A 40,580-nucleotide genomic window follows, 5' to 3' on the forward strand; every position below is an offset into this window, starting at 1 on the left:
GCCAAGGTCGGTGAGAGCGCCATGCTGAACTTCATCGGTGAAGTGCCAGCCGTGGACAAGGTCATCGCCATTGATGACTGCCACCTGCATCACTACGGCAAGGCCTTCAAGGCCGGTCGCAAGGTTGGCCACGCCACCGTGCGCAGCTGCGACCGTGCGACGCTGGACCGTCAGGTCAAGCTGGTCGAGGCGTTGATTCAAAACTGAATGCCTCCTGATTCCCGGCCCTTTGTTTTCAAGGGGCCTGGAACCAATCCTCTCTCCGTGTTCTCAGATAGCAGTAAGCCAACGCTGCCATCAGGCCTTGGCGTGTTCAACACAGACAGGGGAAATACATGGGCATCATCGGAACCATCTTTATCGGCTTGATCGTTGGCCTGCTGGCGCGTTTTCTCAAGCCGGGCGATGACAGCATGGGCTGGATCATGACAATCCTGCTGGGTATCGGCGGTTCTCTCGCCGCGACTTATGGCGGTCAGGCGCTGGGTATCTATCAGGCGGGCGAGGGCGCTGGTTTCCTGGGAGCACTGGTCGGTGCAATCATCCTGCTGTTTATCTACGGCATGATTAAAAAGAAGAGCTGATTTTTCATCTGGCCCTCTGTGCGCAGAGGGCTAGAATGCGCGGCAGTATTTTCCACTTTGCCGAGCTTTATGATGCGTCGTTTTCTATTGATGACCCTGCTACTGGTATCCGGGCTTGTACATGCCGAGATTCCCGAGACCGACTGGCTCGAACTCATGCCCAAGTCGGACCAGAAAGCCCTCGAAGCCATGCCCGAGATCGACCATAACTCTCCTGAAGCCATGGGGACCTTCGACAGCAAGGGTGGTTTGAAACAGAGCAAAGGGCTGCCCGCGGTCATGTATTCGACCAGGACCGTGGCCGACATGAATGGCAAGACGATCCGTCTCGGCGGTTATCCGGTGCCGCTGGAAACCGATGCCAAAGGCCATAGCACTTTATTTTTCCTCGTCCCTTATCCAGGTGCCTGCATCCATGTGCCGCCACCGCCTCCAAACCAACTGGTGCTGGTTCGTTACCCCAAAGGCCTGAAACTGGATGATATCTACACACCTTTGTGGGTAGTGGGTACGCTGAAGATTGAGAAGGTCAGTAACGATCTGGCCGATGCGGCCTATGCGATGGATGCATCCAAGGTCCGAGTCGTGGTCGACTCGGACCTTTAAGGCCGAAAACTGGCTGCGCGGCGATCATGCTGCGTTGAAAACAGGCTCGTGCGCGAGTCCGGGCTGGGCGCCCCCATCGCAATGCTCATTTACAGCCAGTAAAGTCGAGCGCGACTCCGACCGTTCCTCGCCTGTTTTCGCCTTGCCTGATCACCGCTCGCCGAGTTTTATTTCCATAAAAGCTGATTAGAGCGCTTCACTCCAGATGCTGATCCCCAGGACATGCATGTCCTGCGGGGCCAGGGTCACGATATCGTCCAGCACGTTGGCGGTTTCGACACAGACCATGCGCTGCCAGCCATCGGGCTTCATATCGGCGAGTTTGCTGGTCTTTTCGATCCACGGGTTCCACAGGACAGCAGACTTCGAGCCGCTGGTCTGGATGAGAATCCGGCGTTTCCACTCTGGATCGACAATGCTGAGCAGCGGGGGCGTGTCCTGGTAGATGCGGTCGGTTTCGCCGCTGAATGTCAGGTCGCCGCTCTGCTGGCGTTCTTCCCAGTTTTCCAGGGTTTCGATATAGCGCAGGCCATCGAGCCCTTGAATGCTGATCTGGTGTACATCGCTGACAGCGAAGTAGGTGTGCAAGGCCTGACTGAAGCTGACGGCTTCGGTCCCGCTGTTATAGCTGACCAGGCTGACATTGAGTGCGTGGTCCAGGCGGATGCTGAGTTTCAGGGCTACGTTGTGCGGCCAGCCAGGTAAATGGCCTTCGGCCTGCGGCAGGACAAATTCCACCAGCAGCGCATCGCCATCTTCGCCAATCCCCAGCAGTTCCCAGTCCAGAGTCCGGACTTCTCCGTGGGCCTTTGCAGGCTCGCTGCTCTGGCGCATGGCCTGCACGCTTTGCGGGTTGCGCTCCAGGCTGCCGAACCATGGCCAGCAAATCGGAATGCCGGCACGAATCGGCTTGCCTTGCTTGAATTGCGCACCGTCATTCAGCCAGACCAGGGGCTCTTGCCCGGCGACCTGATAACTGAGGATATGCGCGCCTTGCTGGGCAACCAGCAGCTCTGCATCACCATGACGGATACGCCAGCAATTCAGCTCGTCGTACTTTACGGATTCAACCTGCGGTGTTGGCATGCGAAGTTCTCACTCAAGGACCGTGACAGAAATAGACTGCTTCAAGGTCGATGAGTTTAGCCTTAACCGGCCGGTCTTTGCCCGAACGACAATTTACCGTCGTGCCGGGACCGAGCGTGTACGGCCGCTGCTGTCGATGGCCACGAAGACGAAGACGGCTTCGGTGACCTTGCGCCATTCGCTGCTTAACGGGTCATCACTCCAGACTTCGACCATCATCTTGATCGAGGTGCGGCCGACTTCCAGTGTGCGGGTATAGAAGGAAAGCTGTTCCCCAACGGCGACCGGAACCAGGAATGCCATGCGGTCGATCGCAACGGTCGCCACGCGACCCCCGGCGATCTTGCTGGCCATGGCGGTGCCTGCCAGGTCCATCTGTGAAACAAGCCAGCCGCCGAAAATATCGCCGAAACCATTGGTTTCACGGGGCAGAGCCGTAATTTGCAAGGCAAGGTCGCCTTGTGGGGTTGGATCTTCTTGTTCGAGCTCAATCATGCCTGGGGTGCCTCTGACCCATGACTCTCAGTGTTTTTACCGCGGTTGACAGGCGCCATTCAAAACTACGCAGGTGAACATTGTATGTTCGGTTGGCGTATGGCCCTAAAAGGGAAACTCTGCGAAAGCCGCTGGCTAAAGAGGTTTTTGCACAGATTCCCAGTGCGCTTGACGGTTTGCGAGTATATCGGGCGTTGCCCCATACGACGACCATTCGGCTTTCTTTTTACCTGATGCAGCTTCTCGCTAGGTGTTTTTTGAAACAATTTGCTATCTTGCCTGACCCTTACAGGTGACAAGACTGCCTGTACACGCAATTTTGGTGCCTATCTGCACAATTGCCCCGGACAATCGCTTCTGCACGCCACCCCGCCGCAGCCAGCGTAGCTGTCGTTCGCTCATTCAAAGAAAAGCCCAAAGAGAAGCCTTGTCATGTCATCCGTACCGTTAGATTCCGCGAAGTCAGCGCGGCCCTTGACCCGCAGCGATTACAAAACCTTGTCGCTTTCAGCCCTGGGTGGGGCGCTGGAGTTTTACGACTTCATCATTTTCGTCTTCTTCGCGGCCGTTGTCGGGAAGCTGTTCTTCCCTGCGGACATGCCCGACTGGTTGCGCATGATGCAGACCTTCGGCATTTTTGCCGCCGGTTATCTGGCAAGACCGCTGGGCGGCATCATCATGGCGCACTTCGGTGACCTGCTGGGTCGCAAGAAGATGTTCACCCTGAGCATTTTCATGATGGCCGTGCCGACCCTGATCATGGGTCTGCTGCCAACCTATGCCCAGATCGGCATGTGGGCTCCGATCCTGCTGCTGTTGATGCGCGTCATTCAGGGCGCGGCCATCGGCGGTGAAGTGCCGGGTGCCTGGGTATTCGTGTCCGAGCACGTTCCGGCCCGCTATGTCGGTTATGCCTGTGGCACGCTGACTGCCGGCCTGACGGCGGGCATCCTGATCGGCTCGCTGGTCGCAACCGTGATCAACAGCATCTACACCCCTGTCGAGGTTTCGGACTACGCATGGCGGATTCCTTTCCTGCTGGGCGGTGTATTCGGCCTGATGTCGGTCTACCTGCGTCGTCTGCTGCACGAAACCCCGGTGTTCGCCGAGCTGCAACAACGCAAGGCACTGGCCGAAGAGTTGCCGCTCAAGGGCGTATTGCGTGACCACCGTGGTGCGGTCGTTCTGTCGATGCTGCTGACCTGGCTGCTGTCGGCCGGGATCATCGTCGTGATCCTGATGACACCGACTCTGCTGCAAACCAAGTACGACTTCACGGCAGCCACTGCCTTGAAGGCCAACAGCCTGGCTATCGTTCTTTTGAGCCTGGGTTGCATTGGCGCGGGTGCGCTTGCGGATCGTATCGGTGCGGGTCTGGTATTGCTGCTGGGCAGCACAGGTCTGTTGCTCAGTTCCTGGACCTTCTATCACATGCTGGCCGCACACCCGGACTGGCTGTTCCCGTTGTATGCCGTGACCGGTCTGTTCGTCGGTACCATCGGCGCAGTGCCGTACGTGATGGTCAAGGCGTTCCCGCCTGTGGTGCGTTTCTCGGGGCTGTCGTTCTCCTACAACGTGGCCTATGCGATTTTCGGCGGCCTGACCCCGATGGTCGTGACGCTCATGCTCAAGACCAGCCCGATGGCGCCGGCCTGGTATGTGGCGGCCTTGAGTGGTCTGGGTATGGCGCTGGGTCTCTATCTGATCGCCCGGAAGCGGTGATCGCCTCCCGCTGAAGCATTTTGTCTTGTATGAGGCATCGATAAAGGCTGCCATCCCGAAAGGGGGGCGGCCTTTTCATCTTATTGTCACAATCAATTCATAGAGTGTTCATACGACCAACCAATGATGGACGGTCAAAGACCCTCTACATACCCTGCAGGAGCGCAAGGCATGACACTCAAGAGCTTGATGACCGCACTGACATTCGTTGCCGCTGGAGTTGCGGCGGCCAATTCCTTTGCTGCTGTTGACCCTGCGATCAAGCCTTACGCCAAGACAACGGGTGTGTCCGGGAATCTGTCGAGTGTGGGGTCCGACACTCTGGCAAACCTGATGACCTTGTGGGCCGAGGCCTACAAGAAAGAATACCCAAGCGTGAATATCCAGATTCAGGCTGCCGGTTCATCGACTGCGCCGCCAGCCCTGACGGAAGGCACGGCCAACCTGGGGCCGATGAGCCGCAAGATGAAAGACGGTGAACTGTCGGCCTTTGAACTCAAGCACGGCTACAAGCCGACCGCCATTCCGGTGGCTGTGGATGCCCTGGCCGTATTTGTTCACAAGGACAACCCGGTCAAAGGCCTGACCATGCAGCAAGTGGACGCGATTTTTTCCGTAACCCGCCTGTGCGGTGCCAAGGCTGATGCCAAGACCTGGGGTGATGTCGGTGTGACCGGCGACCTGGCGAGCAAGCCGATCCAGTTGTTTGGCCGTAATTCCGTATCCGGCACTTATGGCTACTTCAAGGAAGAGGCGCTGTGCAAAGGCGACTTCAAGGCCAACGTCAACGAGCAGCCTGGCTCGGCTTCGGTCGTCAGCTCCATCAGCAGTTCGCTGAACGGCATTGGTTACTCGGGTATCGGCTACAAGACTTCCAGCGTCAAGACTGTGCCTCTGGCCAAGAAAGAAGGCGCAGAGTTTGTCGAGGACAATGAAGCCAACGCCTTGAACGGCACTTATCCGCTGTCGCGTTTCCTCTACGTTTATGTGAACAAGGCACCGAACAAGCCTCTGGCTCCGCTGGAGGCCGAATTTCTGAAGCTGGTACTGTCAAGACAGGGCCAGGAAGTGGTGATGAAGGACGGGTACATTCCATTGCCGTCCCGTGTCGTCGAAAAGGCACTGACTGATCTGGGCCTGCAAGGTGCCTCGGGTGTCGCTTCCAAGTAACAGCAACACGAAGAGAGGCTGAAGGATTGGCCTCGCAACCCATTGAACAGCCCGCTGCCGGTTTTCCTGGGTGGCGGGCTTTTTTGCGTCACCTTGCTGTAATGTTTTTGTCATACAGAGCCGTTACGGTGTGCGCGCATGAATGATCTGGCTAAATCGAGAATGAATCAGAGTTCACCTCCACAGCGTATTGATTTCAATACGCCCGAGATGCAGCGAAAGCGCCGTGTTCGTGCCTTCAAGGATCGCCTGACCCGCTGGTATGTCGCCATCGGTGGCCTTGCCGTGCTCGCCGCCATCACCCTGATCTTTTTCTATCTCGCCTATGTCGTCGCGCCGCTTTTCAAGGGTGCCAGCCTGAGCGTGAAGACGCCTCTGAACGCTACCTGGATGCAGGACGCCGGCAAGCCGCTGATGATTGCCATCGAAGAACAGAACCAGATCGGGATGCGGGTTTCCGACAAGGGTGAAGTGATCTTCTTCGATATCAAGGACGGCAGCGAGCTGCAACGCATCAGCCTGCCGCTGCCTGCCGGTGTGAGCGTTGCGTCCATCGGCAAGGACCAGCCCGGCGCGCCGCTGATTGCACTGGGTCTGTCCAACGGCCAGGTGCTGATCTTCAAGCACGCCTATCAGACCACCTATCCTGACAACAAAAAGACCATCACGCCGAGCATTGCCTGGCCTTACGGTGAAACCCCGTTGGTGCTGGACGATCAGGGCCGAGCGGTTGAGTACGTCACCGTCAGTGCCAGTGGTGACAACCTAAAGATTGCGGGCTCCACCGGAACCCAGTTGCATGTTCTGGCGCTTGAGCAGACAGAAAACATGATGACGGGCGAGATGACCCGCGAGCAGAGCCGCATCGATCTGCCGCAGATGTCCGCTGCCGTCAAAGCCATCTACATCGATCCTCGTCAGCAATGGCTGTATGTGATCAATGGTCGTGCCCAGGCCGACGTGTTCAGCCTGCGTGACCGCACCCTCAATGGCCGCTATAAGCTGCTGGAAGACGGTAACGCGGAAATCACAGCCAGCTCCCAGCTGGTGGGCGGCATTTCGTTGATCATCGGTAACTCCAAGGGCGGCATGAGCCAGTGGTTCATGGCCCGTGATACCGATGGCGAGCAGCGCTTCATGCGCGTTCGTGACTTCAAGATGAGCAACGCGCCGATCGTTCAGATCAGGGCCGAGCAACGTCGCAAGGGTTTCATCGCGCTTGATGCTTCGGGCAAGCTGGGTGTGTTCCACAGTACGGCACACCGGACCCTGCTGGTCGATCAGGTGGTCGAAGGTTCGGGAATCCTGGCGTTGTCGCCACGGGCCAACCAGATTCTGGTCGAGAGCTCAGGCATGTTGCTGCCCATGACCCTGGATAACCCGCACCCGGAAGTGTCCTGGAGTTCGCTGTGGGGCAAGGTCTGGTATGAAAACTACGATGCGCCTCAGTATGTCTGGCAGTCCACGGCTTCCAACAGTGATTTCGAGCCTAAGCTGAGCCTCGCGCCGCTGACCTATGGCACGCTGAAAGCCGCGTTTTACGCAATGATCCTGGCCGCACCGCTGGCCATTGCTGCTGCGATCTATACCGCTTACTTCATGGCTCCGGGCATGCGCCGCAAGGTCAAGCCGGTCATCGAACTGATGGAAGCGATGCCGACGGTGATCCTCGGTTTCTTCGCCGGGTTGTTCCTGGCGCCGTATCTGGAAGGCCACTTGCCTGGCATCTTCAGCCTGCTGCTGTTGACGCCCATCGGCATCCTGCTGGCGGGTTTCCTGTGGACCCGCTTGCCCGAGTCGATTCGTCTGCGGGTGCCCGATGGTTGGGAGAGCGCCATTCTGCTGCCGGTCGTGCTGCTGGTGGGCTGGTTTTCCCTGAGCATGAGCCCGCATCTGGAGAACTGGTTCTTCGGCGGCGACATGCGCATGTGGATCAGCAATGACCTGGGCATCACCTACGATCAGCGCAATGCACTGGTCGTCGGTATCGCCATGGGGTTTGCAGTCATTCCCAATATTTATTCGATTGCCGAAGACGCCGTCTTCAGTGTGCCGCGCAGCCTGACCCTGGGTTCGCTGGCCCTGGGCGCGACGCCCTGGCAGACCCTGACTCGCGTGGTGATCCTGACCGCCAGCCCCGGCATCTTCTCGGCGCTGATGATCGGCATGGGGCGCGCTGTGGGTGAAACCATGATCGTGCTGATGGCCACGGGGAACACGCCGATCATGGACATGAATCTGTTCGAGGGCATGCGAACCCTGGCGGCCAACGTGGCCGTGGAAATGCCGGAATCTGAAGTCGGGGGCAGCCACTATCGCGTGCTGTTCCTGGCAGCGTTGGTGCTGCTGGTGTTCACCTTTGTCATGAACACCCTGGCAGAGCTGATCCGTCAGCGTCTGCGCAAGAAATACTCGTCGCTTTAAGGAAGGCAGAACTTAGTGAAACGGGACTCTCTCAAGAGCTGGTTCAAAAGCGGCGCCCCAGGCGTCTGGCTGAGTGCGGGCGCTGTTTCCATCGCGGTCATCATGACGATCGGTCTGCTGGCCGTGATTGCCGTGCGTGGTCTTGGGCACTTCTGGCCTGCGGATCTGGTGTATGCGCAATACGATGTCCCCGATCAGCCACCGCATGTATTGATCGGTGAACTGGTCGAGCAGGAGCAGGTGCCTCGCGCGCGTCTCAAAGGTGCTGGCTTGCCGGTGCCGGAAAACGGCCCCGAGTTCATGACCCGCGAGTTGTTCAAGGTTGGTAACCGTGACGTGAACCCCAGCGATTTCACCTGGGTGGTCGGCGAATGGCTGACGAGGCAAAGCCTGCCTGCCGAACTGATGACACTGGAGCGTCGTGAGTGGGGCAACTTCTATGGCTATCTGGTCAACGTCAAGGAAAACGGCACTGTTGTGGCCGAAGGCGAAGCGGCCTGGCCGATGTTGCAAGAGCGCATCAAACGGGTCGCGAAGCTGGCCGACGAGCTTTACAGCCTGGAAAAGAAAGATATTGGCGCCATCAACCACGGTATCGAGCGTCTGCGCCTTCAGGCCCGCAAGCTGGAGCTGGAAGGCCGGCTCGACGCGACTGCCCAGGCGGACATGGCGGCCGAGCGGGCTGAACTGGATGCCCGCTACAAAGTGATCGAAGAGCGGCTTGGCGGCCTGCATCAGGCTTTCGACCGTGACAGCCTGACAGCCCGCGATGCCAACGGCAAAGAAGTCGAGATCAGCCTGGGCAAAGTGGTGCATGCCTATCAGCCCAATGCCATGGGGTTCTTCACCAAGATCGGTTTCTACTTCAAGAAACTCTGGGAGTTCCTGAGCGAAGACCCCCGTGAAGCCAACACCGAAGGCGGTATTTTCCCGGCCATTTTCGGCACGGTGATGATGACGCTGATCATGGCCGTGATCGTGACCCCGTTCGGCGTGCTGGCGGCGGTCTATCTGCGTGAATATGCGCGCCAGGGTACGGTCACACGCTTGATCCGCATTGCCGTGAACAATCTGGCCGGTGTGCCGGCCATTGTCTATGGCGTGTTTGGCCTGGGCTTTTTTGTCTATGTGCTGGGCGGTTCTCTGGACCACCTGTTCTTCCCTGAAGCGCTACCCGCGCCGACCTTCGGCACGCCTGGTCTGTTATGGGCATCGCTGACCCTGGCGCTGCTGGCGGTGCCGGTGGTGATCGTTGCCACCGAAGAAGGTCTGGCGCGCATCCCCTTGAGCCTGCGTGAAGGTTCGCTGGCGTTGGGTGCGACCAAGGCCGAAACCCTGTGGAAAATCGTTTTGCCCATGGCTAGCCCGGCGATGATGACCGGCCTGATCCTGGCCGTGGCCCGTGCCGCAGGCGAGGTCGCGCCATTGATGCTGGTGGGGGTGGTCAAGCTGGCGCCGTCGTTGCCGCTGGACGGGAATTACCCCTATCTGCATCTGGACCAGAAGATCATGCACTTGGGCTTCCATATTTATGACGTGGGCTTCCAGAGCCCCAATGTCGAGGCTGCACGCCCGCTGGTGTATGCCACGGCCTTGCTGCTGGTGCTGGTGATCGCCTTGCTCAATTTGTCGGCGGTCGCCATTCGTAACCATTTGCGCGAGAAGTACAAGGCGCTCGACAACTGATCCGAAAGTACCACCCCGCACAGGCTGGGCGGTTCGATGATGCGAAAAGTTCGCACAGGAGCAATCCATGCAACACGAAGGCTCAAACCACGGCGTCAATATGTCGGCCCTGGGGCGTAACAAGTCGGGCTTGCACCTGGCCGATGAAATCGTGGCGATTGAAGTGCCGGGTCTGAACCTGTTTTACAGTGAAAAGCAGGCTCTGTTCGACGTCAGCCTGAATATCCCCAAGCAGAAGGTGACGTCCTTCATCGGCCCGTCCGGTTGTGGCAAGTCGACGCTGTTGCGCACCTTCAATCGCATGAACGATCTGGTCGACGGTTGCCGGGTGGAAGGTGCCATCAACCTCTATGGTCACAACATCTACAGCAAGGGCGAGGAAGTCGCCGAGCTGCGCCGTCGCGTCGGCATGGTGTTCCAGAAGCCGAACCCGTTTCCCAAGACGATCTACGAGAACGTGGTCTACGGGCTGCGCCTTCAAGGGATCAACAAGAAGCGCGTACTCGATGAGGCTGTCGAGTGGGCACTCAAAGGTGCAGCCTTGTGGGATGAGGTCAAGGACCGGCTGCATGAATCGGCGCTTGGTCTGTCCGGCGGTCAGCAGCAGCGGCTGGTGATTGCCCGCACTATCGCCGTGGAGCCGGAAGTCCTGCTGCTCGACGAACCCTGTTCGGCGCTCGATCCGATTTCGACGCTGAAAGTTGAAGAACTGATCTACGAACTGAAATCGAAATACACCATTGTGATCGTTACCCACAACATGCAGCAGGCGGCACGGGTCTCGGATTACACCGCTTTTATGCACATGGGCAAACTCGTCGAGTTCGGTGATACGGATACATTGTTCACCAATCCGACCAAAAAACAGACAGAAGACTACATCACCGGTCGTTACGGCTAGGACGTGCTTCGTCAGCCCTGAACCACCGCTGCGTTTTCGCAATTAACCGGACGTTCCAAGGACACCCAGCATGATCCACAAAGACAGCCATACACATCACATCTCCCAACAGTTCAATGCCGAACTCGAAGAAGTTCGCAGCCATTTGCTAGAAATGGGTGGCCTGGTCGAGAAGCAGGTCAACGATGCCGTTACCGCCTTGATCGAAGCCGACTCGGGTCTGGCTCAGCGGGTTCGCGAAGTCGATGACCGGATCAATCAGATGGAGCGCAATATCGACGAGGAATGCCTGCGCATTCTCGCTCGTCGGCAGCCGGCGGCTTCTGACTTGCGTCTGATCATCAGTATCTCCAAGTCGGTCATCGATCTGGAGCGTATCGGTGATGAAGCGACCAAGATTGCGCGTCGTGCCATCCAGTTGTGCGAAGAAGGCGAGTCTCCGCGTGGTTATGTCGAAGTGCGTCATATCGGCGACCAGGTGCGTAACATGGTGCGTGATGCGCTGGACTCGTTCGCTCGTTTCGACGCCGAACTGGCCTTGTCCGTCGCCCAGTACGACAAAGTCATCGACCGGGAATACAAGACTGCGCTGCGTGAGCTGGCGACCTACATGATGGAAGATCCGCGCTCGATCTCCCGTGTACTGAACGTGATCTGGGTCCTGCGTTCGCTGGAGCGTATCGGCGACCACGCCCGCAATATTTCCGAGCTGGTGATTTATCTGGTGCGTGGCACGGATGTTCGCCACATGGGTCTCAAGCGCATGAAAGAAGAAGTACAGGGCATCGTGAGCGAAACCTCTAATGTTCCGGGTAAGGCTGACGATAATTAAGATTGCCTGCGAAAAAAACGCCCAGCATGCGCTGGGCGTTTTTCGTTCAGGGGATTAATATCTGCATCCGCCCGCGTATCTGAAATGCTGGCGCAGTCTCATTCAATATGGCAGTTGGCTACCAGTCAACGCTATGCTTGCCGAAACAAAGGGCGTGTTGGCACACCGCAATTCACCTTCAAGGTGAACACGCCCGCAGGAGCGTAGATGAGTAAAGTCAGTGTATTAGTGGTGGATGACGCGACTTTCATCCGCGACTTGGTAAAAAAAGGGCTGCGCAATTATTTCCCCGGTATTCATACCGAGGACGCGGTCAACGGGCGTAAGGCCCAGGCATTGCTGGTTCGTGAGACCTTCGATCTGATTCTCTGCGACTGGGAAATGCCGGAAATGTCGGGCCTGGAGCTGTTGGCCTGGTGCCGCGAGCAAGACAGTTACCTCAAGACCGTTCCATTCATCATGGTGACCAGCCGTGGTGACAAGGAAAACGTTGTCCAGGCCATTCAGGCTGGCGTAACCGATTTCGTCGGCAAGCCGTTCACCAACGAGCAGTTGCTGACCAAGGTCAAGAAAGCCCTGGCCAAGGTGGGCAAGCTTGATCAGGTGATGTCCGGTGCTCCGGCGCGCATGAACTCGCCTCTCAATGACTCCTTGAGCGCATTGACCGGCGGCAAGGCCGAAGTGGTCCGCGGTGGAGCGCCTGCCCAGGCATCGGCCGGTATCGCCAAGGCTCCGCCCGTAGCTGCCAAGGCCGCCGAGCCGGCAGGACGTGGGCAAGGCCAGTTGCGCCTGCCAAACGGTAATCAGCCATGCGTCATCAAGACCCTGAGCCTGAAGGAAGCCCTGTTGCTGATTCGTCGCACCGACGCACTGCCGCAGATTCTCGACAGCGCCGTTCTGGACCTTGAACAGGGCGAGAGCAATGAAGTGGCGCGTTTGAACGGCTACCTGCATGCCGTTGTGGCCTTCGAGCAGAAACCTGACAGCGAATGGCTGCAAGTGACCTTCCGCTTCGTGGACCAGGATGCACAGAAGCTCGACTATCTGTCGCGCCTGATCGCCCGCGGCACAGCCCAGAAGCACTTCGTTCCAGGTGCCTGATTGCTGATCCCTTCGCGAATGAATTCGCTCCTACGGTAGGAGCGGACTTGTCCGCGAAGACGTTGTTCCAGACGGCTCATCTTGATCCCTTCGCGAATGAATTCGCTCCTACAGTAGGAGCGGACTTGTCCGCGAAGACGGTGTTCCAGACAGCGCATCTTGATCCCTTCGCGAATGAATTCGCTCCTGCGGTAGGAGCGGATTTATCCGCGAGACGGTCTTCCAGACCCCCCATATCTATAATCTCCCGCGAATGAACTCCCCTCTGTTTCAGACTTTTCCTGCGCAATAAATACGAGCTTTCCGGTTCCGGAGGCTGGTTGTTGCCTATTCAGTTTGTCTCGCCGCATGACATATGCATACGAGACTACCCAAATGACGCTTACCGCAATTCAACCGCTGAATATTCAAACCATCAGCTCCTGCCGATTGTTCTTCAATATCCATCAAGCCCTGGGCGTCGATCCTGCCGAACACTATATGGTCGATGCCGAGGCTTTGCCCGATGAGCATTTTCGGGTTGCCAGGCTCGTCCTTCAGCACTTGCTTGGCGGGAATACGAGCTTCTCGAATAGCAGCCCTGCGCACCCGAAGTCGCCGCAGGGGCAGAAGCTGTTTCTGGTCTACCAAAGCGAAAAGGCCTGGAAGCTGTACGCCGATGCAATGGAGACGCCTCTGTCTGAGGTAACGCCCTGGCAGGTGCATCAGTTTTTTGCACGAATTGCCTGGCTCGATGAGTCCACGGTCACTACCGACACGGCCAGGGCGCAGCTAGAGGATTACTTGTATGGACTTCGCTCTTACAAGAGCGCGGATGTTGTACTTAGCCTCAAGGACTATCCCGAACTGGGCAGGTTATTAACATCCGTGCCAGAAGACCTGCGTCTGTGGATGGTGCAGTTCAAGCGTGGGGCTCGCTTGATGTCTGTCGGGGAGTGGATAGCGCGCAGTTCCGGGCGCTCACTTTATAACGGCATCTCTGCATCAAGAGGCGAGAAGGCCCGGCGCGCGTTGAGTGTGTGTTGTGACGTCATCGCGGCACTGATCCCGCCTGGCGAATACCGCGACAGAGCTTTATGGGCTGCGATTGAAGAGAAGCTGGCAACGATCGAAGTATGGTGGCTGCTTGAGTTCTATCTGAAAGCGGGTTCGCAGATTGCTTCGCCGTGTGAAGGTTTGCAGCTCGACTTCCTGACGCCTACACCCTCCGCCAGCCGTGCCGAGTTTTATCGCAAGGTGGTGGCTTATGCCGCTAACCCCGATGACGAAGCCTGGTTGTCCCTGGCCATCGCCAATGCGAAGGGGGCGCCCGGCATGCGTGCGCTCTCGCTGGGGACCGAGTTGCACTGCAAATATTCAGGCCTGGCGTTCGAGTCAGCCATCGCACTGGCCGCACTGCTGTTGCAGTCGCAGTTGCAATCGAGTCGTGTACTGGACGATTCACTGCCAACCTGCCGTGGACTGAATGAGCATGTCTCACCTCTGGACACCTGGAGCACAGTGCACAATGTCGACGATCTGTTTCAGCAACTGGGTATTGGCTTGTTGTGCAGGCTGGATGGCGATGCACGGGTCCTGCGCTGGAGGCCTTCGCAAACCTGGCATGCGCTGATCCAGACCGCCCGCTTCAAATCCATCTTTGCTCCGCTGCTCAACAGCATGCAGTGGTACGGAGCCCTGACACACGAACAGGCCTCGCCTCTGGTGACTCAGGCGCTGGCGGGCCGTGCCGTGGTCGATTACTTCCTTGGTGCAACCCGGACTTTTACCGAGCCACTGGCAAAGACACTTCGCGGTGCGTGGGTCTGTGAATACAGCCATGTGCAGCTTTGCGCAAAGGTCCGGGCCGATATCAAGGCGCGCCAGCCCGGCGTGTCACCCCCCGTCCTTGAGATGCTTTTTTACCTGCTGGTGCGCGAGGCGATGCCTGAGTTGTTGGTGGAAGGCGTCCCCGATCACCTTCAATACGGGCGATCTCTGCAAAGCGTGGCTTTGATCCATGGCGTTGCTCTGCTTGAAAGCATGCGGCCGGGCCATTCCCTTGCGCCCCAATATGATGCTCTGGTCGGGATCAGCGCAGAGCTGACCCAATCAAGCGATGCCAATGTCCATGCCCTGTGGGCAAGAACGCTGGCTATTCCGGCTCTGCGATATGCCATTGCCCATGGCGGTATTGAATGGTCGGGTGCTGACAATCTGGATCAGGCAAGCGCTGCGCAAATCAGCCAGGCCCTGAGCTACTTCAAGGCACAGCAGGAACTGCATGCCTCTGAGCTGAATGATTTGCTGAGCGCCAGGCCGCCGGATCGCAAGCGTCTTGCCGAGCAAATGCTGACCGAGGCAAATGTCGATCGCCGGATCTGGCCGCTCTCCATCAAGGTTCACGGCTGGCCAATCCTGCAGGAGCACGGTTTCACAATCGCGAATTCCTACTCTATCGATCGCTTGCTGGCTGCCGGGCGTCCGCAGGCTTCCGTGCTGGAGCTGGTGATGATGGGAGAGGCGTATATAAAGGGCAAACCGACGATTCCCGAGGCCTACGCCAGCGCGTTCGACTCATTCCAGCGAGAGCTGACCCGTGCTGAAGCCAGGGTCATGGCCCGGTTGCTGGCCGAGATGCAGGTTACAGATCGCACAGCACTGCTGAACTCGACCTGCGAAGTGAGCCGTGTGGCGTTTGGTGCAGAAGAGGGTGTTCACGGGCTTTTCGTTCGTTGCCAGCCGGGCGATCATCGAGCTGATTTCCACGATCATAAGGCCGAAGAGGTTTTCTATGAGTTGATCCCGGCTGGCGGTGTGGTCCGTAAAGTCGCTCAGCGTTTCCAGTACAAGATCGAGCCTGACAGAGGCTTCAGCGGAAATATCGTAGAAACCGTCGAGAAGAGAGAGCGCAATGCCGCCAAGGCTGCCAAGGCGCTGGTCACGCCATTATTGCCCTTGGATGGCGATGCTTATCTGAAGGGGACTGCCTCACGTTCCTCGGCTGTTTACCATCATCCCCGTCAGGGAGTGCTGGTTCCTTGCGCTGAACTCATTCATCTGCCCGGAGGTAGTGAGCAGGCCAGGCTCGAAGCCTTTGTACTGGTTGCTGCGAGCCATTTGTTTACCCGTTTTCTGGAGGGAAGCAGGGTTGAACATGAACATGTTACCCAGTGGGAGCAACTGTGGGCCAAAGAGCGCGAATATGCCGACATCACGGCCCGTCTGCTCATTCCTTTCTATGGCTGTGCCACTGATCTGGCCCATGGTGAGCATTCTGCCGGTGTCATCGTCGGGTGTGTGATGGAGGTGGCTTTTGCACTGATTCCGGCCGGTCAATTCGCCGGCTCTACGGCCAGGATTGTCATGAAGGCCGGTGAGATGAGCGTTCTGTCAGTGTTTAAGCTGACGGGTAAAGCGGTGGCCCGTCTGGTCGCAGGGCTGGCAGAGCAAAGTGCATTGTTTGTCGTGCGCGATGTGGGCAAGTTCGCACTGAAGGTTGGCAGGCTTGGATGGTCGAGACTGCTGGAGCAAGTGCCTTCACTGAAAAAGGTCTTTGCTTCGCAAGCCTTTCTGGAAAGCGGAATCACCCTCGACAAGGGCATGTACCGAATCGCGGACAGCGCGGAGCACCCTTGGCGCCCCAAGGTTAAAGCACAGGATAAGCGGGCTGTTGTCGATGGCCGGTCCGACGTGGTCGTGCGTAATGTCGGGACCCTGCAGGAGCCGGATTTCAGGTTGCTCGATCCTGAGTCCGATGCAGTGTTCGGGAAAAGGCTGACATCTGTTTCAAAAAACCGTCCGCTGGAGTTTTCAATATCGTCCGCCGACGAGGGCATTGGCCCAGGCCACTATCCGGTCGTGTTGCCGGTGACGTCGCAGGTGGGTGGCTTTTCTGAACTGCGTATTGCCCCAAACTATGCTGTACAGGTCATCGAAAGAGAGGAGGGTGTGTTCGATATTCTGGTCGATGGCGAGGTTTATCATCTGAATGCTGGCGCTACGGATGCTGCGATGCGCAAGCTTGCGGCCAGCAAGCTCTCCTCCCATGCAGACTGGCTGAGTGAAATCGAAAACCTGTGCAGGCCTCGTCGCAACCTGGAGTCGGTGCCCTGCGCGACAGGTGTAAAGCTGGTAACACCGACGCCAGAGCCCTTGAGGCCGGGGTCAACCTCTCCCAAGCGAACCGGCAAATACCCGAGCCATGCCATGGATGCCCGTGAGTTCACTCTGGCCACACTGACCACAGGCGCTGGAGAAACCTCGCAAAGCCTCGATGTCTTTGTCTATGAAGGGAAGTTTTGCAAATGGGCCGAGTCGTCTGAAGCAGGGCCATCGACTTCGGCGCAGGCACCGGCACCGGCAGGCAAAGTGGTCGTGCCTCTTTCCGAGGAGGAGCGGGAGCTTTTCTCATTACCTGAAGCACCGGTATACCTGCCGGAGCTGGATGGGATCTTGTCGGCTGAGGGTAAATTGGGTGTACCTCCAAATTACGCCCCCGAAGATACTGCCTTCGTTTATGAGTTTGCCCCGGTTATTGAATTCGGGGCCATAGCCCAAGGGGTCAGCGATACTCGGGCCTTGCGCGGTATGCGCCTCAACCTTGCGGATAAAGAGTGGATTTTCGTCGAGCCTGACACGGGTGCGTTCTATAAGACCCGAGCCCCCACCAGTAATCGCATTGAGTTGAAGTTCGCTCGCGTTACTGATGTCGACGAGATCAATGAGTTCATCCGGGTATCGGAGAAATACCGATTGGTGCGGGAGCGTCCGAATATAGAGACGGATCGGGAAAATATCGCACGTCTGCTCTTTGATCTGCTCGATGAGTCTGAACGGGATGCGTGGAAAGTTTCCTGGACCCCGCAGATCGCTTCTTATGATGACTATGCGCGGTGGTGTATTGCCAATGGGCAGGAAAATGCACTTCTGGGGTTTGCCAGTGAGATTCTTGCAGGCGAAGAAATCCAGAAGAAATTCGTGGAACTTGCCAAACAGTGCATTCCCGACTTCATGAAGATTGCCCAGAGAAGCGTGCCTGAAAAGCAGCATATCCTGGAAGTTCTCAACAGGCTTTTGCCGGTAGCGGGCTCGAAAGGCAAATGGGTAGAGCTGAATATGCAGAGCATCATTACCCCCAAGGCTACCAAAGCGATTCTGAGCCAGATCAAGGGTGCCAATCTTTCCTTTGCCCAGGTTTATACCGAGTCCGGGGAGCGGGTCGTGTATTACGCGCTTTCTGGTGGAGAGAAAGCCAGAGGCCTTAAATTACGGATCGATTCTGCTGAAACGACCGAGCAGATCTTTGACGGGGTCATATTCCGCGATGCCCGTGCCCGAATGGCAAGCCGCCAGCCTGATCCCCGCTTTACCAGCCTGCCGGTGGTCAGGGATGCCGCTCGCACTGTGATTCGGGATTTCAGCCGTGACCTTGATGCGGAGCGATTGATCGCAACCGTGCTGAAAGAGGATATGGCGACGACGCGCCTGACTCATATCAGGTTCTTTACCGTGCTCGATACCTGCCGATCCTGTGGTGGATTCGTACTGCCTCGCTTGAAGCTGGATTTTCCTGACGCCCTGTTTTCCGTGACCTACCTGAAAAATTACACCTTTTCGTAACGGCTTCTGACCTGTGCGGTGTGCCTGGCACACCGCGCAGCAGCACCATGGCGTGTGTTTCTTGACGCTTGAGCCATGCCCGATTGATACGCCAGTGTCCTTTTCTGTTCTTAACGCTGCTAGGCTTGGACCCTGTTTCCCATGACCCAGAACACTTCTGATGCTTGAACGCCTGCTGATCCTGATCGCCCTGACGCTGGCTAGCCAAACGGCCGGTGCGGTCACGATCTATAAAACCGTCGATGCCGATGGCGTCGTTTCGTTTTCCGACCGTCCTGCCGCCGGGGCTTCTGTGGTGGTGTTTCGGGACCGAATGGTCGAACACTTCGAGAAACAGGTGCATTTGAGCGTCAAGAAGGAAAGCGGCATTCACAGCCTCTATGTGCGCAACGATCTGTATGCGCCGGTCGAGGTCGAACTCAAGCTCTCCGGCCTGAGCAACGTGCTCGGCATCAACGGGTCGTCATCAACCATTCGCCGCACGGTGCCTGCACGCAGCAACGAGCGCATGATCGTGCTGAGCCCAAGGCAAGCGGGCAAGGCCATGAACTACGCCTCGATACTGACTTCCACTCTGGGTGATCCGAAGCGGGCTATGCAGGCCTACAAGTATCCTTTGCCGTGGGTGGGCGGGCCGTTTCGCCTGACGCAGGGGCCTGGCGGCAAATATAGCCATTACGGCGCCAAAGGCCGTTACGCGATGGATATCGCCATGCCCGAAGGCACGCCTATCATTGCGGCGCGCTCGGGCACGGTGGTCAAGGTCGAGAACAATCAGACCGGCAGAGGCTCGAACCCGTCAGGCAATTTCGTGCGGATCCTGCACGACGACGGCACCATGGGCGTCTATCTGCACCTGATGCGCGGTTCGGTGAGTGTCAGGGAAGGTCAGCAAGTACACGTTGGCAGCCCGCTGGCGCGGTCTGGCAATACCGGCAACAGCACCGGCCCGCACCTGCATTTCGTTATTCAGCGCAATACCGGACAGGCGCTGGAATCCATTCCCTATGAATTCGCCACGCCGATCCAGAGCCTGCCCAATTTCGCCGTGGGCGGGAATTAGGGCTTCGCGAATAAATTCGCTCCCACGGTAGGAGCGAACGAATGATCAATCGATCTTCAGCACCTTGGCCAATACGATCTTCGGGCCTTTCATCTTCTTGATGATGATGCGCAGGCCTTCGACTTCCATCTGCTCTTCTTCTTCCGGCACCCGCTTCAGGGTTTCGTAGATCAGGCCAGCCAGTGTTTCGGCTTCGATGTGGTCCAGATCGATACCCAGCAGGCGTTCGACCTTGAAGAGTGGCGTGTCGCCACGCACCAGCAGTTTGCCCGGCTGATACGCCAGGATGCCGCGTTCGACCTTGCGGTGTTCATCCTGAATATCGCCGACCAGCACTTCCAGCACGTCTTCCATGGTCAGGTAGCCGATGACTTTGCCGTCGGCCTCTTCGACCAGCGCGAAGTGCGCGCCACCCTTGCGGAACTGCTCCAGCAGTTGCGACAGCGGCATATGCCGTGAAACGCGCTCCAGCGGGCGAATCAGTTCTGCGAGGTTGAAGGATTCCGGAATATGGTCCAGCGCCGCCAGTTCCAGCAGCAGGTCCTTGATGTGCAGCAGGCCGACGAACTCGGAACGCTCTGCATCGTAGACGGGATAACGGCTGAACTTGTGGCGGCGGAACAGAGCCAGGATTTCCTTGAGCGGTGCATTGCAGTCCAGGGAAACCAGATCCTCACGGGAGTTGGCCCAGTCGACGACTTCCAGTTCGCCCATTTCCACCGCCGAAGCCAGCACGCGCATGCCTTGATCGCTCGGGTCCTGGCCTCGGCTGGAGTGCAGGATCAGTTTCAGTTCGTCGCGGCTGTAGCTGTGTTCATGATGCGGGCCGGGCTCGCCCTGACCGGCAATGCGCAGGATGGCGTTGGCGCTGGCGTTGAGCAGGTAGATTGCCGGGTACATCATCCAGTAGAACAGATACAGCGGCACGGCGGTCCACAGCGACAGCAGCTCCGGCTTGCGAATGGCCCAGGATTTGGGGGCCAGTTCGCCGATCACGATATGCAGGTAGGAAATGATGAAGAACGCCGTGAAGAACGACACGCCCTTGATCACCTCGGCGGACTCCACGCCCATGGCTCCTAGCAACGGCTCCAGCAAGTGGGCGAATGCAGGCTCGCCAACCCAGCCCAGGCCGAGGGAGGCGAGGGTAATACCCAGTTGGCAGGCGGACAGGTAAGCATCCAGTTGCCCGTGGACCGTGCGCAGGATGTGGCCGCTCCAGCCGTTTTTCTTGGCGATGGCCTCGACGCGGGTCGAGCGCAGTTTGACCATGGCGAACTCTGCTGCAACGAAGAAGCCGTTGAGCAGGACCAGGAACAAAGCAAAAAGAATCATGCCGAAATCGGCGAAGAGTGAAGCCGTGCTGATACTAGGGGAAGGGTCCATGGTGGGGTTTTGCGGAATCCGTTTTATTCAAAGTAGGGTGGTGCGGCACAGAAAATGGCGCCATGAACGAGGCAATGTAGCGGCTAGAAGCCAGCTTGCCTAGTAGTCTGGATCCCCATCTCCGGGTTTTGCCATCTGGATGGCTGCAAAATGACAGGTGAACACACTGCCCTTGCCTGGCACGCTGTTGATTTCAAGAGTGCCGCGATGGCGCAGCAGTACATGTTTCACGATAGCCAGTCCCAGGCCGGTGCCGCCTGTATTGGATGCACGGCTGGTGTCGACGCGGTAGAACCGCTCGGTCAGGCGCGGCAGATGCTTGGTTTCGATACCGATTCCCGAGTCCTGCACGCTCAGGTGAGCGCCGCGTTCATCGCTCCACCAGCGAATACGGATGTTGCCTTCTGCCGGTGTGTATTTCACAGCATTGAAAATCAGGTTGGAAAACGCACTGCGCAGCTCGGTTTCACTGCCTTTGAGCTGCATGTCGCTTTCGACATCAAGCGTGATCTGATGGTTCTTGCTGGCTGACAAGGCTTTGGCATCGGCCTTGATGGTCTTGAGCAGTGTCACAACTGCCACCGGATGGTTGTCCGAGGGGTAGTCGGTTGCTTCAAGTTTGGCCAGCAGCAGCAAGTCGTTGAGCAGCGTCTGCATGCGTCCCCCTTGCTGATGCATCTGCTGCAATGCCCGGACCCAGCGTGGATTCACCTCATCAACGTTGTCGAGCAGCGTTTCCAGATAGCCGAAGATGACCGTCAGTGGCGTGCGCAGCTCATGGGAAACGTTGGCGACGAAGTCTTTACGCATCTGTTCCAGTTGGTGGATGCGGGTCACATCGCGCACCAGCATCAGGTGCTCGTTGTTGCCATAACGGGTAATCAACAGCTGGATGCGCAAGTGGTCCTTGGTCGGAGAGGGAATTTCCAGCGGTTCGCTGTAGTTGCCCAGCGCGAAGTATTCCTTGAAGCGCGGATGGCGAACCAGGTTGGTGACCGGTTGGCCGCTGTCCTGAGGCGTCTTGAGGCCCAGAAGCGTTTCGGCTGCGCGGTTCCACCATTCCAGGTTGCCCTCGCTGTCGAGCATGATCACCGCGTCCCGAAGCGCCGCAGTGGACTCCTGGACACGGTCGATGACCGCTTGCAGGCGCCCACGCACACGTTGGTCCCGGCGCTGCAAGTGATAGATGCTGTCGAAGACTTCGCCCCACAGGCCATAGCCATCAGGTGGTGGCTCGTCAGTCGCATGATTGCTCAGCCATTCATGCAGGCGCAGCAATTGCTTGAGGGTCCAGGCCAGGTAAAGCCCCAGCCCGATAGCCAGGCTCCAGCCATGTTCGCCGCTTATCAGGCCGACCACCAGGCAGGCGGTAACCAGCAGCAACATATGGCGTATCAGCGTACCGTGCCAGTTACGATTCAATTGAAAGTACATCCTTGACGGGTACACATTGGCGGATGCCCTGTGTCTCTACGAAAACGGCTCTCAGCTTTTGGTGGAAAAGCGATAGCCGGTGCCGCGCACGGTTTGTACCAGATTCTCGTAAGCATCGCCCAAGGCTTTGCGCAGGCGTCGGATATGGACGTCCACGGTACGCTCTTCGACATAGACGTTGCCTCCCCAGACTTGATCCAGCAATTGGCCACGGGTGTAGGCGCGTTCCTGGTGGGTCATGAAGAATTGCAGCAGACGGTATTCGGTAGGTCCCATTTCCGCCGGTTTGCCATCGATGGTTACACGGTGGCTGACCGGGTCTAGCAGCAGACCACCTACTTCTATCGGTGCTTCGCCGTCGCTCGGGCCTGCGCGGCGCAGTACAGCCTTCAGGCGCGCCACCAGCTCGCGGGGCGAGAAGGGTTTGGTGATGTAATCGTCGGCACCGACTTCAAGACCCTGGATCTTGTTGTCCTCTTCGCCCTTGGCCGTCAGCATGATGATCGGGATGTCGCCGGTCAGTTCGTCACGCTTGAGGCGACGTGCCAGCTCGATACCGGATGTGCCGGGCAGCATCCAGTCGAGCAGGATAAGGTCTGGTTTGCGGTCGACGATAATCGCATGGGCCTGTTGGGAGTTCTCGGCCTCCATACAGTCATAGCCGGCCATTTCCAATGCGACGGCGATCATTTCACGAATCGGGGCTTCGTCGTCAACGATCAGGATGCTCCTGCCAGCCATGCTTGAACCTCTTGTCATTTAACTGTCTTGGGGCGCATTAGATAACGGAATTATTGCAGTCGTGTGACATGTTGGAATGAGGCTAGCACGGGGCCGCAAATCAGCGCAGTGCGTAGTCCGCCACAATCCCCAGAAAGATCGCCAGCCCGACCCAGTGGTTATGCAGGAATGCCTTGAAACAGGCATCCCGGTCGCGCAGGCGAGTGCTCCAGTATTCCCGGACAAAGCATCCGGTCGCCACCAACAGGCCTATATAGAAACAAGCCCCCAGCTCGAAGCGTATGCCCGCCAGTACCAGGCAACCCAGCGCCAGCCCCTGAAGTGTCAGGATGATGATGCGGTCGGCATCCCCGAACAGCACGGCGGTGGATTTCACGCCGATCTTCAGGTCATCGTCGCGGTCCACCATGGCGTAGTAAGTGTCGTAGGCCACGGTCCACAGCAGGTTGGCGATGTAGAGCAACCACGCTGCGGCAGGCAATGTGCCGGTTTCTGCCGTGAATGCCATGGGCATTCCCCAGGAGAATGCGGCGCCCAATACCACTTGCGGGTAATAGGTATAACGCTTCATGAACGGATAGCAGGCTGCCAGCGCCAGACCGCCGAACGACAACCAGACAGTCGTCGAGTTGGTCAGCAGGACCAGCAGGAAACTCAGGGTCACCAGGATGGCGAACAAGGCCAGTGCTTCACGGGAGCTGACCTTGCCGCTGACCAGCGGGCGTTGCTCGGTGCGTTTTACATGGCCGTCCACCTTGCGGTCGGCGAAGTCGTTGATGACGCAGCCAGCGGCACGCATCAGAAACACACCCGTCACGAAAATCAGCACATTGGCCAGTGAGGGCGAACCTTCCCCGGCAATCCACAAGGCCCAGAGTGTTGGCCAAAGCAGCAGGTAGACGCCGATGGGCCTGTCGATGCGGGTCAGTTGGATGAAGTCCCAGGCACGAGGGTTCAGGCGATTGAGGGATTTGAGCAGCGACAGGTACATCAGGAGTGTTCCTCGCTCTTGAGCGCGTTCCAGAGGTTGGGCAGGAAAATCTCGGCGACCAGCACGCTCAGCGGGCCACGGCTGAAGCGCGAACGACGCGCCCACAAGTCGCTGGCGACATCCGCCTCGGGCAGCCAGGCTTCGGGGTAGCGACAGACTTGCAGCGGGCCGCGCTCGAAGGCTTTATCGCTGAACAGCAATTCGCCTAACGAACGTGTTCCCAGTTCATCCATATTCAGGCCGCCTTCAAGCAAGGCACTGCGGGCGGCGACACTGCGGGCGAATACCCACTTCTCGCCGCGACCACGCAAATACACTTCACGCACCCAGCCCAGGCTGGCTTCGGGTAGCTCAAGAGCGGCGCATTCGTCTGGGCGCAGCGGCTGCCAGCCTTCAAACAGGAGCGTGACGCTGAAACCGTCTGCGGACAGGCGGTTCAGGCGGCGTGTCAGAGAGTCCTGATTGAACAGCCAGTCGAGAACCTGCGGCCCGGGCACCTCGGTCAGTTGCTCGCGTTTCAGCCAGAGGGTGGTAGGTAATGCTGGGTTTTGCTGGGTCACGGTAAGCCATTATTGGCAGTCATCGAGGAAGGCGAGCTTAGCATGATTGCCGGGCCTGACCGACGACCGGCCGAGCACCTGGCACCACAAACAGGCTTGCATATGCGTGCTATGGCCAGTACAAACCTCGCGAGGATCTGACTCCTGACACCCGGACCGGTGGCAATCGACCGCTGCGCCAGTATTTAGCCTGATAATCGAGGGACCCGAACCATGAAAAAGTGGCAATGCATTGTCTGTGGCCTTATCTACAACGAAGCCGATGGCTGGCCTGATGACGGTATTGCGCCCGGCACTCGCTGGGAAGATGTGCCCGAAGACTGGCTTTGCCCGGATTGCGGTGTCGGCAAGATCGACTTTGAAATGATTGAAATCGCCTGATCCCGGTTGATGCAGGACCGGATTCATCCGTGAAGGCCCCTCCAGCGTCATGACGCTGGATTTTTTGATGAGAGAAGTAATGAGCGCACCTGTCGTTATCATCGGTACCGGCCTTGCTGGCTACAACCTCGCCCGTGAGTTTCGCAAACTGGACGGCGAAACCCCGCTGTTGCTCATTACGGCCGATGATGGCCGCTCCTATTCAAAACCCATGCTGTCCACCGGCTTTGGCAAGAGCAAGGAAGCCGACGAACTGAGCATGGCGCAACCGGGTGCCATGGCGGATCAGCTCAAGGCAGAGGTACGCACCCACACCCGCATCAGCGGCATCGATCCTGGGCATAAGCGGCTATGGATCGGCGAGGAGGCGGTGTATTACCGCGATCTGGTGCTGGCCTGGGGCGCAGAAACCATTCGGGTTCCTGTCGAGGGCGATGCTCAGGACGCCATTTTTCCGATCAACGATCTTGAGGATTACGCCCGTTTCCGTGCAGCGGCAGCAGGCAGGAAGCGGGTCTTGATCCTTGGTGCCGGCCTGATCGGCTGTGAGTTTGCCAACGACCTGATCCTGGGTGGCTATGAGGTCGATCTGGTTGCGCCCTGCGAGCAGGTCATGCCAACCCTGTTGCCTCCCGCTGCTGCGGCTGCCGTGCAGGCGGGGCTTGAAGGCATCGGCGCCCGTTTCCATCTGGGGCCGATCCTTACCCGCCTTCAGCGCAATGAGCAGGGGCTTGAGGCGCATTTGTCCGACGGGCAGGTGATCGCCTGCGATCTGGTCGTCTCGGCCATCGGCCTGCGTCCACGAGTCGATCTGGCCGCTGCTGCGGGTTTGCAGACAGGGCGCGGTGTCGTGGTTGACCGCCACCTGCAAACCACCCACGCCAATATCCATGCGTTGGGCGATTGCGCTGAAGTCGATGGCTTGAACCTGCTTTACGTCATGCCGCTGATGAGCTGCGCCCGTGCCTTGGCGCAAACCCTGGCGGGTACGCCGACCAGCGTCAAATATGGCCCGATGCCCATTACCGTTAAAACCCCGGTTTGTCCTCTGGTGGTTTCTCCTCCACCTCGCGGTACGGAGGGCATCTGGAGTGTCGAAGGGCAAGGCGCCGACATAAAAGCCTTGTGTCATGACGCAGAAGGGCAACTGCTGGGCTATGCGCTGACCGGGGCGGCAGTGATGGAAAAACTGGCTCTGAACAAGACGTTACCCGCGTTATTGGCCTGAATATGGGTCGTTTTGTCGGATAGGTCGCTTTTTTCGTCCTATAAACGTTGCGCATGTACTGGCGCGTGCTTCATCGGCATGCCATTCTCGTTCACGTCTGCCGCTACGTAGAGCCGTCGCGGCACCTTGTCGCTGCTTTGCATAAGCAGTACGGGACATAAAAACAAAAAACCGTAAAGAGGCTTCATACATGCGTAAACCAGATATCGCAGCTGCTATTGCTGAAAAAGCGGACCTCACCAAAGAGCAATCCAACCGCGTCCTCAACGCCATCCTTGAAGAAATCACCGGCGCACTGCACCGCAAGGACAGCGTGACTCTGGTTGGCTTCGGTACATTCCTGCAACGCCATCGCGGTGCCCGCACCGGCAAGAACCCGCAAACGGGAGAACCGGTGAAAATCAAAGCAAGCAATACCGTTGCCTTCAAGCCTGGCAAGGCTCTCAAAGACAGCGTCAATCCATAACACTCACTGCGCGCCTTGGCGGGAGGCGAGCAGTCACCGAAACGGGCACACCCATTGGATGGGGTGCCCGTTTTTTTACGCCTGGACCAACAAGATATGGCCGTACGAGTGGGCTTTTGATTGCGCTCACTGCTTTTGATTGATTGTTAGAAATTTCCTACCGCAAGGTGTTATTTGTCTTTGTTTGCGTAGGAATCTCCTGACTTTTTCCAATGGCTCATTTCCTTAAAGTGCCGCCCCTGCTGCACCTCATTAAAAATGACCCTTGGAATCAAGAATGAAAAAATTATGGATGACTGCTGCCGTTGCAACCCTGATCGCCACAACCAGTGGCTGCGTGAGTTACAACGTGAGCCAGCCGACTGCACCGCTTGAAGGTGTGGTCAAAACGGAACTCAAGGCTGACGTCAAAGTGGGCGACACTATCAGTGGCGAGTCGTCGACCAACATTCTGTTCAACTTCCTGAGCTTTGGTGGCGATAATCGCTACGCGGATGGCGTTGTTTATGGTGGCGCAAGTGGTGGTAGCAGTCTGAGCTTGCCTCTGCCTGACCCGGTTTCGGCAACCAAGGCTGCGGCTGCCTACAAGGCGGTCAAATCGTCCGGTGCCGATCTGATCGTAGCGCCACGCTATGAAGTCAATGTTCAGGACTACTTCATCTTCAAGAAGGTGAATGTGAAGGTCACGGGCAACAAAGGCAGCATCAACAGCATCCGCTGATCTGATTCTGTGCGGTAACGCTGCTCTCCATGCGGGGCAGCGTTTCTGGCTTAATGATTCGATCTTCGCCGAAAAAACACGATTGTCCTACAGGATTGCACGCTATAACCCGCTACACTGCCTCACCACTCGCTCTGACCGGACTGACTTTTTGCTGAGGCAATGTGTATGAAGTTTCGTTTCCTGCTCTGGATGCTGGGCCTTCTGATGGCTCGGGCCAGCCGTACCAATCCTGCGTTTCAGCAGCAGCTTGCCGACAAGGAGCTGACCTTCCAGTTACAGACCGCCGATGGCAAGGTTGCTCGCCATTTCATCGTCAGTGGTCAGCGTATTCGCAGTGCCGGTGGTGTGGTTGCCGAACCTGCATTCGCCATTTCCTTTCGAGATGCCGCCTTCGGGTTTGCCACGATGCAGGCCAGTAACAAGCAACTGGCGTTCATGAAAGGGATTCAGGACAAAGATATCCAGATCAAGGGCAACGCGGCTCTGGTGATGTGGTTTCAGGGCCTGACCAAGTACCTGAAACCTAAAAAGAAGGCCGCCTGATTCAAGGCAACTGCAATCCGCCCGCCGCTTTATGTAGCTGGCGCAAATGCTCGCCCATCTGTTTGAGGTTGGCTTCGTTGGCCGCGATCTCGCTGGCGCGTTCGGGCTCAAGCAGGGCGCGTACTTCCTTGTCGAGATCACCGGTCAGGCGCTTCAACTGCTTCTGACGCTGGCTGCTCTCTGCTTCAAGCCGCTGCCACTCGCCAGCCTGCGGCAAGCCGTAGCCGCTGCTGCCCAGCAATTCGGCAGGACGGCTGAGGAAGCCGCTACTGGCGAGAATTTCCTGTAGCGTCTTTGAGGCCTGGGAGACGCTGCCGTCTTTCTGTTCGCGTGCGCCGAGGTAGCGTTGTTTCACTTCGTCCTGGGCCAGCAGCAGTTGTCGACGCAAGCTTGCCTGCTCCAGCAGGAGAATGGCGGCGCTGGTGCGCAGGTCTGCTTTATCGAACCACTGGCTGCGCTCCTTGGCCGACAGTGTCAGCCAGTCTTCGACAGTGGCTTGCTTGATGGGCAGGTGTTTCTTCAATACCTCGAACATCGCCTGATAGCGGTCGCGATAGGAGTCGAAGCGATAACCCAGGCGCAGTGCTTCCTTTGGGTCGTCCAGCACGCTGGTATCGGCCAGCCCCCGGCCTTTGAGTACTTCCAGCAAGCCGTTGGGCAGGATGCTGTCCAGGCCGACGAGCTTGGGATTGTGGGTACCGCTGCGCAGCAGTTTGAGGTTTTCCACTGCGCAGTTGTTGGACAGGAAGTAATAGTTGCCGTCGTAGCTCCAGTGCATCTCGGCGGCATGCTGCACCAGCCCTTCGATTTCGGGGCGAGTCAGCTTGATCGGCACGGAAGCGAGGCTGCGCAGTTCGGTCTTGGTGTATTCGTCGATGACCTGGGCCAGCGGCAGCACGAAAAGCCGTGATGGATAGGCTCCCATCAGGCCGTCCCAGCTGGAAAGCTGAACATCGCCCACGAATGCCCGGTAAGACAGGACCAGATGCTGATCCAGATCCAGCCGGCAATCCGGGCCTCGCGGACGGCCTGGTTTGCAGATCACCAGACGCAGCATGCTGTGGCCCCAGCGGCTTACCCAGTTCTGATTGGCTTCGGCCAGCAGGTAATCGACTTCATAGACCCGTTCCGGATCGAGCTTGCCCAAAGGCTCGCGTCCGAAATCGCTGCCGGCATTCAGGTACGGGAAAAAGGCCGGGCATTCGTCTTTCTGCGGCGGAGCCCAGCCGAAGTGTTCCTTGTAGTAGTTATATAGCGCTGGGCGGCGACAGGCATAGGCCGGGTCGAGCAGGAAGTACTCCATGTTCACGGCCACGAATTCCAGCGGGCTTGTGGTTTCGTAGATGTCCGGGCTGCGTACGACCTGCCCGTTGTGTTCCTCGCGCTCGCCGCGTCGCCCGACATATTGCTGCCAGCCTGCCAGGTCCAGCAGACGCGGGTCATCGCTCAGGGTAAAGCGTCGCTCGGTTTCGCCGCGGCAGCTGTCGGGCAGGCCAATGTTGCCTGCTGAACTGTTCTGGCGTGAGCAGCGGAATATCAGGGCGCGTTGTGTCGAGGACCATAGACGGGCGCGGTCGTAGACGTGGGTCAGTTCGTGCAGGACCGTGGCGAGCATTTCGCGCCGGACTGTGCCGTGGGGGCGTCCTGTCTGAGTGGTGGCTGCCGAACCGTCAGTCAACGGCTCCAGCAGTTTTGTATTGAGATAAAGCCTGTAGGGTCCGGCAGCCTGGCCGTAGGCGTTTTCAGGCATATCGCCGGACCAGCGCACTTCAACACGCCGGTCCAGATCCTTGATGAAGCTTGGCGGCAAGGCACGCATAGCTTCATCGAGCAGGGTCTGGCTCGCACGCTGTTGTGCAGGGTTCAGGCCGTCGGTCTGCAGCTCAAGCGTCAGGCTGGCAAGAGCATGCGGGGCGACCAGCGACAATGCGCCGGCAAGCAGCCAGGCGCCAAGACGTCTCACAGAGCAAGAATGGCTTCGGCCAGTGTCCGGTCACTGGCATCACGCGCTTCAGGCACGCGGGTGCGCAGGGTATCGAAAGCGGCATCGAGTTGAGCGCCGTGAATATCGCCGTCGCTGGCTACGTAGCTGGCGGCATCGTCTTTGGCCTGGATCACGACCTTGGAGTCGCGGATGGAAGTGGTGGTATCCGAGGTAAAGTCGATGGAACGACCGAAAGCGCGAACGATGATATTGCTCGTGGCCACGACAGTCTGGGCCTGGGCAATGTCTGCCATGACTAGCAGGCCAAGGGTGGCGGCAATCAGCGGGGTACGCATGTAACGTCTCCAGTTACGCAAAGAGGTCAAAAGTGACTATTGGACGAGGATTGTTTCTGCCAGTTCAAGGTCGCTGGCATGAAGTTTTGACTGGGTATTTCGCAGGGTACGCAACGCCGACTCCAGCCGCGCACCGCGAATCTGGCCGTCAGTGGCCACAAACGCCGCCGCATCATCCTGAGCGGCCATTATCAGTTTTCTGTCAAAGGGAGCAGTGGTGACCTGGCTGGTGACGTATCCGGTAATGACCAGGCTCTGTGTCGTCGTATCGAAGGCCTGAGCCTGGGAGACCCAGATCAGGCTGGCGATTGGAGCAGCAAACAGAAGAGGTAGTAAACGCATAACTTTCAATGACTGGCAAAACGAGGCCCAAGGCTAGCGCAATGCCCTGCTTAGAGCTACCCCTGAGGCCTCGGTTCAGATGGCCAGAATGGCTTGGGCCAGTTGTGTATCTGTCGCACCCAGGTTCGGGTATTGCTGACGGATGTGCTGGAACGCGCCTTCAAGTTGAGCACCTCGGATGTCGCCTTCGCTGGCCACGAAGCTGGCGGCTTCGTCACGGGCTGCTCGCACGATCTTGTCGTCTCTCAAAGAGGAAGAAGCATCGGAGGTTGCCTCGCTGGATGCAGCGACTGCGCCGACGACTGCATCAGTCGTGACGATGAAGCTGGTGGCGTTTGCACTGGCAGCCGCTGTCAGCAGTGCGGCAGCGGCAATGATACGGAGCAGAGTCATGGTGGAGTTCCAGAGTGTGACGGAGTGGGCATTAGCCTATCCCAGCGGTAATGAGCTTGTCATTGTGCTGTACGGGCCGTTGGGCGAATCGCGATCTGCGTGGGAACTGTACAGGTATTTGTTTTGATTTTTAAAACTGTACCTGTTCAGGATATTTCAGCCCGTAAACGACAAGGCCCGTCTCAGTTGCCTGAGACGGGCCTTGTGTTAAGCAATTCGGGGTGCTGGTGAGAGACCGGTGAGGTCTGGACCAGCGGGCGCTTGAGTTAGCGCCAGAACGGCTTGCTCAGCTCTTCGTAACGCTGTGCTTCGCTGATACCTGCGTCGGCCAGCAAACGTGCGTCCAGACGAGCCAGTTGGTGGCGGCTGGAGAGGCGACGCTGCCAGAGCATCAGGTTGGCGAATACGCGCAGAGGCCATGCAGCTTGTGCAGTGTTTACGGTGCTTTCGTTGAACAGGTCGGAACTGACTGTACGTTCCATGGTGTGACTTCCTTCCGCTTGTGGCGGGTTTAGAGAATGACTTGACTGGTGCCTATCTTCCTCTCAGTCGGCCAGTATCTACAGACACAGTTCATTTGTATTGTGATGGTTCAGTTAACTGTTTATAGGCACTGTTTTGTTCGTAAATGGGGCAACTGTACCGGTTAGCACTTATTTGGTGCGTTTTGTGTTCCGTCTTGGTGATATTGGGTGTTTTGAGCCGGTTTTTGACCGGTACAGAAGTACAGTTTCTTTCAGGCTTGTCGAATGACGCCGGAAAGTGAGCAAAGAAATCTCTTGCTCACTTCCAACTGTGTTCCTCAGGCCGGCAGCATGCGGCCGGTTTCTTCAAGGTTGATGTGCCAACTCAGTGCTTCGCGCAGGATATGCGGGGTATGTCCTCCGACGGCGCAGGCTGCTGCAAAGTATTCATTCAGAGCCTCGCGATAGTCTGGATGCACACAGTTGTCGATGATGACCCGTGCGCGCTCGCGAGGCGCCAGGCCGCGCAGATCGGCCAGGCCTTGCTCGGTGACGAGGATGTCCACGTCATGCTCGGTATGGTCGACATGGCTCACCATGGGCACCACGCTGGAAATCGAACCGCCCTTGGCGATGGATTTGGTGACGAAGATGGCCAGGTGGGCATTGCGCGAGAAGTCGCCGGAGCCGCCGATGCCGTTCATCATTCGGGTGCCGCACACGTGGGTCGAATTCACGTTGCCGTACAGGTCGAATTCCAGTGCGGTGTTGATGCCAATGATGCCCAGGCGGCGGATGACTTCAGGGTGGTTGGAAATCTCTTGCGGACGTAGCACCAGCCGTGACTTGTAGCGGTTGAAGTCCGAGAGCACCTGTTCGTGCTTTGCGGCCGACAGGGTCATGGAGCTACCGGACGCAAAGCTTAATTTGCCTGCATCGAACAGGTCGAAGGTCGAGTCCTGCAGAACCTCGGAATACATGGTCATGTCATGGAACGGCGAGTCCAGCAGGCCATGCATCACGGCATTGGCGATGGTGCCGATCCCGGCCTGCAAGGGCATTAGCTGGTTGGTCAGCCGTTCTTCGCATACTTCTTTCTTGAAGAATTCCACCAGATGGTTGGCGATGGCCTGGGTTTCGGTATCCGGTGGCAGGACTGTAGAAGGCGAGTCGGCCTGATCGCTGATGACAATGCCGACGATCTTCGCCGGGTCGATCTTGACGGCGCCGCTGCCGATGCGCGAATCGGCCTCCAGAACCGGGATGGGCAGGCGGGTCGGCCGGTAGCTGGGAATATAGATATCGTGCAGGCCCTCCAGCTCCAGCGGCTGGGACAGGTTGATCTCCACGATGACCTGTTTGGCAAGGATTGCGAAGCTGGCCGAGTTGCCGACGGAGGTGCTGAGCACCAGGTGGCCTTCTTCGGTAATTGCCACGCATTCGATGACCGCCAGATCGACCGCCTTGATCTGGCGGTTGCGCAACTGTTCAACTGTATCTGACAAATGCTGGTCGATGAACATGACCGTGCCGTCGTTGATTGCCTTGCGCAGCGTATTGTCGACCTGGAAAGGCATGCGACGCGACAGCACGCCGGCTTCGGTCAGTTGCTTGTCCAGGTCGTTGCCCAGGCTGGCGCCGGTCATGAGGCTGATCTTCAGGGGCGACACTCTGGCGCGCTCGGCCAAGGCATGGGGAACGGCCTTGGCTTCACCGGCGCGGGTAAAGCCGCTCATGCCGACGGTCATGCCATCTTCAATCAAGGCAGCGGCATCTGCTGCACTCATTACCTTGCTCATCAAAGAAGGCAAGCGGATACGGTCGCGGTACATGGATTCTGTCTCGAAGGTGGAAGCGAGGGTCAAGTCTAGAGATTCAGGTTTTTTTCGTCCCGCGACCAAGGTCGCATTGGAGGCCTCTAATCAGGGCCTTTCAAGGCAAAACACTGTTACGCGGAATGTAAAAAAGCCCCAGGCGCAGAACGCACTGGGGCTTTTCTGAAGCGAATTGAGGCTAAGCGTTTTCCACAGCCTTAACCATGTCCTCGATCACCTTTTTGGCATCTCCGAACACCATCATGGTTTTATCCATATAGAAGAGTTCGTTGTCCAGACCGGCATAGCCGCTGGCCATTGAGCGCTTGTTGACGATGATCGTCTTGGCCTTGAAGGCTTCGAGAATCGGCATCCCGGCAATCGGCGATTTGGGGTCGTTGCGGGCTGCCGGGTTGACCACGTCGTTGGCGCCCAGTACCAGCACCACATCGGCCTGCCCGAACTCGGAGTTGATGTCTTCCATCTCGAACACTTGGTCATAAGGCACTTCTGCCTCGGCCAGCAGCACGTTCATGTGTCCCGGCATCCGTCCGGCAACCGGGTGGATGGCGTATTTTACGGTGACGCCGTGATGGATCAGCTTTTCAGTCAGCTCCTTCAGCGCATGCTGTGCCCGTGCTACCGCCAGGCCATAGCCTGGAACAATGATCACGGTGTCGGCGTTGGTCAGCAGGAAGGTGGCATCGTCTGCCGAGCCGGATTTGACCGGGCGTGCTTCCTTGGCACCTGTCGGGCCGCCTGCTTCTGTTGCGCCGCCGAAACCGCCGCCGATCACGTTGAAGAACGAGCGGTTCATGGCCTTGCACATGATGTAGGACAGAATCGCGCCCGAAGAACCCACCAGCGAGCCGGCAATGATCAGCATCGAGTTGTTCAGCGAGAAGCCGATACCTGCTGCCGCCCAGCCCGAATAACTGTTGAGCATCGATACGACCACCGGCATGTCTGCGCCGCCAATCGGGATGATCAACAGCACGCCGATCACGAAGGCCAGGGCCAGCATGATTGCGAAGGCTGTCAGGTTGCCGGTGAACATGAACGTCAGGCCAAAGAACAGCGTGGCCAGCCCGAGAATCAGGTTCAGCTTGTGCTGTCCGGCAAACTGTACGGGTGCGCCCTGGAACAGACGGAATTTGTACTTGCCTGACAGCTTGCCGAAGGCGATCACCGAGCCGGAGAAAGTGACTGCACCAATGGCTGCGCCCAGGAACAGTTCCAGACGGTTGCCTGCCGGTATCGCGTCGCCCAGATTGCGTACGATGCCCAGAGACTGTGGCTCCACGACGGCGGCAATCGCAATGAACACCGCTGCAAGACCGATCATGCTATGCATGAAGGCGACCAGCTCCGGCATTTTGGTCATCTCGACACGCTTGGCCATGATCGACCCCGCCGTGCCACCGACCAGCAGGCCGACAACGATATAGCCAATCCCCGCGCTGGTGCCTTCGACGGTCGAAAGCGCAGCCAGCTTGAAGACCAGGCCCACGGTGGTAATCACCGCCAGGCCCATGCCCAGCATGCCGAACAGGTTGCCGCGACGGGAAGTGGTGGGGTGTGACAGCCCTTTAAGGGCCTGGATGAAGCAGATCGAAGCGATCAGATAAAGCAGGGTGACCAGATTCATGCTCATTACTTCTGCACCTCATCTTTTGCCTTGGGTGCTTTCTTCTTGAACATTTCCAGCATGCGCCGGGTGACGAGAAAACCACCGAACACATTCACGGCAGCCAGAGCCACGGCAAGCGTGCCCATGATCTTGCCCAGAGGCGTGACCGTCAGGGCTGCGGCGAGCATGGCGCCGACGATCACAATGGCGGAGATGGCGTTGGTCACGGCCATCAGCGGCGTATGCAGGGCAGGTGTCACGTTCCAGACCACGTGGTAACCGACATAGATCGCCAGTACAAAAATGATCAGGTTATAGATACCAGGGGAGATCAACTCTTCCATTGTCTTGTCCTCAGCCGTTCTTGCGAATGACTTGGCCGTCGCGGCACATCAGGCACGCGGCGACGATGTCGTCTTCGAGATTGATCTGCAACTGGCCGTCCTTGTCGAACAGCAGCTTCATGAAGTCCAGCAGGTTACGGGCGTAAAGCGCCGAAGCGTCCGCTGCGACCAGCGCGGGCAGGTTGGTGTGCCCGACGATGGTCACGCCATGCTCGACCACCACTTGATCGGCCACTGTCAGTGGGCAGTTGCCGCCTTGTGCCGCTGCCAGATCGATGACCACCGAGCCGGGTTTCATCTGCGCCACGGTTTCGGCGCTGAGCAGTACCGGTGCCTTGCGGCCGGGAATCAATGCGGTCGTGATCACAATGTCCGACAGCTTGGCGCGCTCATGAACGGCGACAGCCTGACGCTGCATCCAGCTCGCAGGCATTGGCCGTGCGTAACCGCCAACCCCTTCGGCGCACTCGCGCTCTTCATCGGTTTCGTACGGGACATCGATGAACTTGGCGCCCAGAGACTCGATCTGCTCTTTGACGGCAGGTCGCACGTCAGAGGCTTCTACTACCGCGCCCAGTCGCTTGGCTGTAGCAATGGCCTGCAGCCCTGCAACGCCTGCACCGAGTACCAGAACCCGAGCCGCTTTTACTGTGCCGGCAGCGGTCATCAGCATTGGCATGAAGCGAGGGTAGTGATGAGCTGCCAGCAGCACGGACTTGTAACCGGCAATGTTGGCTTGAGAAGACAGCACGTCGAGGCTTTGGGCGCGGGAGGTACGCGGTGCCGCTTCGAGTGCGAAAGCGGTGATGCCGCGTTCGGCCAGTCTGGCGATGGTCTCGTTGTTGAACGGGTTAAGCATCCCGATGACGATCGTGCCGCTCTTTATCAGAGCCAGCTCGCTGTCGTTGGGGGCTGTGACTTTGAGGATCAGCTCACCTGCGAAGGCTTCGCCTGCTCCACCAATGGTGGCGCCTGCGGCTTCATAGGCACTGTCCGGCACGCTGGCATGAATGCCTGCTCCGCTTTGCACAGTGATTCTATGGCCTTGGCTGATCAGCTTTTTGATGGTTTCCGGGGTGGCAGCAACCCGTGTTTCACCCGTTTGGGTTTCAAGAGGAACACCAATGTGCACGTCAAATCTCCTGCGTGATCTCTTTATCTTCATAAATAGGCCAGCGCACTACGGCTGGTGCGTCTGGGGTGGCCGATCAGCATGTCCCCGGGCCTTGAAAGCCAGGGGGCGGAGCATTCTGCAATTGAAGTCTGGACGCTTCAACACATTCTGTAACGAGACTATAAATTAACTACAAGTCATCCTGTGACCTATTGTCGCAATTAATGGCTGAAAGCCTTTATCTATAAGGCTTTTATGAGATTCCATCTGAAAAATGTGGAAAAGAGGATTTTTTCAGGCATTGCGCCCTCATTCTTCAAAAACAGCTAAAGGGCACGTAAATAAAGAGCTTTGTGTGATTTTCCCACCATGAAGTAAGGTTGTCTTTATGCGACAAAACCTTATGTTTGTAGGTGTTTTTAGATAACCACTACTTTTCTGCTTTCGGGGCTCAATCCCTTGCTGGCGGCAGCCTGTAGCCTTCCGCTTGAGCGATCAGCCAGTCTCTGAATGCTCGAAGAGAGGCTGATTCGACTTTTCGCTCCGGAATCATCAAGTGATAAGCCTTGATACTCGACAGTGCGTGAGGATTGGCAATGACCAGCCGTTTTTCCTGTAACTCGCGCTGGATCAGGAAGGGCGGAATCAGGGCTATCCCCATCTCATGCATGGCTGCCTGGGCGAGCATTGAGAATAGCTCGTACCGGGGGCCTGTCATGTCACGTGCGATATTCATGTTCTGCGCGTTGAACCACTGCCGCCAGGCGTAAGGGCGTGTGGTCTGTTGCAGCAGTGGCATCTCGGCTATGTATCGGGCATCCAGACTATCGCGGCCTTGCATGAGTGCCGGGCTGCATACCGGCATGGGGTTCTCGCCCATCAGGCGATAAGCCTCGGTGCCTGGCCAGTCGGCATCGCCGAAGTAGATCGCGGCGTCGAAATCGGTGTCGGCAAACAGGAAGGGGCGAGTGCGGTTGGTAAGGTTGACCGTGACTTGCGGGTGGTGTTGCTGGAAATCCTTGAGCCGTGGCAGCAGCCATTGCGTGCCGAAGGTGGGCACGACCGCCAGCTCAATCACATTGGCCCCTTGCTGGCCCATGATCGAAAGTGTGTCGCGTTCAACGGCATCCAGTTGTGCGGCAACGCGACGGCTGTAGGAAAGGCCGGCTTCTGTCAGCTTCACGCCGCGCTTGGAGCGTCGGAACAGTTCTACCCCCAAGAACTCTTCCAGGCTGCCGATCTGACGGCAGATGGCGCTTTGGGTCAGGGAAAGTTCGTTTGCCGCCTTGGTAAAGCTCTCGTGACGAGCCGCAGACTCGAAACTGACGAGTGCGGCTGTGCTGGGGATTTTTCGCCGCATGTACGTTGGCCTCACTCATTGTTGGGAGCTATTGCTGTTTTGTGGGTTACGGAGTGAGAAATTAGCACAAGACCTTGAGTAATCGTCGTTTGTCGCTCTCTGAAAGCGGGGCTAGGATCACTCCACAACATTTGCGAACAACGCGAGGAGTGAGTCATGGGTGGTAAAGCAAGCTTCAACTGGATCGATCCACTGCTACTGGATCAACAGCTCACAGAAGAAGAGCGCATGGTTATGCGCAGTGCTGAACAGTTCGCCCAAAGCAAGCTGGCTCCTCGGGTTCTTGAAGCCTTCCGTCATGAGCAGACCGATATCGCGATTTTTCGTGAAATGGGCGAAGTAGGGCTTTTGGGGGCGACCATCCCGGAAGAGTTCGGCGGCAGTGGCTTGAATTATGTGAGCTACGGATTGATTGCGCGGGAAGTGGAGCGTGTCGATTCAGGCTATCGCTCGATGATGAGCGTCCAGTCTTCTCTGGTGATGGTGCCGATCAACGAGTTCGGCACCCAGGCCCAGAAACAGAAATACCTGCCAAAACTGGCGTCCGGCGAATGGATAGGCTGTTTCGGCCTCACCGAGCCTGACCACGGCTCTGATCCGGGCGCGATGATGACCCGAGCCCGCAAGGTCGACGGCGGGTATCGGCTGACCGGCAATAAAATGTGGATCACCAATAGCCCGATCGCGGATGTGTTCGTGGTCTGGGGCAAGGATGATGAGGGCGACATTCGCGGTTTCGTATTAGAGAAGGGCTGGGCCGGGCTGAGTGCTCCGGCGATTCACGGCAAGGTGGGGTTGCGTGCATCCATCACCGGCGAAATCGTGATGGATAACGTTTTTGTGCCTGAGGAAAACATCTTCCCGGATGTGCGTGGTCTCAAAGGCCCTTTTACCTGCCTGAATTCGGCCCGTTACGGAATCTCCTGGGGGGCCTTGGGAGCGGCAGAGTTCTGCTGGCACACCGCTCGGCAATACACGCTGGATCGCAAGCAGTTCGGGCGTCCTCTGGCTGCCAATCAGTTGATCCAGAAGAAGCTCGCTGACATGCAGACCGAAATCACCCTGGCCTTGCAGGGATGCCTGCGACTGGGGCGCATGAAGGATGAAGGTATCGCGGCGGTGGAAATCACCTCGATCATGAAGCGCAACTCATGCGGCAAGTCGCTGGATATCGCCCGGATGGCTCGCGACATGCTGGGCGGCAATGGCATCTCGGACGAGTTTGGTATTGCTCGCCATCTGGTCAACCTGGAAGTCGTGAATACCTATGAAGGTACGCATGATGTGCATGCGTTGATTCTGGGGCGTGCGCAAACCGGTATTCAGGCTTTCTATTAAGGAGTCTGCAATGGGCGCGCTTTCGCATATTCGAGTACTGGACCTGTCACGGGTCCTGGCCGGGCCATGGGCGGGGCAGATCCTGGCGGATCTTGGGGCTGACGTCATAAAGGTCGAGCGTCCTGGCAATGGAGACGATACGCGATCATGGGGGCCGCCGTTCCTGAAGGACCCGGCAGGAGAGAACACCTCGGAAGCGGCTTATTACCTCTCTGCCAACCGCAACAAGCAATCCGTGACCATCGACTTCACCCGGCCGCAAGGGCAGAAGCTGGTGCGGGAGCTGGCGGCGCGCTCTGATATCCTGATCGAGAACTTCAAGGTCGGTGGCCTGGCGGCCTATGGGCTGGATTACGAAGCGCTCAAGGCGATCAACCCGCGTCTGATCTATTGCTCCATTACCGGGTTCGGGCAAAGCGGGCCTTATGCCAGGCGGGCGGGTTATGACTTCATGATCCAGGGGCTTGGCGGGCTGATGAGTCTTACCGGCCGCCCTGAAGGCGAAAGCGGTGCCGGGCCTGTGAAAGTGGGTGTCGCGTTGACGGATATTCTGACGGGCCTTTATTCGACCAGCGCTATTCTGGCTGCCTTGGCTTATCGAGATCAGAGTGGCGTGGGGCAATACATCGATATGGCTTTGCTGGATGTGCAGGTGGCTTGCCTGGCAAACCAGGCGATGAACTATCTCACGACGGGCACTGCTCCGCGCCGTTTGGGGAATGCGCATCCCAATATCGTGCCTTATCAGGATTTTCCTACTGCTGATGGCGACTTCATCCTTACGGTCGGTAATGACAGTCAATTCAGAAAGTTTGCTGAAGTGGCCGGGCAGGCGCAGTGGGCGGATGATCCCCGTTTCCTTACCAACAAGCTGCGAGTGACGAATCGGGCCGAGCTTATTCCCCTGATCCGCCAGGCGACGGTATTCAAGACTACAGCGCAGTGGGTCGAGGAGCTTGAGGCGGCAGGTGTGCCGTGTGGGCCGATCAATGATCTGGCCCAGGTGTTTGAAGATCCGCAGGTTCGGGCGCGTGGCCTGGCTATAGACATGCCGCATGCTCTGGGTGGTAACGTCGCGCAGGTGGCCAGCCCGATTCGATTGTCTGAAACCCCGGTTGAATACCGGCGTGCTCCTCCTTTATTGGGGGAGCATACCGACGAGGTCTTGCATAACATCCTGGGGCTCAAGGTCGAAGATGTCATGGCGCTGCGTGAGGCCGGGGTGCTTTAGCAGCTTATATAGAGAGAATGGCAGGCTCTTCTATATATGAAGCGCCCGTGACAGCTAATTTCAGCGAAATTGAAATTAACGGTTGACGGGCGATTTAATGTCTCTATAATTCGCCCCACTTCCGGCGCAGACGGAACTGAAAAAGCCTTGTATATCAGTAGGTTACAAGTGTTTATCAGGTTCTGGAGTGGCTTCGGAAGTGCTTCGGTCGCAGCCTGATCGATAGCGGTTCGAGAAAGAGTTTGACACTGCCTTCGGGTGCTGTAGAATTCGCCTCCCGCTAACGAGCAACGCGAAGTTGATCGAAGCGCAAGTGGTTGAAGTTTCAAAGGAAACTTTGAAAACTTGTTGAAATAACCGCTTGACAGATACAGAGGGCGCTGTAGAATGCGCGCCTCGGTTGAGACGAAAGGCTCAACCCACCGCTCTTTAACAACTGAATCAAGCAATTCGTGTGGGTGCTTGTGGTGTAAGACTGAAGTCAACAGATTATCAGCAACGCAAGTTACTCCGCGAGAAATCAAAGGTGTAACCAACGATTGCTG

General features: G+C 57.7%; 36 protein-coding genes (1 of these 36 only partly in view). 19 read left to right on the plus strand and 17 right to left on the minus strand.

All coding sequences use genetic code 11. The features are described 5' to 3' along the window. From Q6A51_RS04770 to Q6A51_RS04780, 3 genes are all read left to right on the plus strand, one after another. Nucleotides 1-207 carry the 3' end of a 5-(carboxyamino)imidazole ribonucleotide synthase gene (locus tag Q6A51_RS04770; RefSeq protein WP_304574231.1) on the plus strand. It extends 876 nt beyond the left edge of the window, so the window shows 207 of its 1,083 coding nt (coding positions 877-1,083); its start codon lies beyond the left edge, outside the window; the stop codon is at nt 205-207. 128 nt (nt 208-335) lie between these two features. Beyond that, a complete protein-coding gene (locus Q6A51_RS04775; protein ID WP_117167855.1) occupies nt 336-584 on the plus strand; it encodes a GlsB/YeaQ/YmgE family stress response membrane protein in 249 nt (82 codons plus the stop codon). A 72-nt stretch (nt 585-656) separates the two neighbouring features. Continuing rightward, nucleotides 657-1,190 carry a DUF3299 domain-containing protein gene (locus Q6A51_RS04780; RefSeq protein ID WP_201019723.1) on the plus strand — a complete coding sequence of 178 codons (534 nt, stop codon included), beginning with the start codon at nt 657-659 and terminating at the stop codon, nt 1,188-1,190. 186 nt (nt 1,191-1,376) lie between these two features. On the opposite strand, the gene Q6A51_RS04785 is transcribed toward Q6A51_RS04780, so the two are convergent. Beyond that, complete coding sequence (locus Q6A51_RS04785; RefSeq protein ID WP_201019722.1) at nt 1,377-2,276, minus strand: D-hexose-6-phosphate mutarotase; 900 nt, start codon at nt 2,274-2,276, stop codon at nt 1,377-1,379. Between the two features lie 93 nt (nt 2,277-2,369). After that, nucleotides 2,370-2,771, minus strand: coding sequence for an acyl-CoA thioesterase (locus tag Q6A51_RS04790; RefSeq protein WP_025262552.1), 402 nt, complete (start codon nt 2,769-2,771; stop codon nt 2,370-2,372). A 432-nt stretch (nt 2,772-3,203) separates the two neighbouring features. On the opposite strand from Q6A51_RS04790, the gene Q6A51_RS04795 reads away from it, so the two are divergent. The 9 genes from Q6A51_RS04795 to Q6A51_RS04835 all read left to right on the plus strand — a co-directional run bounded on the left by Q6A51_RS04795 (nt 3,204) and on the right by Q6A51_RS04835 (nt 19,271). Then, nucleotides 3,204-4,493: an MFS transporter gene (locus Q6A51_RS04795; RefSeq protein ID WP_201001258.1), complete on the plus strand. Its 1,290-nt coding sequence runs from the start codon at nt 3,204-3,206 to the stop codon at nt 4,491-4,493. Between the two features lie 171 nt (nt 4,494-4,664). Further along, the gene (locus Q6A51_RS04800) at nt 4,665-5,663 is read left to right on the plus strand and encodes a phosphate ABC transporter substrate-binding protein PstS family protein (protein ID WP_201001256.1); all 999 of its coding nucleotides are present in this window, start codon (nt 4,665-4,667) and stop codon (nt 5,661-5,663) included. A 390-nt stretch (nt 5,664-6,053) separates the two neighbouring features. Further along, nucleotides 6,054-8,087 carry an ABC transporter permease subunit gene (locus tag Q6A51_RS04805; RefSeq protein ID WP_304574241.1) on the plus strand — a complete coding sequence of 678 codons (2,034 nt, stop codon included), beginning with the start codon at nt 6,054-6,056 and terminating at the stop codon, nt 8,085-8,087. A gap of 15 nt (nt 8,088-8,102) precedes the next feature. After that, nucleotides 8,103-9,773: a phosphate ABC transporter permease PstA gene (gene pstA / locus Q6A51_RS04810; RefSeq protein WP_201019721.1), complete on the plus strand. Its 1,671-nt coding sequence runs from the start codon at nt 8,103-8,105 to the stop codon at nt 9,771-9,773. 67 nt (nt 9,774-9,840) lie between these two features. Continuing rightward, on the plus strand, nt 9,841-10,674 hold the full coding sequence (gene pstB, locus Q6A51_RS04815) for a phosphate ABC transporter ATP-binding protein PstB (RefSeq protein WP_201001252.1): 834 nt from the start codon (nt 9,841-9,843) through the stop codon (nt 10,672-10,674). 70 nt (nt 10,675-10,744) lie between these two features. Then, nucleotides 10,745-11,506 (plus strand): phosphate signaling complex protein PhoU, encoded by a 762-nt coding sequence (gene phoU, locus Q6A51_RS04820; protein ID WP_201001250.1) that lies wholly within the window; start codon nt 10,745-10,747, stop codon nt 11,504-11,506. 207 nt (nt 11,507-11,713) lie between these two features. Then, nucleotides 11,714-12,607, plus strand: coding sequence for a response regulator (locus tag Q6A51_RS04825; protein ID WP_201001249.1), 894 nt, complete (start codon nt 11,714-11,716; stop codon nt 12,605-12,607). Between the two features lie 375 nt (nt 12,608-12,982). After that, nucleotides 12,983-18,208 (plus strand): deaminase domain-containing protein, encoded by a 5,226-nt coding sequence (locus tag Q6A51_RS04830; protein ID WP_304574232.1) that lies wholly within the window; start codon nt 12,983-12,985, stop codon nt 18,206-18,208. 160 nt (nt 18,209-18,368) lie between these two features. Further along, the gene (locus Q6A51_RS04835) at nt 18,369-19,271 is read left to right on the plus strand and encodes a peptidoglycan DD-metalloendopeptidase family protein (protein WP_304574233.1); all 903 of its coding nucleotides are present in this window, start codon (nt 18,369-18,371) and stop codon (nt 19,269-19,271) included. A 45-nt stretch (nt 19,272-19,316) separates the two neighbouring features. Here Q6A51_RS04835 and Q6A51_RS04840 read toward each other — a convergent pair whose 3' ends face one another. From Q6A51_RS04840 to Q6A51_RS04860, 5 genes are all read right to left on the minus strand, one after another. After that, the gene (locus Q6A51_RS04840; protein WP_201001244.1) at nt 19,317-20,657 is read right to left on the minus strand and encodes a hemolysin family protein; all 1,341 of its coding nucleotides are present in this window, start codon (nt 20,655-20,657) and stop codon (nt 19,317-19,319) included. 99 nt (nt 20,658-20,756) lie between these two features. Further along, complete coding sequence (gene phoR, locus Q6A51_RS04845) at nt 20,757-22,079, minus strand: phosphate regulon sensor histidine kinase PhoR (protein ID WP_405046118.1); 1,323 nt, start codon at nt 22,077-22,079, stop codon at nt 20,757-20,759. A 63-nt stretch (nt 22,080-22,142) separates the two neighbouring features. Further along, on the minus strand, nt 22,143-22,832 hold the full coding sequence (gene phoB / locus Q6A51_RS04850) for a phosphate regulon transcriptional regulator PhoB (protein WP_025262540.1): 690 nt from the start codon (nt 22,830-22,832) through the stop codon (nt 22,143-22,145). A gap of 100 nt (nt 22,833-22,932) precedes the next feature. Further along, a complete protein-coding gene (ubiA, locus tag Q6A51_RS04855; protein WP_201019718.1) occupies nt 22,933-23,823 on the minus strand; it encodes a 4-hydroxybenzoate octaprenyltransferase in 891 nt (296 codons plus the stop codon). Next, nucleotides 23,823-24,383, minus strand: a complete 561-nt coding sequence (locus Q6A51_RS04860; RefSeq protein WP_201019717.1) for a chorismate--pyruvate lyase family protein — start codon at nt 24,381-24,383, stop codon at nt 23,823-23,825. The genes ubiA and Q6A51_RS04860 overlap by 1 nt, the downstream gene beginning before the upstream one ends. 213 nt (nt 24,384-24,596) lie before the next feature. Between Q6A51_RS04860 and Q6A51_RS04865 the strand changes: the two genes are divergently transcribed. The 5 genes from Q6A51_RS04865 to Q6A51_RS04885 all read left to right on the plus strand — a co-directional run bounded on the left by Q6A51_RS04865 (nt 24,597) and on the right by Q6A51_RS04885 (nt 27,725). Continuing rightward, on the plus strand, nt 24,597-24,764 hold the full coding sequence (locus tag Q6A51_RS04865) for a rubredoxin (protein WP_198727897.1): 168 nt from the start codon (nt 24,597-24,599) through the stop codon (nt 24,762-24,764). A gap of 79 nt (nt 24,765-24,843) precedes the next feature. After that, nucleotides 24,844-25,992 carry an NAD(P)/FAD-dependent oxidoreductase gene (locus Q6A51_RS04870; protein WP_304574234.1) on the plus strand — a complete coding sequence of 383 codons (1,149 nt, stop codon included), beginning with the start codon at nt 24,844-24,846 and terminating at the stop codon, nt 25,990-25,992. Nucleotides 25,993-26,182: 190 nt separating this feature from the next. Further along, complete coding sequence (locus Q6A51_RS04875; RefSeq protein WP_025262535.1) at nt 26,183-26,458, plus strand: HU family DNA-binding protein; 276 nt, start codon at nt 26,183-26,185, stop codon at nt 26,456-26,458. A 277-nt stretch (nt 26,459-26,735) separates the two neighbouring features. Then, nucleotides 26,736-27,179, plus strand: coding sequence for a hypothetical protein (locus Q6A51_RS04880; protein ID WP_201019715.1), 444 nt, complete (start codon nt 26,736-26,738; stop codon nt 27,177-27,179). Nucleotides 27,180-27,347: 168 nt separating this feature from the next. Next, the gene (locus Q6A51_RS04885) at nt 27,348-27,725 is read left to right on the plus strand and encodes an SCP2 sterol-binding domain-containing protein (RefSeq protein ID WP_304574235.1); all 378 of its coding nucleotides are present in this window, start codon (nt 27,348-27,350) and stop codon (nt 27,723-27,725) included. 1 nt (nt 27,726) lies between these two features. Here the strand turns inward: Q6A51_RS04885 and Q6A51_RS04890 are convergent, their stop codons facing one another. The 10 genes from Q6A51_RS04890 to Q6A51_RS04935 all read right to left on the minus strand — a co-directional run bounded on the left by Q6A51_RS04890 (nt 27,727) and on the right by Q6A51_RS04935 (nt 37,466). After that, nucleotides 27,727-29,688, minus strand: coding sequence for a DUF7844 domain-containing protein (locus Q6A51_RS04890; protein ID WP_304574236.1), 1,962 nt, complete (start codon nt 29,686-29,688; stop codon nt 27,727-27,729). Next, nucleotides 29,685-30,005: a DUF2388 domain-containing protein gene (locus tag Q6A51_RS04895; protein WP_025262532.1), complete on the minus strand. Its 321-nt coding sequence runs from the start codon at nt 30,003-30,005 to the stop codon at nt 29,685-29,687. The genes Q6A51_RS04890 and Q6A51_RS04895 overlap by 4 nt, the downstream gene beginning before the upstream one ends. A gap of 36 nt (nt 30,006-30,041) precedes the next feature. Next, nucleotides 30,042-30,347: a DUF2388 domain-containing protein gene (locus Q6A51_RS04900; RefSeq protein ID WP_201001229.1), complete on the minus strand. Its 306-nt coding sequence runs from the start codon at nt 30,345-30,347 to the stop codon at nt 30,042-30,044. Between the two features lie 75 nt (nt 30,348-30,422). After that, nucleotides 30,423-30,740, minus strand: a complete 318-nt coding sequence (locus tag Q6A51_RS04905; protein ID WP_201019712.1) for a DUF2388 domain-containing protein — start codon at nt 30,738-30,740, stop codon at nt 30,423-30,425. Nucleotides 30,741-31,006: 266 nt separating this feature from the next. Next, nucleotides 31,007-31,222 carry a DUF1127 domain-containing protein gene (locus Q6A51_RS04910; RefSeq protein ID WP_122315090.1) on the minus strand — a complete coding sequence of 72 codons (216 nt, stop codon included), beginning with the start codon at nt 31,220-31,222 and terminating at the stop codon, nt 31,007-31,009. A 320-nt stretch (nt 31,223-31,542) separates the two neighbouring features. Beyond that, a complete protein-coding gene (locus Q6A51_RS04915; RefSeq protein ID WP_304574242.1) occupies nt 31,543-33,036 on the minus strand; it encodes an acetyl-CoA hydrolase/transferase family protein in 1,494 nt (497 codons plus the stop codon). A 181-nt stretch (nt 33,037-33,217) separates the two neighbouring features. Further along, nucleotides 33,218-34,672: an NAD(P)(+) transhydrogenase (Re/Si-specific) subunit beta gene (locus tag Q6A51_RS04920; RefSeq protein WP_201019711.1), complete on the minus strand. Its 1,455-nt coding sequence runs from the start codon at nt 34,670-34,672 to the stop codon at nt 33,218-33,220. Then, nucleotides 34,672-34,992: an NAD(P) transhydrogenase subunit alpha part 2 gene (locus Q6A51_RS04925; protein ID WP_122315087.1), complete on the minus strand. Its 321-nt coding sequence runs from the start codon at nt 34,990-34,992 to the stop codon at nt 34,672-34,674. Before Q6A51_RS04925 ends, Q6A51_RS04920 begins: the two co-directional genes overlap by 1 nt. Before the next feature lie 10 nt (nt 34,993-35,002). Further along, nucleotides 35,003-36,124: a Re/Si-specific NAD(P)(+) transhydrogenase subunit alpha gene (locus tag Q6A51_RS04930; protein ID WP_201019710.1), complete on the minus strand. Its 1,122-nt coding sequence runs from the start codon at nt 36,122-36,124 to the stop codon at nt 35,003-35,005. 433 nt (nt 36,125-36,557) lie between these two features. Then, entirely contained in the window at nt 36,558-37,466 is a 909-nt protein-coding gene (locus Q6A51_RS04935) for a LysR family transcriptional regulator (RefSeq protein WP_304574237.1), read from the minus strand. A gap of 156 nt (nt 37,467-37,622) precedes the next feature. Here Q6A51_RS04935 and Q6A51_RS04940 point away from each other — a divergent pair, with 156 nt between their 5' ends. Then, entirely contained in the window at nt 37,623-38,804 is a 1,182-nt protein-coding gene (locus tag Q6A51_RS04940) for an acyl-CoA dehydrogenase (protein ID WP_201019708.1), read from the plus strand. Nucleotides 38,805-38,814: 10 nt separating this feature from the next. Next, complete coding sequence (locus Q6A51_RS04945; RefSeq protein ID WP_304574238.1) at nt 38,815-40,035, plus strand: CaiB/BaiF CoA transferase family protein; 1,221 nt, start codon at nt 38,815-38,817, stop codon at nt 40,033-40,035. The last annotated feature ends 545 nt before the right edge of the window (nt 40,036-40,580 follow it).

It is taken from the genome of Pseudomonas serbiensis (genome assembly GCF_030580745.1).
Taxonomy (GTDB): domain Bacteria; phylum Pseudomonadota; class Gammaproteobacteria; order Pseudomonadales; family Pseudomonadaceae; genus Aquipseudomonas; species Aquipseudomonas serbiensis.

Bases quoted from the DNA above. Each gene is read 5' to 3' on its own strand.
- Q6A51_RS04885 (WP_304574235.1), top strand. From the start codon at position 27,348: ATGAAGTTTCGTTTCCTGCTCTGGATGCTGGGCCTTCTGATGGCTCGG.
- Q6A51_RS04775 (WP_117167855.1), top strand. From the start codon at position 336: ATGGGCATCATCGGAACCATCTTTATCGGCTTGATCGTTGGCCTGCTG.
- Q6A51_RS04870 (WP_304574234.1), top strand. From the start codon at position 24,844: ATGAGCGCACCTGTCGTTATCATCGGTACCGGCCTTGCTGGCTACAAC.
- Q6A51_RS04790 (WP_025262552.1), bottom strand. From the start codon at position 2,771: ATGATTGAGCTCGAACAAGAAGATCCAACCCCACAAGGCGACCTTGCC.
- Q6A51_RS04900 (WP_201001229.1), bottom strand. From the start codon at position 30,347: ATGCGTTTACTACCTCTTCTGTTTGCTGCTCCAATCGCCAGCCTGATC.
- Q6A51_RS04910 (WP_122315090.1), bottom strand. From the start codon at position 31,222: ATGGAACGTACAGTCAGTTCCGACCTGTTCAACGAAAGCACCGTAAAC.
- Q6A51_RS04940 (WP_201019708.1), top strand. From the start codon at position 37,623: ATGGGTGGTAAAGCAAGCTTCAACTGGATCGATCCACTGCTACTGGAT.
- pstB (WP_201001252.1), top strand. From the start codon at position 9,841: ATGCAACACGAAGGCTCAAACCACGGCGTCAATATGTCGGCCCTGGGG.
- Q6A51_RS04880 (WP_201019715.1), top strand. From the start codon at position 26,736: ATGAAAAAATTATGGATGACTGCTGCCGTTGCAACCCTGATCGCCACA.
- Q6A51_RS04865 (WP_198727897.1), top strand. From the start codon at position 24,597: ATGAAAAAGTGGCAATGCATTGTCTGTGGCCTTATCTACAACGAAGCC.
- Q6A51_RS04825 (WP_201001249.1), top strand. From the start codon at position 11,714: ATGAGTAAAGTCAGTGTATTAGTGGTGGATGACGCGACTTTCATCCGC.
- ubiA (WP_201019718.1), bottom strand. From the start codon at position 23,823: ATGTACCTGTCGCTGCTCAAATCCCTCAATCGCCTGAACCCTCGTGCC.
- Q6A51_RS04920 (WP_201019711.1), bottom strand. From the start codon at position 34,672: ATGAGCATGAATCTGGTCACCCTGCTTTATCTGATCGCTTCGATCTGC.
- Q6A51_RS04905 (WP_201019712.1), bottom strand. From the start codon at position 30,740: ATGACTCTGCTCCGTATCATTGCCGCTGCCGCACTGCTGACAGCGGCT.
- phoU (WP_201001250.1), top strand. From the start codon at position 10,745: ATGATCCACAAAGACAGCCATACACATCACATCTCCCAACAGTTCAAT.
- phoB (WP_025262540.1), bottom strand. From the start codon at position 22,832: ATGGCTGGCAGGAGCATCCTGATCGTTGACGACGAAGCCCCGATTCGT.
- Q6A51_RS04835 (WP_304574233.1), top strand. From the start codon at position 18,369: ATGCTTGAACGCCTGCTGATCCTGATCGCCCTGACGCTGGCTAGCCAA.
- Q6A51_RS04895 (WP_025262532.1), bottom strand. From the start codon at position 30,005: ATGCGTACCCCGCTGATTGCCGCCACCCTTGGCCTGCTAGTCATGGCA.
- Q6A51_RS04875 (WP_025262535.1), top strand. From the start codon at position 26,183: ATGCGTAAACCAGATATCGCAGCTGCTATTGCTGAAAAAGCGGACCTC.
- Q6A51_RS04780 (WP_201019723.1), top strand. From the start codon at position 657: ATGCGTCGTTTTCTATTGATGACCCTGCTACTGGTATCCGGGCTTGTA.
- Q6A51_RS04915 (WP_304574242.1), bottom strand. From the start codon at position 33,036: ATGTACCGCGACCGTATCCGCTTGCCTTCTTTGATGAGCAAGGTAATG.
- Q6A51_RS04925 (WP_122315087.1), bottom strand. From the start codon at position 34,992: ATGGAAGAGTTGATCTCCCCTGGTATCTATAACCTGATCATTTTTGTA.
- Q6A51_RS04795 (WP_201001258.1), top strand. From the start codon at position 3,204: ATGTCATCCGTACCGTTAGATTCCGCGAAGTCAGCGCGGCCCTTGACC.
- Q6A51_RS04840 (WP_201001244.1), bottom strand. From the start codon at position 20,657: ATGGACCCTTCCCCTAGTATCAGCACGGCTTCACTCTTCGCCGATTTC.
- Q6A51_RS04785 (WP_201019722.1), bottom strand. From the start codon at position 2,276: ATGCCAACACCGCAGGTTGAATCCGTAAAGTACGACGAGCTGAATTGC.
- Q6A51_RS04945 (WP_304574238.1), top strand. From the start codon at position 38,815: ATGGGCGCGCTTTCGCATATTCGAGTACTGGACCTGTCACGGGTCCTG.
- Q6A51_RS04800 (WP_201001256.1), top strand. From the start codon at position 4,665: ATGACACTCAAGAGCTTGATGACCGCACTGACATTCGTTGCCGCTGGA.
- Q6A51_RS04805 (WP_304574241.1), top strand. From the start codon at position 6,054: ATGCAGGACGCCGGCAAGCCGCTGATGATTGCCATCGAAGAACAGAAC.
- Q6A51_RS04830 (WP_304574232.1), top strand. From the start codon at position 12,983: ATGACGCTTACCGCAATTCAACCGCTGAATATTCAAACCATCAGCTCC.
- Q6A51_RS04935 (WP_304574237.1), bottom strand. From the start codon at position 37,466: ATGCGGCGAAAAATCCCCAGCACAGCCGCACTCGTCAGTTTCGAGTCT.